The sequence below is a fragment of the Rheinheimera texasensis genome (genome assembly GCF_964031785.1).
Taxonomy (GTDB): domain Bacteria; phylum Pseudomonadota; class Gammaproteobacteria; order Enterobacterales; family Alteromonadaceae; genus Pararheinheimera; species Pararheinheimera texasensis_A.
In genome coordinates this window covers 1-57,671 of sequence record NZ_CAXIRE010000015.1, presented here as the reverse complement: position 1 = coordinate 57,671, position 57,671 = coordinate 1, and the positions used below count along the sequence as shown (strand labels likewise).

Genomic DNA, 57,671 nt, shown 5'->3' with positions numbered 1-57,671 from the left:
CAGTCATCAGCTTAATTTTCGATGACACTTTCCTCGTGTTGCTGCAGCGCCCACAGCGCGGCATAGCGGCCTTGTTGCGCCAGCAATTCAGCATGGCTGCCGCTTTCCACCAGTTGGCCTTGTTCCAGCACCAGAATGCGGTCGCAATCGACGACCGTCGATAAACGATGGGCAATCACCAGCGCGGTATGTTCACGTGCGGCGGCGCGGATCGCAGCCATCACGGCCTGTTCACTGTGACTGTCGAGGGCGGAAGTGGCTTCATCAAAAATCAACACCGGGCTGCGTTTGAGCAAAGCCCGTGCGATGGCAATGCGTTGTTTTTCGCCGCCTGACACTTTTAAGCCGCGCTCGCCAACCAAAGTGGCATCGCCCTCTGGCAACTGATTGATAAAATCGCGCAAATGCGCGGCGTCAATTACGGCATCGATGTCGGCATCTGTTGCCTCCGGCCGGCCATAAGCGATGTTGGCGCGGATGCTTTGATTAAACAGCACTGTGTCTTGCGGCACTATCGCGATATTGCGACGCAGACTATCGAGTGTGACGCGGCGGATATCCTGACCGTCCAGCAGGATTTCACCAGTCTGTAAGTCATAGAAACGATATAACAGCCGGGCTAAGGTACTTTTACCGGCGCCGGAGCTGCCAACAATCGCCACGCGCTGGCCGGGTTCAATGCTAAAACTCAGGCCGTTCAGAATGGGCCGCTGCGGCTGATAGGCAAAACCCACCTGACGAAATTCAACCCGGGCCTGCTGCAGTTGCAATGCCGTCGCGCCAGGCTCATCGGCAATGGCCGGCGCCCGTTTTAGTAAGCCGAGCATATTCTCAAGGTCTGTTAAGGCGCGGCGAATTTCCCGGTAGACAAACCCAAGGAAATTCAATGGCATAAACAGTTGCAGCATATAAGCGTTGACCATCGCCAGATCACCCAGCGTCAGCGCTTTACCCGCTACGCCTTGCGCGGCCAGCAGCATCATCAGCGTCATGGCTAAAGCGATGATCAGCGCTTGGCCGGAGTTTAAGAAAAACAACGACATACGGTTTTGCAGCCGGGCCTTTTCCCAGGCGGCCAGCGACTGGTCATAACGGCTGGCTTCATGTTGTTCGTTATTAAAGTATTTGACGGTTTCGTAGTTCAGCAGGCTGTCGACCGCCTGGGTATTGGTGCTGGAATCGGCCTGATTAGCGGCGCGGATAAATTGATTACGCCACTCGGTGACCCGTACCGTGAACAGGATATAAATTGCCACGGCGACGGCCGTGATCACCGCATACCAGACCGAAAACAGGTTCCAGAAAATCAGCGCCACCAGCACAATTTCCAGCACCGTCGGCACTATGTTAAACATCAGAAACCGCATCAGAAATGACAGGCCATTGGTGCCGCGTTCAATATCGCGGCTGATGCCGCCTGTCTGCCGGTCCAGATGAAAACTCAGTTCCAGCTGATGCAGATGCTGAAACACCCGTAACCCAAGCTGGCGCATGGCGTGTTCGGTGACGCGGCCAAACAAGGCATCACGTACTTCGCCAAATAACACCGAGCCAAAACGCAGCAGGCCGTAGCCTAAAATCAGCCAGAACGGCAGCAGTGCAGCATTGTTGAGGCTCGGGTCCAGCGCATCAATAATCAGTTTCAGACCATAAGGCAGCGCCAGCGTGGCTGCTTTGGCGGCGATCAACGCCAGAATGGCGCCTGTGACATGCCATGGAAAAGCGGCGAAATAAGGCCGCATATAACGAATCGTTTCGCTGAGGCTGGCCGCTTCGGGGCGGCGACTGGGTTCAGGTTGTTTGGCAGTAGAGCGCATGCCGCGCATAACAAGTCCTTCAGAAAGCAGGCAAACAGATAAGCTATTGTGCCTGTTTTTTTCGACCGCTGAAAAACAAAATCCCGGCTTTTGCCGGGATTTTCAGGGAATATCGCTGTTGCCGTATCAATCGGCATAAGTGCATAAATAGGCGGTGTCTTGGCTGACTTGAAGCTGGAATTTCTGCCCGGCGGCGACGGCGAAGGATTGACCGCGCTGAAAGGTTTGCCATTGGCTTTCGCCCGGTAACAACACGGTCAGCGCACCGCTGACAATGGTCAGCACTTCATGCTGACTGGTGCCAAATTCATATTCACCCGGCGCCATCACGCCAACAGTCGCTGGCAATTGTTCGCCGGCAAAAGCGATGGACGTCACTTTGCCATCAAAATACTGATTTACTTTAAACATAGAACCCTCTGCTACTGTCGTTTTACCGCAGTAAACCTGAAAAGCCGCTGCTTGAAAAGAGAAATATAGAAGTTTAGATGGCTGAAATATTTCAGTCCTTAGTACAGATTGGGATTCCGGCAGTTTTTCATGGAAAACTGCCGGAAAAACTGCCTCGTAGCGGTGAAGTCGGTGGGCTACTACGTTATGCTGACGCAAAAGGAATGGTTGTGTTTACTCCGGAGTTTTGATGACTTTTCGCAATGTGCAGTTACTTGGCAATTATCTGGATTTGCTGCTGGATATGTTGTGTGTCGTCGACGATACCGGCCGTTTTGTCTATGTCAGCGCCAGTGCGGAACAAATCCTGGGGTATATGCCGGCAGAGCTGATAGGTCAGCGCATGCAGGATTATATCTGGCCTGATGATGTCGCCGACACACTGGCCAAAGCCAAAGCGGTGATGCAGGGGCACAGTCTGGTGCATTTCGAAAACCGCTACCGGCATAAACAGGGCCATGCAGTGTATTTGTCCTGGTCGGCAAAGCGCTCTGAGCAAGAGCGGGTGAGGGTTGGCGTCGCCCGTGATGTCAGTGCGGTCCGACTGGTGCAAGCGCGACAGAAGCTGTTGTATGCCATTGCTGAGGCGACCCATCAAACCGAAGATTTACCCGCCTTATACCAACAGATCGCCGGCTTATTGAGCCCGTTGTTACCGCTGCAGCACCTGCGGATTGCCGTTGGCGGTTCTGCGCTGGAATCATGGCAAATCCTCACTGTACCGGTCGCTGGTAAAGATGCTGCAGCGCCTGAACTTGATGAGCAGACTTTATGCGGCCAGGTCGTTCAGAGCGGTACGCGGCAATGGGCGCTGCAGGAGCAAAGTGGCGGCTGGCTGGCGTTGCCATTGCCGGGGGCTGAAGTGTTGCAAGGTGTTTTGTTATTACACCCTGGCGTCGGCCTGAGTTATCAGCGTGACGATTTGGCGTTGTTGGATTATCTGGCGGTGCAGCTTGGCGCGGCGATAGAACGCAAGACGATGTTACTGCGCCTGCAGCAACAGGCGCTCTATGACAGTCTGACTGGCCTTGCCAACCGCACTTTATTGCTGGACCGTTTACAGTCTGCATTGCAAAGATCCAGCCGCGATCAACAGCCGTTGGCGCTGTTGTATCTGGATTTAGACCATTTTAAACAAGTCAATGACAATTTCGGTCATGCCGTTGGCGATTTGCTGTTGCAACAAACGGCGCAGCGTATTTTGCAGGTGGTGCGCCAGACCGATACTGTGGCCCGCTTTGGCGGTGACGAATTTGTGGTGTTGCTGGAGCAGTTGCATCAGGCGGATACTGCGCTGCTGGTCGCCGAAAAAATTCGCCAGGCCTTAGCGCGACCGTTTTTACTGGCAGATCAGCAGTTATTGATTGCCCCGAGTATTGGTCTGGCGCTGTTTCCCGAGCACGGTACTGACAGCCGGCAGTTATTACAACGCGCCGACAGCGCGATGTATCAGGCTAAACGCGACGGCGGCGACCGGATTAAACAGGCTTAAATCGGCAGTTATAAAAACGCCGGCGGTTGCCGGCGTTGTTTTATGTAGTGCGTTCGGGTCAGACTTTGACACAGTCGACGTAATACACCAGTTTGCCGTCCTGCTGCATGGTGCTGAGTCCATGGATGTAGGTCTCAAAACCCGGGAACTTGTGGTTAAATTCGCGGGCGAACTTCAGATAGCTGACGATAGTCTCGTTAAAGACTTCACCCGGTACCAGCAGCGGAATGCCTGGTGGATATGGCGTCAGCATCACAGCCGTGATGCGACCGGTCAGCTCGTCCAGCGGCACCCGTTCAATGCGTTTGTGCGCCATGCGGGCAAAAGCATCGGCCGGTTTCATCGCCGGCACCATCTCAGATAAATACATCTCAGTGGTCAGCTTGGCGATGTTATTGGCTTTGTAGATCTCATGGATCTGATCACACAAATCTTTTAAACCAATCCGCTCATATTGCGGGAATTTCTGGATAAATTCCGGCAATACCCGCCACAGCGGCGCGTTTTTGTCGTAATCGTCTTTGAATTGCTGCAGCGCGGTGACCATGGTATTCCAGCGGCCTTTGGTGATACCGATGGTGAACATGATAAAAAACGAATACAGACCGGTCTTTTCAATGACCACACCGTGTTCAGCCAGGTACTTGGCAACAATAGCCGCCGGAATACCACTGTCGGAGAAGTTGCCGTCCACGTTTAAGCCCGGCGTCAGGATTGTGGCTTTAATCGGGTCGAGCAGGTTAAAGCCCTCGGCGATATCACCAAAGCCGTGCCAGTTTTCGTCGGCATGCAGCATCCAGGAGGCGCGTTCATCCAGGCCTTCGTCGGTTAAATCATCCGGACCCCAGACGCGGAACCACCAGTCATCGCCGTATTCCTGGTCGACTTTGCGCATGGCACGACGGAACTCCAGCGCTTCGTCCAACGATTCTTCCACCAGCGCTGTGCCGCCTGGAGCTTCCATCATGGCGGCCGCCACGTCACAGGAGGCAATAATGGCGTATTGCGGACTGGTCGAGGTGTGCATCAGATAAGCTTCGTTAAACAGATGCGTATCGAGTTTGTTTTGATTGGCGTCCTGCACCAGGATTTGCGAGGCTTGGGAGATACCGGCCAGCAGCTTATGCGTGGACTGGGTGGCAAATACCATTGAAGTATCACAACGTGGCCGGCCTTCACCGATGGCGTGGTAATCGCCGTAGAAATCATGGAAAGCGGCATGCGGCAACCAGGCTTCGTCGAAGTGCAGCGTTTCAATTTCGCCGTCGAGCAGAGTTTTAATCTCTTCAACATTATACAAAATACCGTCGTAGGTACTTTGCGTGATGGTCAGCACCCGCGGTTTGACGTTTGGATCTTTAGCCAGAATTTCGCGGATAAATGGATTAGCTTCCATTTTACGGCGAATAGTCGCAGGTTCAAATTCACTGCGCGGAATCGGGCCGATGATGCCGTAGTGGTTGCGGGTTGGCATCAGGAACACCGGCACTGCGCCGGTCATCATAATGGCGTGCAGAATCGATTTGTGGCAGTTACGGTCGACCACCACGATATCACCCGGCGCGACTGTGCTGTTCCAGACGATTTTGTTCGAAGTGGAGGTGCCGTTGGTGACAAAAAACAAATGGTCACAGTTAAAAATCCGCGCCGCGTTGCGCTCAGACGCAGCGACCGGGCCTGTGTGGTCCAGCAGCTGGCCCAGTTCATCGACGGCATTACAGACGTCAGCACGCAGCATGTTTTCACCGAAGAACTGGTGGAACATCCGGCCAACCGGCGATTTTAAAAACGCCACACCACCGGAGTGGCCCGGACAGTGCCAGGAATAAGAGCCGTCCTGCGCATAATGGGTCAGGGCGCGGAAAAACGGTGGCGCCAGGCTGTCGAGGTAACTTTTTGCTTCACGGATAATATGGCGGGCGACGAATTCCGGCGTGTCTTCGTGCATGTGAATAAAACCATGCAGTTCACGCAAAATGTCGTTCGGAATATGCCGCGCAGTGCGGGTCTCGCCATAGAGGTAAATTGGAATATCGGGGTTACGGTGGCGGATTTGTTCAACAAAACTACGCAGCTGCGCCAACACAGATTGGGCTTCTTCGGCACTGCCGCTGCCGAATTCTTCATCGTCAATCGACAGAATAAAACCGGCGGCGCGGCTTTGTTGCTGGGCAAATGACGTTAAATCGCCATAGCTGGTATAACCAACCACATCCATGCCGGCCGCTTCGATGGCGCTGGCCAGCTCGCGAATGCCGGATCCGCTGGTGTTTTCAGAGCGGAAATCTTCATCGATGATCACAATAGGAAAATAAAAACGCATGGGCGGTTCCTCAACAGGGACTCCACAATGGGAGCAGCACCTGGCTGCACAGATATGCAGTTTGGTATGGCAATTCAGGTTTGAAATTTGCTTCGGCTGACCCGACGCTGGCGCGGGGCCGGGCCTGGTCGGAAAACCTGCACAAGATACCTGAAATCTGGTTTTTTTCCAGTGAAAATCTGATGAAAGCGGCAAATTGGTAAAATTGGCCGGCCTGTGGTGCGCAGCAGGCTGGCTCAGCCTTTGGCTGCAGTTCTGACAGTTGATAGATATGCGTATTTTGTGCGTCAACATGCAGTTACTGTTAGCGGGAACCTGCGTTGCTGTCAGGCGGTACAGCTGCTGATTTGACAGTTTTTTCACATCCGTGCTGCCAGAGTTGCTGACAGTGCATCACGGAGCTAAATCATGTGGAAAAAAATTTTGCGGGTCTTTGCGGTTGGGTTAGTGCTGGTATTACTGTGCGGCGCCGGGACAGGTTGGTGGCTGGCTGCTTTGTTTGACGCCGAAGTGGATGAGGTTTCTTTGCAACAGACAGTGCCGGCGCAGGTTGCTTACCTGCAGCAATTGCCGCCGGCCAGCCGCGGTAAAGTGCTGGCAGTCGTCAGCAGCACGGCAGTGTATCCGGCGGCAAAAGTTGATGGCAAACTGAAAAAAACCGGTTATGAGCTGACTGAGCTGGCCCGGTTTTATTGGGTGCTGCGCGCCAATGGTTTTGCCGTGGATATCGCAAGTCCCAATGGTGGCGCTGCGCCGCAGGTGCTCGATGGTGACGACATGGGCGAATATGACTACAGCTTTTTAAATGACCCACAAAGCAGCGCGCAGGCCGGCAACACGTTGAAACTGGCTGATGTCGATGCGGCCGATTATCAGGCGGTTTATTTTGTCGGCGGCAAAGGTGCCATGTACGACTTTCCGCAAAACCCTGACATCCGCCGGCTGTTGCAGCAGATGCTGGCGGCACAAAAACTGATTGTGGCGGTCTGTCATGGCCCGGCGGCTTTGCTTGCGCTTGATTCCGCCAATGGCCCATCTTTCCTTGCCGGCAAAAAACTGACCGCTTTTACCAATGCTGAAGAGCTGCTGCTGATGCCGGATGCAGCGCAGCGCTTTGATTTTCTGCTGCAAAGTGCGTTAGAGCAGCAAGGCGCCGCCTTTGACGGCGGCCCCCGTTATCTGCCCAATCTGGTGGTTGATGGCAACTTGCTGACCGGTCAGAACCCTTGGTCGGTCTGGCAACTGGCAGAAGCCACAGTGCGCGCGCTGGGCGTGACACCAGTGCAGCGGCCCGTGACCGGCGAAGAACAGGCGATGTTGTTGCTGCAGCTCCAGCAAGAGCAGGGCACAGCTGTCGCACAAGCAAAGGTGTCGCAATTCGTGCGTCAGGGCCCGCTGCAGCGTGATTTGTTGCTGATGATGGCGCTGGTGTCGGCGATGGCCGGCGACTGGACTGAGAGCTGGCAGCGCCTGCAGCTTGCCGTTGCCGTCAAAGCGCAATTGCAGGAGGCGATAGAATGACACAGCTCTTGCCTTGGCGTTATGCGCTGGTGCTGCTGGTTCTGGTGCAACTGGCGGGGTGTGGTGTGGCGAATAATCTGCGGCTGCGCCAGGCCAATGACAACCTGACGATGCAATGGACTGCACCTGCGCCTACTGCACAATTACGGGCGGAATTTTCCGGCTACCGGCCTTTTATTCTGGTCCGCGTCAATGCACAGACTGAACTCAGGTTGTTGGTTGATTCTGGCGCTGCATTCACCGTACTTTGGGATACCGCTGCGGTCCGGCAATTACAGCTTAAACGCGGTTACCCGCTGGCCGTCAGCGGCTTTGGTACGGCGGCTGACTCCGCCGCCTATCAATCGGTATTGTCATCACTGGACGTGGGGCCGGCCCGGTTTAGCGAAGTTCAGGTGGCGTTAGTGCCGCGCGCCGGCACCGGCTACTTTTTGCAACCAGAGGAAGCGGTGTTTGATGGGGTGATGGGGTATGATCTGATGCGGCATTTCAGCTGGGAATTTGACCGGTTGCATGGGCGTATTCAATTGTCGTCACGGCCTTATGTGCCAGAGCCCACGGAGCTGATGCAACCCTTTGAGCTCAACTGGCGAAAAGTGCTGGTGAAAAGCCAGATCCAGCTCAACAGCACGGCGCGGTTGCAGCAAGATTTATTGCTGGACACCGGCAGCCGGCATTTTCTGAAGATCAATGCTTTGTATCTGCAGGAGCAGCAGCTGCGCCTGGACGGCCCGGTGCGTGACGGCGCTGATTTTGGTTTGAGCGGGCGACATGCCAATCAACGCGGTGAGATTAACGGCGTACAGCTGGGAACATTGCATTTGGCACCAGTGCCGGTGAATCTGATGCCGGCGGATGATGCCGATGACTGGTGGGTGCTCGGCAGCGGCGTGCTGATGCAGCACCGGCTGGTGCTGGATTATCTCAGTGCACAATGGTTAATTCAGCCCCGGCACGCTGCGCCTTATCAGGCGAGGAGCAATCTGACAGGCCTGGAACTGCGCAAACTAAGCAGTGGTTTTTTTATCGTCCGGGACAACCTGAACCCGCAATTACAAGGTTGGCTGGTGCCCGGAGATCAGATTGTGCAGATCGCAGGTCTGGCGGCCACAGCAGTGAATGAATGGCGCTGGATAGTGCTGAGCAGTACCGCTGGCAGCTTGCAGCTTTGCAAGGCGGCAACCAGACCGGATTGCCGCGACATCCGCTTGTCGCCCTGACGGCGTGTCAGACCATTTCGCCCAGTAGCCAACGCAGACTGAGGCCAATGTCCAGGCTGATGCTGATACTGAGCAAAGTACCGAGCAGCACATATTCAGTGAATTTGACGTCCTGGGCGCGGGATAAGTCGCCAAAGCGGAATATCGACTTCGCCGCCAGTAAAAAACCAACAGCGCCAAACTGATCCAGCAGCACAAAAGTCAGCAACAAGGCCCGTTCCAGCATGCCGATATAATGGCCGCCGGCCAATAAACCCTGCACCGGCAGCGCCAGCAACTCTGGCCGCCAGCTGCGTAGCAGCTGACCAATCAGCACTGAAGCCGGTGTTAATACCAACAGATAGGTCAGCGCGACCAGCAGCCATTGTGCTGGCAGCTGGGGCGGCCACCAGTGCCAGTTATCGGTGTAAGCGGACCAGAGCAGCAGCAGCACCGTCAGATGCGCCAGCTGGTCGAGTAAAAATGCTGTCAGTCCGTTGTTGCTATACGACTTCGCCACATCAATCAGGTAATGACTGCCACCGATGGTGAGCGCCAGCAACACGGCCATCAGGCTGTCGTGCTGCCAGCCATAACCCCATTGCCACAGCCAGAGTGCGAGCAGGCTCAGGCCCATATGCACTGAAACATGTAACTGTAATTTCGGCGATTTAAAGTGCCATTGCAGCCGGTCTTTGACCCAGCTCAGCGGTTGCAGGTAAAAATCACCCAGCACATGGGCCAGCAGTAACAGCAATAATAAATCCGTTTCATGCATCTGATGTTCCTCCCTGGTGCCCGGCATAACGGCTGGTGAAATAATCCACCACCTGACTGATTAAACCGTACTGCGCCTGATTGAGCAAATGGGTGATGTTGACTCTTGAGGTGTTAAAAAAACTGGCCAGTTGCTGATGAGGGGGCCGTTGCTGTTGCAGATAGGCCAGCAACACACCAGCCTGACGGGCAGTGAGTTGTTGCAACTGCACCGACACCAGCTGCAACAGCAGTTGTTCGGCGGTTGTTAGTGGCTGTTGTGGGTCCAGCCAGTCCCAGCGCTGTTCCTGTAGCTGGTCAAGCAGCTGGCCGGATAAGGTAAAAGCCTGGCCGGTTGATTGATTTAAATCTGCGCGTAATTGCTCTGCCGGTGCGATCGCAATCGCCAGCCGGGCGTCCGATTGCAGGCTCAGCAGCGTGAGCCGGGTCTGCAGGGCCGCCATAAAAGCTTGCGATGGCAAGGTCGCGAGCTGAAAACCGTCACCGCGAAACAGCACTGGCGGGGCTATCCCCGGCGGACAAAATTGCTGCAGGCATTGTTGCAGGGCTTGCAGCAAGGCCGGGTAACGACTGGCTTCAACAGCCGAGGACCGCACCAGATCGCCGGTCAGGATGGCATATAAGTTCATAACAGGCTCCGGTCTTTATCCGGATCTCAGCATAACGGATTTATGCAGGTAATCAAATTCAATTACATATTTAAAAGTAATCAAATTTGATTACATACGCTGAGTCGCTGCATTCCGCGCACCGCTGCCGCAAGGTGGCGAACTCAGGCGCAGCCATCAGGCGGCACCTGGTCAGTCGTCGGTTAACGTGCCGGCAGTAACAGCACCAGTGCGCTGTTGGCTTTGACCGTCAGCGGCAAGGTTGCCACGCCGGCTTCTACCTGTAGCGTCAGCGCATGGCCGCTGAATAATTCAGTCAGCGTCAGCGGGCCGGTGCTTAAATGCCATTGCTGCACCAGCTCAGCCGGTAACTGCAGTTTAAACCGCGAGGCGGCATCGGCGAAATTAGCTACCACAATCAAGCGTTGCTCCGCATTGCTGCGGGCAAAAGCCAGCATTTGTTCGCTGTAACCTGGCGTTTGTAAATGTTGCTGATGCAACGGATAGAGTTCGCCCCGCAGCGCCGGTGCTGTGGCGCTAAACTGCAGCAATTGCTGGTAAAAATCGCGTAATTCGCGCTGCGCCGGGGTCAGATTGCCGCCGTCAAATTTGCCGCCATTGAGCCAACCCTGATGCGCCGGTACCCCGGCATAATCAAAAATACTGGTGCGGCTTGGCTGGCCAAAACCACTGGCCAGCGCACCGGTTTCGCCAACTTCCTGACCGAAATACAACATAGTGGGCGCAGTGCCAATCAGAGTAGATACCACCATCGCCGGCTTGCCTTTGACTGGATTGCCGGCAAATTCCGGGCTTGCGATGCGCTGCTCGTCATGATTCTCCAGAAATTTCAGCATATGCCCGTCAATGTCCTGCACCTGCTGCTGCGCGCTCAGCACGGCAGAAGCCTGGCCTTTACCCTGCATCAGCAATTTCAGACTGTCGTAAAACCCCACTTTGTCATACAGATAGTCCATTTTGCCAAGCTGAATGTAATCGCGGTACAGCTGCGGCTGATAGACTTCGGCGAGAAGCAGCGCGTCCGGTTTTTTCTGTTTAATCTGGCTGTTCAGATAGCTCCAGAATTCAACCGGCACCATTTCGGCCATGTCAAAACGAAAGCCATCGACGCCGACATCTAACCAGAATTGCGTGATATCGCGGAATTTCAGCCAGGAATCCGGTACCGATTTGTCTTGCCAGAAGGCCCGATGCTCTGCGGTCGGGCGGCTGGCGAAGTCAGCGGGCAGCCGGTCGAAGTCATAACTGCCGTCGGGTTTGACACCATAGTTAATTTTGACGGTTTCAAACCAGTCATTAAAATCCGGCCGCGCGGCCCGGGCGCCGTTACCGGTCCACTTAGCCGGGTTTTCGGTAAACTTACCGTCGGCTAATGGATGGGCCTCGCCGCCTAAAGGCGCAGTACCGGCCGGATACACCGGCACTTCAAAGGCTTGGCCGGGCACATAATAAAAATTATTGTTGCGGGCATATTCGACTGAAGTGTCGTCGTCAGCGCCAAAATCGCGCACGCCGGCTGGTTTGCCTAAAGATTGGTAATGCCGGGCGACGTGATTGGGCACTATATCGATGATGACGCGGATGCCATGGCGGTGCGCCCGTTGCAATAAGGCCTGAAATTCGGCCATGCGCTGTGCCGGATCTACTGCCAGATCAGGATTGACGCTGTAATAATCTTTCACCGCATAAGGTGAGCCGGCGCGGCCTTTGACCACATCCGGGTCGTCGGCACTGATGCCATAAGCGCTGTAATCGGCGATTAGCGCATGATGCGGCACGCCGGTCAGCCACAAATGCGACACGCCCATTTGTTTCAGCGCAAGCAAGGCAGCATCGTTGATGTCATTGAATTTACCAACGCCGTTTTCGCTCGCGCTGCCCCAGGCTTTGTTGGTTGGATTACTGTTGCCAAACAACCGGGTAAAGGCCTGATAAATGACCACTTTGCCGGCAGGTTGCTGCATTGGTGGTGTACTCATGGGGACGGGCTGTGCGCTGATCTGCACATCGGACGGCGCCGGCTTACAGGCGCTCAGCAGCAGAGCTGCTGTACAAATTGAAGCTAATAAACTGAATTTCATCATGATTTTTCATTTTGCTTAAGTTCCCGATAACGAGCATGCTAGCATGCAGTGCCGGTGAAGCTGCAACAGTCGCTGTTGCATACGTTTGCAGCATCGGCGTTAGGCGTTATAGCGCCGGTCCAGCTCGTCGATGAGCGCGAGCAGATACTGATTGTCCTTGGCCTGCGGGCGTTCCGGTTGCACCGCACCGGTTTCCGACAGCACCAGCACGGCATCTCCGCCGATAAAATAAACATGATGGCCAAAAAAGCTGACCGCGACCGACAAATCCTGTAAACGGTAACCACAGCCATAAGGCGTGTCAGCCACCACGCCAAAATGTTCGGTGGTAGCAAATACCCGCAAGAGTTTCTGACTTGATGGTAAAGTCGTCATACTGACTGAATTGTTCCTGCTATTCATCCTGAGCGCAAAAACTAGCTGAGCGCAAAAACTAGCATAGTTCAGTCGAACTTATCCTGTAGCCATATCAAAGAGATCCGATTGATGCATCACATTACCAAATTGATGACAGCGGCAAGCCTGTTTGCCAGCCTGACGATGATGTCCCCGGCCAGAGCGGCAAACTCTGTTTTATTGCAAGCGTTACAACCTTATTGCGGCAAAGCCTTTGCCGGCAAACTTATTACCAATTCGCCGGAAGATGCGGCGATGGCGGGCCAAACGCTCACCGTGCATCTGGCAAATTGCCGCCCAGGCGAAGTGCGGATGCCGTTTCATGTCGGCGCGGACCGCTCCCGCACCTGGGTGCTGCGCGAGCTGCCGCAGGGTTTACAACTCAAACATGATCACCGTCATCAGGACGGCAGCCACGACGAGTTGACGATGTATGGCGGCTTGTCTTCTGATGCCGCCACAGCACTGACGGTGCGTTTTCCGGCGGATGCGTACAGCAAACTGATGTTTCAGGCGCTTGGCCGTACAGCAGCGCCAGCCAATGTCTGGTCTTTTACCATTGAACCCGGTCAGCAGCTGATTTACCGCTTAAGCCGGCCAGGCCGTGAGTTTGCCGTGGCGTTTGATTTGACCCAAGCGGTGCCATTACCACCACCGGCCTGGGGCGCGCTGCAGGCGCCTGCACATTAAACAGTTGCGCTTAGCAGATGCGCTTAAGTGTGCGCTGGCTGAGATTGGCAGTGCTGGTACTTCAGCGCCTGCTTTAGTAACATCAGGCCGCTGTCACCCCGATGGCAACCTGATAACGACAACAATCACCCCAGGTGATGGAGATTTTATGAAACCACAATTATGGTTTTCAGGAACATGGTTAGCGCTCAGTGCCTGCCTGAGCCTGGCTGCCTGTCAGAAGCAGCCGGAACTGGCTGCAACGACAGCAGCAGCGCCGGCGGCAGCCACAGCCGAACAGGCAGCTCCGGCCGCTTTGCCGGACACTGAGTTTAATCCCAAGCTTGCTGAATACATCAAAACCTTATCCTCTGATGAGTTCCAGGGCCGCGCGCCGGCGACTAAAGGCGAAGAGCTGACGCTGGCATATCTGTCGGACCAGTTCAAACGCATCGGCTTAAAACCGCTCAGTGACGGCAGTTATATCCAGCCGGTACAGCTGGTGCAAATCGACCCGAAAGAAGTGTCCGCGATGACCTTCAGCGGTGACAAAGCGCCGGCGCCGTTTAAATACCGCGATCAGATGTTTACCTGGACCACCCGCGTGACTGAATTCAGTGAAATCAAAGATTCTGAGCTGGTGTTTGTCGGCTACGGTATCGTTGCACCGGAATACGACTGGAACGACTACGAGGGCCTGGACGTTAAAGGCAAAACCGTGGTGATGTTTGTCAACGATCCGGGTTTTGCTACTCAGGATCCAAAACTCTTCACCGGCAATGCCATGACCTATTACGGTCGCTGGACTTACAAGTTTGAAGAAGCAGCCCGTCAGGGCGCGGCCGGTGCGCTGATTGTGCATGAAACTGATGCCGCATCTTACGGCTGGCATGTGGTCGCCGGTGGTTCTGCCACCAAGTTTGACCTGATCAATCCAAACAAAAATGCCGATCGCGCGGCCATTGAAGGCTGGGTGACTACTGAGTCGGCCAATACGCTGTTTGGTGTCATCGGCGAGAATATCGAGTCAATGCGTAAAAAAGCGCTGAGCAAAGATTTTGCGCCTATTCCACTGGGTATCAAAGCGTCGGTGTCGGTGAAAAGCAATGTGCGTGAGCTGACGTCGGGCAACGTAGTTGGCATCATCGAAGGCAGCGAAAAGCCGGATGAAGCGATTTTGTATATGGCGCACTGGGACCACCTGGGCCTGGATTTCGCCAATCCGAAAAACAAAGTCTTTAACGGCGCCAAAGACAATGCTTCAGGCACCGGTGCTCTGATTGCGATGGCCGAATATTTTGCTGCGCAGCCAAAACCCAAACGCTCGATTGCCTTTGTTGCTGTCACTGCCGAAGAGCGTGGTTTGTTAGGCTCAGCCTGGTATGCCAATCATCCGGTGTTCCCGCTGAATAAAACTGTGGCCGGTATCAATATGGACGTCATTAACGTCGATGGTCCGGTCAAAGATATGACCGTCGTTGGTTATGGCAATTCTGAGCTCGAAGCTATCCTGCAGAAATACACTGAGCAGCAGGGCCGTTACATCGCGCCTGAGACTAAGCCGTCGGCCGGTTCTTATTACCGCTCAGACCACTTCAACCTGGCGAAAAAAGGCGTGCCGATGCTGTACGCCAAAGGTGGTGTGGATAGTGTTGACCACGGTAAAGAGTGGGGCATCAAACAGCAGGAAGAATACACCAAATGCTGTTACCACAAAGTGGAAGACGAATACAGTGACAGCTGGGATTTACGCGGCGCGCAGCAGGATATGTTCCTGTATTACCGCGTCGGCCGTGAGCTGGCCGATGACACCAGCGCCTGGCCGAACTGGTACGAAGGCAAAGAGTTTAAAGCCGCCCGTGATGCGTCTTTAGCGAAATAACCCTTAGATGTGATAAAAAATCCCTGCCTGGCAGGGATTTTTTTGGCTGACTCAGTGTGCTCGGCAATTCATAAAAAAACAGCGGTTAATCGTCGACCGGGCCCGACTGATCAGGCCTTGGCAGTGGGCGTTTATCTTTGCCAGCGGCCCGCGATTTTTTCAGCACCGTCGCCAGCGGCTGCAGCAGGTCGCTGTGACGTTGATGCAGATAATGATAAATCCCCGCGCTGGCTAACACGCCGGGTAAGGCTGAGATACCGGCCTGCTCGGTTTTTTCCGGCAACACACTCAATACCGACTGGCGATCTTCAAGTAACACATCAATCTTGCCCTGTTCCAGCATGCCGACGGCCTGTTCCAGCGTGGTGACCGGCACCGCATGTCCGGCATATTGCATTTGGCTGGCCAGGCGAAAACCACGCACATAACCAATACGCAGTTGTTTTTGCAGCGGCCATTGCCGCAGATTTTGCAGCTGCGTGGTGCGGACAAAAGCCAGTAATTCGACGCGGGCGAGTTCCACCGGCACTTGTTTGAGCTCGGTAAATTCCTGCTGGATGCCGTCGATGCGGAACAACTCGCCATCATACAGACCGCGATTGGCCATCTGTAGCGAACGCCCGGCCGGCAGCCGGACTAATTGCATCTGATAACCCAGCCGGCCATAAGCCCGGCGCAGCTGTTGTTCGATTTGGCTGGAAAACGCTGACTGACTGAGGCTGGTGGCAATTTGCAGCTGATGCGCCTGTGGTTGTTCTGCGGCAACCGGCTGTATGATACAGAGTGTCACAAACAGAAACAGATTGAAGCAGCCCAGTCGCCCGCGTAACACCATCTGTTCTCCTGTCCGCAGCCAGGATGCGCCGCGGTGAAACCTTATGTACTTATCCGACTATAACCAGTCTGGCGCTATTGCGGCAGTTGCCAGGTAAAAAAAAGCCCGCACAAGCGGGCTTCAGCACAAAGTGATTGGCGTCAGAACTGGTAGTCCTGCAGCTTCAGGCCGAGAGTTTCGAGTTTTAACAGCTCTGGCCGCAGCTGTTTGGCAGGACCCACGACGACGATGCTAAACGACGCCGGGTCCAGATGGCGCTTCGCCAGCTGATTCAGCTCGTCTAACGAAATGTCGCGGACGATTTGATTACGCTGCCGGGTGAAATCGGCGGCCAGCTGATACTGCAGAATAGCCGCCATAAAACCCAGCTTGGCGCCTGGCGTTTCATAGGCCAGCGCGTCGGACTGATTAATGGCTTTGCGCATAAATTCCAGCTCTTGTGCTGTCATGCCCTGTTGCTGATAGCGGCTGATTTCTTTGTAGAATTCCGCAATAGAGGCGGCGGTGACGTCGGCGCGCACTGCTGCCGATGCGCTGTAAAGACCAGCATAACGGTCGGCACTGAAGCCACTGCGCGCGCCGTAGGTGTAGCCTTTATCTTCGCGCAGGTTCAGGTTGATCCGGCTGTTAAAGTTGCCGCCGAGCACAAAGTTCATCAGGCCAGCACGGAAATACTCGCCGGTGAAATCTCTGCTCAGGCTGCGCTTGACGATGCGGATCTCGGACTGTGGCGCGTCAGGTTTATCGATGAGGTAAACGGTACCGGTTTTGGCAATGGCATCCGGAATTTGTACTTGCCGCGCTGGCGCTTCACCCTGCCAGCGTTGCAGCCGTGGTTGCAGCTCAGCCAGCACCTGCGCTTGTGGCTGGTCAGATACCAGAATGAGTTCCGCCCGGCCCGGTTTAAACAGGCGCTGGGCATAAGCTTTGACATCCGCCAGTGTCAGATTGCTCACCGACTGCAGCGTGCCCTGATTTGGATAAGCGCTGATATGATCGCCATACATCAGTTGCTGCACGGCGCTGGACGCCATAAAACCGGCGTCTTTTTCTGCATGCTGAATGCCTTGCAGGGTTTGTTGGCGTAGCCGCTCAAAATCCTGTGGGTTAAAACCTGGCAACAGCAACTTTTCCATCAGCAGCTCTAACGTCTGTGGCAGGTTTTTGCTGAGGCTTTGTACTGACACTTCCAGATATTCATCACCGGCAGAAAAACTAATCGAAGAGCCGAGTTTTTCCAGCGCCAGGCTCATTTGTTCGGTGCTTTTGAGCATGGTGCCTTCATCCAAAAGCGCCGCCAGCAGCTGGCTGATGCCAACCTGTTGCGGTGTTTCGTCATACAGGCCCAGCGGAATCCGCAGCAATAAGGACGTAGTCGGTGTTTCCTGACTTTGTGCGCCCAGCACGCGGATGCCGTTACTCAGGCTCTGCTGCCAGGTTGCCGGTAACTCGATGGCCGGGTTGGTGCCGGCCTCCGGAATTTTACTGCGGTCCAGGCTGTCTTTGACCGGCCGCAGCTTTAAATCTTCGGCTTTGGTGGTGGAAGGCCCACCAAAATCATGCTGGGCTGGTGTGAAGTTATCCGCTTTGGCGATCAGCTGGCGCTGGCCTTTGGGCACCACACTCATAATGACCGCGGCTTTGCCTTTTAAATATTGCTGATAAACCCGCTCGACATCGGCTTTGCTGACGTTCTGATAACGCGCCAGATCGGCGGCGGTTAAATCCGGTTCGCCGAAAAAGGTCTCGTTCAGGGCCAGCTGACTGACTTTGCCTTCGACACTTTGCAGGCCAAAAATACTGGCGGCTTCCATCTTGGCTTTGACTTTATTCAGGTCATCATCGGTGACGCCGCGTTGTTCAAATTCGGCCAGACTCTGGCGGATTTGTTGCTCAGTTTCGGCCAGCGATTTGACCGAACCCGGCGCCGGTAATGCCAGCAAGGTAAACTGACAGGCCAGCTCCTGACAGCCATGGCCGGATTGCGCCTGCACCGCTTTTTGTGTTTTCACCAGGTTTTTATACAGCAGCGAATTATTACCGCCACCGAGGATCTCCGCGAGGATATCCAGCGGCGCTTCGTCGGCATGGCGTACATAGACAGTCGGGAAGGCCATGTAGAGCAGGGGCAGATGCACATTGTCTTCCAGCGAAATATAACGGTCTGCCGTGAGTGTCACTAAAGGCTTGGCGGCAGGTGTTACTTCAGGACCAGCCGGAATAGCGGCGAAATACTGCTGCACCAGTGGCAGGATTTGTTCGGCTTTCACCGCGCCACCAATGGTTAAAGTTGCATTGTTGGGGCCGTACCAGCGCAGGAAAAAGGCTTTAACATCATTGACGTTGGCGCGGTTTAAATCAGCCATATGGCCAATCACCGGCCAGGAATACGGATGACCGTCCGGGTAAAAAGCCTGATCGACTTGTTCCGATAAACGGCCGTAGGGCCGGTTGTCCACGCTTTGGCCACGTTCGTTTTTCACCGTTTCGCGCTGCACTTCAAATTTCTTGTCGGTGACCGCATTCAGCAAAAAGCCCATGCGGTCTGATTCCAACCACAGCACTTTTTCCAGCTGATTGACCGGCACTGTCTGGTAATAGTTGGTGCGGTCTGTGTTGGTCGAACCATTCATTTCACCACCGGCTTCAGTGATGATCTGAAAATGCTGCTCATCGGCAACGTGCTCCGAGCCCTGGAACATCATATGTTCAAAGAAGTGGGCAAAACCGGATTTGCCGGGCTCTTCCCGCGCTGAACCCACGTGATAAGTGACATCAACATGCACCAGCGGATCGGACGCATCTTCGTGCACTATGACGGTCAGTCCATTCGCCAACCGATATTTTTTGTACGGGATAGCCACAGCTGCCGTGGGTTTGCTGGCATCTTTCACCAGACTGACACCCGCCGGCAGGGCCGCAGCCTCAGTGCTGGTGTTGGTTGTGGCTTGCTGGCAACCGGCGAGCAGCAGGCTGACGCTTAACAGCGATAATGCGAACGTTTTCATTAATACTCCGGGCAAAAACTGCCAGACGGCAGTGAATAAAGGTCAGGTCACGCCAGTGGCGCGCGAATAACTGCACGCACTTTAATTTCATGAAACAAAAAAGCAACATCTGCTGCGCCTGATGCGGCATTTAGCATTGCAGTTGCGGCAAAAGCCGGCATGAGAGGCGCTGCGTTTCTGGTGAAACTGTCCGTTCTGTCGGCGGTTTTTGTGTCCGCTGTCAGCGCGCTGGCGGACAGAAAAAGTGTCCGCGGACAGGTGCTTTCTCATCAAAATAAATATAAATCACTGATAAATAACAAAAATAAAGTTGGCATATCAACTGCAATACTCGCGGTAACTTAAAGCCGCACAGTGTTCGCGGCCCGCAATGGACAGAGGATAAGAGAAAAGATGATCAAAGGTACAGAGCAACAGGATGTACGGATTGAAAAAGTACCACAAACGCCGGTGCTGAAACTGGCAGCAGCTTTTGCCGGCATCAGTCTGTTGTTGTGGGGCAGTTATCAGCTGATGTTTTCGACCGGCGCCAATGCGGCTATGGTGCTGGCGCGCAGTGAGGTACAAACCGGTCAGGTCAGCCGTGGCGATTTTGTCCGCGATTTGGCGGTACAGGGCAAAGTGGTGGCCGCCAATGCGCCGACGCTGGTTAGTCAGCAGGACGGCTTAGTGCGTTTTGTCAAACAACCGGGCGAAGCCGTGACCATCGGCGATTTGCTGGCGGTGGTGGAAAGCCCGAGTTTAGAAAACGAAGTGAAACAACAACAAGCGCTGCTGTTGTCGATGCAGTCTGAGCATGAACGCGCCAAATTACTGGCCCGCGAACAGCAGCTGGATATGCAGCAAATCGAAAGCGCAGCTGCGGTTAATCTGCAGGCGGCCAAACGCGAACTGGCGCGTGCCGAGCAGTCGATGCAGTTGGGTGTGATGCGCCAGATTGATTTGGACATCGCCAAGGACAAGCTGGCGCAGACCGAACTTGAATACAAACACGCCCGCGCCAAAGTGGCGCTCGCTGCTGACAAACTGAACTTTGAGCAAAAGTCCGGCGAGCAAAGCCTGGCGCGTCAGGCCTTAGTGGTGGCCGAACTCGAGCGCAAACTGGCGGCACTGCAAATCAAAGCGCCGGTGACCGGCCAGGTCGGTAACTGGCTGGCCACCCAGCAGACCCAGGTCCTGACCGGGCAGGGCCTGCTGACCGTTATCGACTTAAGCCAGTACGAAGCCGAGCTGAGTGTGCCGGAAAATTACGCGGCGGATTTATCACCAGGTCTTCCGGTGGAAGTGACGCTGAACGGCCAGAAGCTGAACGGTCAACTGTCGCATGTGGCGGCGGAAGTGAAAGACAGCACTGTCACAGCCCGGGTGCGTTTTGCTGATCAGGACGCCAAAGCGCTGCGGCAAAACCAGCGCGTGACCGGCCGCATCGTGTTTGACGAGCGCAAAAACGTGCTGCGGGTGGCACGCGGTGAATTTGTTGCCAGTGGCGGCGGCCGCATCGGTTACCGGCTGGAGCAGGATGTGGCAGTGCGCACGCCGCTGGAACTCGGCGCTTTATCGGTGCAATGGGTGGAGATCATCAGTGGCGCAAAAGAAGGCGACGAGCTGGTGGTGTCCAGCCTGACGGAATTTAAAGATGCCGCCCGGGTGCGGCTGAACTGAGCAGAATAAAACAGAACATTAAAAAGGACGAATAACATGATTAAAATTAATAACCTGAGCAAAATTTTCCGCACTGAACTGATTGAAACTCACGCGCTGAAAAACATTCAGCTGCATGTCAGCGAAGGCGAGTTTGTCGCTTTAACCGGCCCGTCTGGTTCCGGTAAATCCACGCTGCTGAACGTGCTCGGCACGCTGGAACATTTTGACAGTGGTGATTATCTGCTGGACGGTCAATCGGTCAAAGGTTTGTCAGACAAAGCGCTGTCGGCGCTGCGTAATGAAAAAATTGGTTTTATCTTTCAGGGCTTTAACCTGATTAAAGACTACAGCCTGTTCGACAATATCGAATTGCCGCTGCGCTATCGCGGTTTTAACGCCGCCGAGCGTAAACGCCGGGTCGAGCATGCGCTGGAGCAGGTAGGTCTGGCGGCCCGGCGCGATTATCACCCCAGTCAATTGTCCGGCGGTCAGCAGCAACGCGTCGCCATCGCCCGCGCTATTGCCGGTCAGCCACGAATTTTGCTGGCGGACGAGCCGACCGGGAACCTGGACTCATTGATGGCGCGTCAGGTGATGGAGCTGCTGGAACAGATTAACCAGAACGGCTGCACCATCCTGATGGTGACACACGACCCGGAACAAGCCCGTCGCGCTGGCCGGCAGGTGCAGATCATCGACGGACAGCTCAGTGACGCGGCGATGTACGACCCGCTGGCGCACAATAATCCGCTGGCGCCCAATAACCAGGTGGCGGCCAATGGCCCTGTGGCCGTAGCTTAAGGAGCAGGTGATGGAACAGTTTCTGTATTACCTCAAAGTCAGTCTGAAAAGCATTCGCCGTGCGCCTTTGCCTTATAGCCTGACCATCCTGATTTTAAGCCTGGGCCTTGGCGTGTTTTTTGCCAATGCGACCTTTTATTACCGGTTAAATGCCGACCCTCTGCCGCATAAAAGCGACAAATTGTTTTTTCCTTTTATGCTGTTAGTGCCTTATGAATGTCAGAACTGTGAGCCGCCAAATGTGCTCAGTTACAGCAATGTGCAAAAGCTTGGCGCGAGTGATATTCCGTCGACCAAAGCGGCGATGTACAGCGCTGATGGATATTTACGTCTGACGCCACAACAACCGCCGATGCCGGTCAAAATCCGTCTGACCCAGCCTGATTTTTTCCGTATGTTTGAAGTGCCGTTTTTGCACGGTTCCGTCTGGCCGGATGCCAGCGCCCGCGCTGAAGTGATTTTAAGCCGGCAAACTGCGGAGAAACTGTTTGGCGAGACCAATGTGGTTGGCCGCAGCCTGACACTGGATGATCATCAGTACACAGTCTCAGCGGTACTGGCGGAATGGACTATGTTGCCACGGCTGTTTGATGCCAATAACAACAATCACTTATCTGAAGTTGAGGATATCTACCTGCCGCTGGAAACTGGTTATGACCGCAATTATCTGTCTAATTCACAGTCTTCCAGTTTTGATGATGCCGATTATCGTCAGTTGCCAACTGACGGCCGTACCAAAGCTATTCATCAGCTGCAATATTGGGTGCAACTCGACACGCCCGAACAGCAGCAGGCCTATCGCCAGTTTATGGCCAATCTGACTGCCGATGAGAAAAAAGCCGGCCGCCACCCGAGCCCGGAAAATAACAAACTGGTGGCAATGCGTGACATTGTGGCGCATTTCAAGCAGCAGGGCGGCGATATTGAAGCCTTTGCACTGGTGACCTTGTTGTTTTTACTGGTGTGTTTGTTTAACGCCAGCCATTTATCACTGAACCGTTATCTCTCTAACCAATATGAAATCAGCTTACGCCGCGCGCTGGGTGCCAGTCGCTGGCATATTCAGCAGCAGGCGCTGGCCGATGTGTTGCTGATGGCGGCAGTGACTTCAGCGGCGGCTTTAGTGATTGGCTACTGCGGTATCAGCCTGATGAATTATCTGTTGCCGGCCAATCGCTTGTTTTCCAGCTGGGACTGGCGTTTGTTAGGCGGCCTGTTGTTACTGACGTTCAGTTGCAGTTACCTGGTCACTTTGTATCCATCCCTGCGGGCATCTTTTGGCGCGCTGAATCAGCAATTAAAGGAATGACGATGATTTCTCCCAAATTAATTCTCAAATCAATGTTAAGGCGTAAAGTTGTCACCAGCCTGTTGCTGGTGCAACTGGCCCTGACGCTGGCGTTGTTATCCAACAGTAGCCTGCTGGCGCTGCAGACCTGGGACCAGTTACGTCAGCCGACCGGGTTGGATCTGGACAATATTTTGTATGTGTCGCTTAAACCGACCAGTAAAAATCTGCAGGAATATCCGGCTTTTGCCGATTTGCTGGAACGCCAGCTGGCGGCAGTGCGGCAAGTGCCGGCGGTGCAGGCGGTGTCTTTTACCAATCAGTCACCGCTGATGACCGGCGGCTCAAATGGCAACGTCAACGACGAAAACGAGCGCGAACGCAGCAATACGCAGAATGTGCCGCAATACACGGTGTCACCGGACTTTTTGCAGGTACTGCAACTGGATGTGCTGGAAGGGGAGATCCCACAAAACATCCAGGCCTGGGACGGTTCCGGCGTGATCCCGGTAGTGCTGACCAAAAGTCTGGCTGAGCGGGTGTTTCCGGGCAAATCAGCCATTGGCCAGCTGACCAACAGCGGGCCTGTTGCTGCGGTGATTGAAGACTTTTATGGCCAGCGTAATGCCGAACGCGTGATGTATAACCGTATTCAGATCGCGCAGATTTACGGTGTCGCCTGGGGTTATGGCCTGATTTTACGGGTGACGCCGGGGCAAGCCGAGCAAGTTCGCAAGCAGCTGCCGGAGGTGCTCAAGGCGGTCGATGCCAATATTGAAATTTTCTCAGTGCGGACACTGGACGAGCAATTACACCGGATGTTTCGCAATGAGTTTGGCCTGGCGACTTTATTGGCGGTATTAAGTGGTTTGATGCTGCTGGTGTCGATGATTTCCAGCTACAGCAACGCCCACTTTAATGCGTTAAAACGCCAGCAGGAAATTGGCATCAAACGCGCGCTGGGTGCCAGTAAACAAGGTATTTTACTGGAAATGCTGACTGAAAACTGGCTCAGCACCGGCGCCGGTGCTGTGCTGGGGCTCACTGCTGCGGTTGGGCTGAACCAGCTGCTGGCCATGGTCATCAGTATCCCGGCATTACCGCTCTGGTTACCGTTGACTGCGTTGTTGATGTTAATGTGTTGTGTCACGCTCGCCACATGGTATCCTGCCACTATCGCTACCCGGGTGTCGCCGGCAACCGCAACTAAGACTTTGTAACCAATGGCAAAAATACTGGTAATTGATGATAACGACGCGGTGCTCACCGCGTTGTTAACCTTGTTCCGGCTGGAAGGCTATCAGGTGCTGACGGCAACAGATCCGGCGCAGGCGCTGGCTTTATTGCAGGCAGAACCGGTGGACCTGATTTTGCAGGATATGAATTTTGCCAAAGGCGAAATGACCGGCAGTCAGGGCAAAAACCTGTTTTATCAGCTGCGCACTTTGTATCCTCAGTTGCCGGTGGTGCTGATGACGGCCTGGACTGCACTCGATATGGTGGTGGAGCTGGTCAAAGCCGGTGCCTGTGATTACATCGCTAAACCCTGGGACGACCAGCGCCTGCTGATGACAGTGCAAAACGCGCTGAAATTAAAGCAATTGCAGGACCAGCAACGTGATGCTGAACGCAAGCAACAGGAGCGGCAGCAGGCCTTTGCCGGCAAAGATTTATGTGGTCTGGTGTTCGCCAGCACGGCGATGGAGCGGCTGCTGCAAATGACGCTGCAGCTGGCGCCATCGCAGGCAGCCGTGCTGATCACCGGTGAAAACGGCAGTGGCAAAGAGGGCATAGCGCAGATTTTACATGCCAATTCAGCACGCGCCGCGAAGCCGCTGGTCAAGGTCAATATGGGCGCTCTGCCGGCCGATTTGATGGAAGCTGAACTGTTTGGTGCTGAAGCCGGCGCTTATACCGGTTTAACCAAAGCCCGCATCGGTCGTTTTGAAGCGGCTGATGGTGGTACTTTGTTTCTGGACGAAATCGGCAATTTGTCGTTATCCGGCCAGATGAAACTGCTGCGGGTGCTGCAAACCGGCGAATTTGAGCGCTTAGGCTCCAGTGTGACACGCCGGGTTGATGTTCGGCTGTTATCGGCGACCAACGCAGATTTAACCAAAGCTATTGCGCTCGGCCAGTTTCGTCAGGATTTGTATTACCGCATTAATGTGGTGCAGTTACAGGTGCCGGCGCTGCGCGAGCGGGTGGATGACATTCTGCCACTGGCCCGGCATTTTCTTGGCGGGCACAAACAACTGAGCCGCGAAGCGGAACAGCAGCTCTGCCAATATCATTGGCCCGGCAACGTGCGTGAGTTACAAAACGTCTGTCAGCGTGCGTTGTTGTTGTGTCAGAGTGAGACGATTTCCCCCTCAGATCTGGCGCTGGAAACAGACCTTAGCCCAAAAAACCGTGCACTCGACGACATTGCCCGCAGTGACATTGAGCAGGCGTTAGCCGCGCATCAGGGGATTGTCTCGCGTGCGGCCAAAGCACTGGGCATCACGCGTCAGGCGCTGTACCGGCGCATGGAGTTTTATGGCATTGCTACCCCTTAAACCGGGCCGGAGCGGGCTTTATCTTGGCGCGGCGCTGTTGCTCGGTGGTTTTGCCTTGTTGTTATGGTACGCGCTGCCGCAGCATTATGTTGTCTTTGCCGGTTACGCTGCTTTAGTGCTGTTGCTGTTGCTGTGGCTGTTGCTGCGCAGTTACCTGCGTCAGCTTGACACTGAAGTGATGGCGCTCAACCTGCAGGCGGATAGTCTGCGCGATCAGAGTTTTAATTTGACTGCCAACCGCGCCGTGCTGCGTGAATTAACGCCGCTGGCTGAAGCGCTGAACCAGATGTCAGCGGAACTGGCGCAGCAACGCGCTACTTTGTATCAGCGTGAATTGCTGCTTGATACCGTACTGCAAACCAATCCCAGTGCTTTGATCCTGACCGATGAGCAGGGCCGGGTGCTGTTCAGTAACCCGGCAGCGCGACATTTGTTGTCCGGCGGCCGGCGCTTTGATGGCAGCTATTTCTCCGCAGTACTGGCGGATTGGCCGGAATTACTCAAGGCCTGTCAGGCGGGCGCACAGGGCCTTATCCACGCCGGTGATGCGCAAAATGTCTGGCATTTGTCGGTCAGTCCATTCCGGCTCAATCAGCGCGAACATCTGTTGTATCAACTCAAGCCGATGACACGGGAATTTAAACAGGAAGAAATCAAAGCCTGGAAGAAACTCATCCGGGTCATTGGCCACGAACTGAATAACAGTCTGGCGCCGATGTCGTCGCTGGCGTTTTCCGGCGCCCGGCTGGTGAAAAAGCCAGATTTCAGTGCGGCTGACCAGGCGCAGCTGGCGCAAATGTTTGCTGTGATTGGTGAGCGTGCCACGCAGCTGAATCAGTTTTTACAGGCTTACCTGAATTTTGCCAAGTTACCGCCGCCACAGCCGTCATTGGTTCATTTCGCTTCTTTGATCAACAACCTGCAAAACCAATATGAATTTGAACTACTGGGTGATTTACCTCGGTCGGAGTGGTTTTTAGACAGCGCGCAGCTGACGCAGTTATTGCTGAATCTGCTGAAAAATGCAGGGGAAGCCGGTGCCAGTATTGCCGGTACCACCCTGAGTTTTCGTGAGTTGCCCCATCAGCTGGTGCTGGAACTACAGGACGACGGCGGAGGCTTGAGCGCTGAAGTGCTGCAACATGCACTGGTGCCGTTTTATACCACCAAGCCACAAGGTTCCGGTATTGGCCTGACTTTATGCCGGGACATTATGGAGTCGCACGGCGGCAGCCTTGAGTTATTTAATCAGTCAGCTGGTTTATTAGTGCGGCTGACCTTTCCGCGCATCGCTGCGACGTCGCTACCCGGTATCTGAACACGTCAGTTTGAACATCAGTTTGAACACAGCAGTCTGGGCAAAACTCTGTGCGGCAGGTAGACTGCAGCCTTAAGTTTTAGCCATCAAGCCTTCCAGAGAATGTTATGCAGATCCATACCACCACTGTCGAATTACCCACGCCAACAGGCCCGATGCGGGTTGCGGTTTATCAGCCGAAAACGGCAAAGCCTTGTCCGGCGGTGCTGCTTTACTCCGAAATTTTCCAGATCACTGCGCCAATAGCGCGGATGGCAGCCATGCTGGCGGGCCAGGGTTTATTGGTGCTGGTACCCGAAGTATTTCATGAACTGAATCCGGCCGGTACAGTGCTCGCCTACGACGATGCCGGCAAGGATAAAGGCAATCAGGATAAATGGACCAAACCGCTAGGCCAATACGACAGCGATAACCGCAGCATGATTGAGTACCTGGCAACGCAGCCATTATGGAATGGCAAATTAGGTGCGATGGGTGTCTGTATTGGTGGTCACCTGGCGCTGCGGGCAGCGCTGCAAAGCGAAGTACAGGCAGCCCTGTGTCTGTACCCGACGGATTTACATAGCGACACACTACCGGCGGGTGCTGCCGGTCAGACTTTAGCCCGGGTTGGTGAAACCAAAGCGCATCTGGTTTTTGTGTTTGGCCGGCAGGACCCGCACGTGCCGGAAGCCGGACGGCGGCAAATCCAGCAACAGCTGCAGCAGGCCGCTGTCAGTTTTGACTGGCATGAAGTCAACGCCGAACACGCTTTTATGCGTGATGAAGGCGAGCGTTATGACCCGGCGCTGGCGCTGTGGGTGTACCAACGCGCCCGCGAACTATTTCTGCAGATGTAACAAATAGTGTTTGGATGTTTTCGGGAATTTTGTTATTTATTTGTGTTGATAGATTTAAAAGATTCATAAATAACAAACTGATCAAAAGGATTTGTCGATGCGCTTATCGTTAAAGCCGCTGTTATTGGCGGTGTTTTGCAGCCTGTGCAGCCCAGTTTCTGTTGCTGCAGCCCCAGATTTACCCGTCTTGCTTGGCAAAGATCCGGCGATTTTCGATTTCAAAATTTCGCCGGATGGCCAACATCTCGCAGCCAAGATTATCCACGAAGATCGCATTGCGCTGGTGTTTTTTGACCGGCCAACCATGAAAATGCTCAACTCGATCAAAATGGGTGGCGATGGTCAGGTCGGCGAATATCATTGGGTCAATAATGAACGGGTGATTTTTAAGCTGACGCAAACCGACCCTTGGCAGCAGGAACCGCAATACTTCGGTGAGCTGTATGGCGTCAATATCGATGGCAGTAAACGCGGTTTGTTGTTTGGTTATCGTGCCGGCGAACAGCAGGTTGGCAGTAATTTTAAAGCCCGCGAGGCCCGCCGCGCCTGGGCTGAGTTTGTCGATGTGGTGCCAGATGAAAACAACCGCATTTTGATTAAAAGTACGCCAATGACTTTTGATGGTGCTGCTGTGCCTGAAGTGCTGGCGATGGATATTTTTAGTGGCAAGTTTGTTTCCCGCGGCCGATTGCCGGTGTCGCAAGGCGAAGTCAAAACAGGCCCAGATGGCCGGCCACGGGTTGTTGCTGGCCTCAACAGCAACGACGAAACGGAGGTTTATATTCGTGAAGCTGGAAGCACCAGCAACGACTGGACTCAGTTTCCGACGCAGCAATATGGTGGCACTTTTACCCCAGTCGCCGTGACCAAAGATAACAAAGCGCTGTATGTGCTCGACAACAGAGATAAAAGCCAGACCGGTTTACACAAACTCGATTTAACCAGCGGCAAATTCAGTGATGTCTATGTCGACCCAATAGTGGATGTCTCTGACTTCATTACAACTACAGATCAGCGCGCTGTATATGGTCTTAAAGTTGATGATGGTCGGCCGTCGTATTTATTACTGACAAGCGAATACGATGAAGCCAAAGTATTTAAAGACCTTCTGGCGACCTTTCCGGGCGAAAACGTCAATATTACCAGCCGGACTGCGGATGGAAAAAAGTGGGTTGTATTCGTCAGTTCTGATGTGAATCCGGGCACTTATTATCTGTATGACCATGAAAAGGTCAGCCTGGCGAAGCTTTCGGATACAAAACCGCACTTGGCAGGAGTGAATTTAGCGCCGATGGAACCGGTGAGTTTTGCTGCCGCTGACGGTTACAAAATCCATGGTTATCTGACCAAAGCGCCACAGCAATCTTCGGAAAAACCACTGGTCGTGCTGGTACATGGCGGACCGCATTATGTGCGGGATCGTTGGGGTTTTGATCCGGAAGTGCAGTTTTTAGCCCTGAGCGGTTATAACGTGCTGCAGGTCAATTACCGTGGTTCAGGCGGTTATGGGCAGCTACATCAGCAAGCCGGTTTTAAACAATGGGGTGGTCTAATTCAGCAGGATATCATTGATGGCACGCGTTGGGCTGTGGCACAGGGCCACGCCAAGGCCGGCAATATTTGCCTGATGGGCGCTTCTTTTGGCGGGTACTCTGCCGTGCAGGCTGCCACCATGGCGCCGGACCTTTTCAAATGCGGTGTTGCTGTCGCCGGCGTTTATGATTTGCCGCTGATGAAAGTCAGTGGTGATACACCGGAAGCCTATTATGGCAAAGCATTTTTGCAAAAAGTATTGGGGGATGACCAGGCGCAGCTGGCACAGTTTTCGCCGGTTCAGCAAGTTGGAAAACTCAAAGCAGAGCTGCTGATCATGCATGGTGCGCGCGACGAACGGGCGCCGATTGAGCATGCCAAACGTTTAAAAGCTGCTTTGGATAAAGCTGGGAAACCATACCAATGGCTGGTTTTTGAAGATGAAACTCATGGCTTCTACTCTGAAACCAACCAGACTATTTATCTGAAAAATGTGCAGGATTTTTTAGCGAAACAGCTAAAACGCTGACCTCCGGCCTTGGTGTCAGCACGGAAAAAGCAGCCCGCCTTGTCGCGGGCTGCTTGTTTGATGCGGGCGTTACAACAACAGCGTTAAAGTATCCTCAGCGATAACCAGCTGAAATAAAACAATTAACCGCCTATACTGCTGACTCAGGTGCATAATGCGCCTGTATGACAATTAAATGGCTGTTGTCATTCGGTTGTCAGAGAAGGTTGCTACGTTAGAACCAGTCCAAGTAAAAGGCAGATCCATGTCGTTAGCTGAACATATCTTTATCATTTTGCTGCTGATTACGATCAGCGCATTTTTTTCCATGTCTGAAATTGCGTTGGCAGCGGCGCGCAAACTCCGCTTGCGCCAGCTGGCTGCTGATGGTGAAACCCGCGCCAGTCAGGTGCTGGAACTGCAACAACATCCCGGTAATTTTTTCACCATAGTGCAGATTGGCCTCAATGCCGTGGCTATTCTCGGCGGTATTCTCGGTGAAGCCGCTTTTACGCCGTATATCGCCGATTTGCTGCGTGGTGCTTATGACGGTGTCTGGCTGGAAAATATAAGTTTTGCGTTGTCGGTGCTGCTGGTCACTACTTTGTTTATTTTGTTTGCTGATTTGATGCCGAAACGGCTGGCGATGCTGGCGCCGGAACAAGTGGCGCTGGTGGTGGTGCGACCTATTCTGACCTTGCTGGTGTTGCTCAAACCGCTGGTATTTTTATTTAACAGCGTGGCGAATCTGGTGTTCCGTTTGTTTAATGTGCCTATTCACCGTAAAGACCAAATCACGCCGGAAGATATTATTTCGATGGTGGACGAGGGCGCTGAAGCCGGGGTGCTGCAGCATCAGGAACACAAGCTGCTGGAAAACGTCTTTGATATGGAGCAGCGTACTGTCACTTCCGCCATGACGACGCGGGAAAGTCTGGTGTATTTTATCCTCGGTGAAGCCGAAGACAGTATCCGGCAAAAGCTGCTGGATTCACCGCATGCGCGTTTTCTGGTCTGCGATGCCAGCCTGGACCGGGTGGTCGGGTACATCGAATCGCGTGAACTGTTAGTGCAGGTATTAAACGGCTTGCCAATCTCCATCACGCATCCGGGCATGTTGCACACGCCGTTGATTATTCCGGATACTCTGTCGCTCTATGAAGTGCTGGAGCATTTTAAAAGCAGCGGCGTCGATTTTGCCGTGATCCTGAACGAATACGCCATGGTGGTCGGCATGATCACGCTCAAAGACGTGATGAGCATTGTGATGGGCGAACTGGTGCATTCGGAAGAAGAACAAATCGTTAAACGTGACGACGACTCCTGGCTGGTTGAAGGTTTGACGCCACTGGATGACGTGATGCGCTCGCTCGGTATTGACGCTTTTCCTGATCAGGAGAACTACGAAACCATCGCCGGTTTTATGATGTATATGTTGCGCAAAATCCCCAAACGTACCGATTCAGTCAATTACTGTGGATACAAGTTTGAAGTGGTGGATATCGACAGCTACAAAATCGACCAGTTGCTGGTGACCAAAATCAGAGCGGAAGAAAAAGCCTGATTGATTTCAGGCTTTTAGCTCTCAAAGAAACGAAGGACTAAAACAGATACCGGTACAAACTGGCGCCGGTCAGGATCAGATAACTGACCGCAACCGTTGGTTTTAAGCCTGCTTTGATATAACCGCCAATCAGACCGGCGATGCCTGGTCTTTGCGCCTGCCAGCTGCTTTGCCACTGACAGGCGATCTCCAGCCCTTCGCGCATCGCCGCCTCTAACGCCAGTAATCGTGCGCCGGCACGGTCTTGCTGCGCTTTCCACAGCGCTTCGTTCAGCCAGCAAAAACCAATCAGGCCGGCTTGCAACACCACAGTACTCTCCGTTTGCACCAGCCAGAGCCACAAGGTGAGGCACAACAGCCGCAGCCACAGTGCATGTTTTTCCATCTGATCATAACTTTGCTGCAGCTGCAGCCATTCTTGCTGGTTGGTGAGCATCGGGACATTCCTTCGCGGTATTTTTTTGCGGATTCAATAAAACCAGCCTGCGGCAAAATCACAGGCTGGTCAAGCGGTTACTGCTGCTGTTGCTCGATCCACTGATCGGTTTGCTGTTCGAGGATCTGCATCGGCATAGCACCGCCCAGCAACACCATGTCATGGAAAGCGCGGATATCAAATTTGTCGCCAAGCGCGGTGCGGGCTTTTTCACGCAGTTCGACAAATTTCAGCATGCCGAGTTTGTAACCGAGCGCCTGTCCAGGCCAGGCCATATAACGTTCGATTTCACTGATCACATCCGAAGATGCAGTGCCGGTGGTTGATGCCATGTACTGAATGGCTTGCTCGCGGGTCCATTTTTTCGCATGCAGACCAGTATCTACCACTAAACGCACTGAGCGGAACAGCTCGGCTTTGAGCCGGCCCAAATCACCAAACGGGTCGTTTTTATACATACCCATCTCGGCAGCAACCAGCTCAGAATACAGACCCCAGCCTTCGGCATAAGCATTATACGGTGCGATGCGTTGCAGCAACGGTAATTGTTCCTGCGCCAGGTTCAGCGCGATTTGCCAATGATGGCCCGGGTTGGCTTCATGATAAGTCAGGGTTTTTAAATCGAATTTGGCATTGGCTTTCATGTCGGCCAGATTAATCCAATAAATCCCCGGTTTGCTGCCATCAATGGCCGGTGACGTGTATTGGCCACCGGCGGCGCTGTCCTGAATTTCTACCGGAATACGCCGCACTTCAACTTGATAAGGCGGCCGGGTTTTAAACTGCTCGCTGATGCGGCCATCCATCTCTTTGATATAACCGTTTAAGTCGGCCAGCAGCTGAGCACGGCCAGCGTCTGAATCTTCGTATAAAAAGCGTGGTTCTTCATTCAGTGCCGCCATGCGGTCGCCAACGCTGCCTTCGCGGTAGCCATTGGCTTTGAGGATCTTATCCATGGCTTTGGTGATACGCGCCACTTCGTCCAGACCAATCTGGTGGATTTGTTCCGGCGTTAAGTTGGTGTCACCAAGCTGGCGTACCGAATAGGCGTAAAATTCACTGCCATTGGGCTGTGCCCAGATACCGGCTTCAATACGGGCATTGGGCAGCGCCGCTTTGACTTTGTCATGCAGCTGCTGATAAGCCGGTGCAACGACAGTCCCGATTAATTCTGCGGCTTTATTGAGCAGCTCTGTTTTACGGGTTGCGTCTATTTCATTGACCGCGTTGAGTTTTTTCTCGAAATCTAAATACAGACTATGCGCCTTGGCATCCGCCTGCGCATAAGTGCTGAGAATTTTCAGCGACTTATCCAGCAACACCCGCGGTGGCAGCCAGCCGCTGGTTAAATCGGTACTGAATTTATCGCCAACAGAACTCAGCGCCGGGCCAAACTGGCTGAGCCGCTGCAGATAATTTTGCGCATCCTGAGCGTTATTAATAGGGTGCGAATTTAATAAGGCACCTGGCATATCGATGGTCGGGCCGTTGATTTGGTTAACAATAAATGGTGAATGACCCATCCACATATCAATGTAACCCTGCGGGAATTTGCTGTCACCGGCGTAAAACGCCAGGATATTCGTCATCACTTGCTGGCTGATGGCATCCTGTGGCAGCTCCGGCAGCGGCAGTGCGCTCAGTGCTTTGGCGTTGTCGCTCATGCTCTGGCGCAGCGCGTTTTCGCGGCTGCTGTTGTAAAACTCCATTTCGGCAGCAAATGGCTTGCCGACTTGCGCCTCGCTCAGGCTGTATGCCGACGCGCTGAGTGGCCGGGCCTGAAACAAAGCCTGAGTTCCGGCCTGATAATAGTCTTTGGCATAAGGACTGTTGGTAGTGGCCGGAGTGACGACTGGCGCCGCTGCGGCAACGGTGGCTGGTTCTGGTGCCGGTTTGCAGCCGGCCAGCAGTGCGGTGGTGATGGCCAGCGCACACAGGGATAAACGCATGGAAAAGTCCTCAGAGATCAAACGGAGAAAAGTCGTTATCATACACTTTTTGGCTGTCACCGCATGACTTCTGGCCCTAATCACCGGCCAGTCTGGCCAGTTTTTGTGCGGTTGGTGTTGGGGAGAATTAACTGATGTATGGCAAAGGCAGCCGGCAATACCGGCAAATGACCGCAGTACTGAGTTTTGCCGCTGTGGTGGTATTTGCCAATCTGCATGCGTTGCAACCCTTATTGCCAGAGCTAAGCCGGTTATTTCTGCTGACGCCGCTGCAAGCAAGCTGGAGTTATGCCGTTGGCACTTTGACGCTGGGTTTGTCGCTGCTGTTTTACAGCGCCGTGTCCGACGCCATTGGCAGGCGGACTTTGCTGGGGATAAGCCTGCTCGGCATGACTTTTAGTACTGTGCTGCTGACTCAGGTCGAATCATACAGCGCCTTGTTGTGGGGCCGCGCGTTACAGGGATTTTTCTTAGGCGGGTTGCCGGCGATTGCCGTCGCTTACCTCGGTGAAGAACTGGAAAAACCAGCGCTGCTCAGTGCGGTCGGGATTTATATCAGCGCGAGCTCTCTAGGCGGCATCTCCGGCCGGGTGCTGGCGGGGTTTAGTGCCGAGCTCGGGCACTGGCAATGGGTGTTCTGGTTGTGGAGCCTGCTCGCCATCCTGCTGTTGCTGGCATTCTGGCGTTATTTGCCGGCGTCGCAGCATTTTGTCGCTAAGACATTTTCTGCGCGCCAGGCGCTCAAAGACAACTGGTTTCATCTGCGCCAACCGGTGTTACTGCTGACCTTTTTACTCGGTGGCCTGAACTTCTTTATCTATTTAAATCAATATACTTATATCGCTTTTGTCCTAGCGGAACCGCCATATGCGCTCAGTTCCGGCTGGATAGGCCTGCTGTTTTTAACTTATCTGACCGGCACCCTGGGGTCGGCCATTTCCGGCAAAGCGGCACGGCGCATGGCGATGCCACAAGGCATGGCTTTGGGGGTGGTGATTATGATGGTGGGTACTTTGTGTACTTTACTGCCAGGGTTGGTGTTTATCGTGCTGGGATTTTTTATCAGTGCTTTTGGCTTTTTCTTAACCCACAGCCTGGCGACCGGCTGGGTCAATCAACATGCGACAAGAGCCAAAGCCAGTGCCAGCGCGCTTTATCTGGTGTTTTATTATCTGGGCGCCAGCACAGGTGGTTTATATCTGCATCTGTTCTGGCAATGGCAAGGCTGGGCTGGGGTAGTGCTGGGGTCATTAATCGGTTACGGACTGGCGCTGTGGTTGTGTGCACGCCTAAGAGGTTTTCCGCTGCCGGTTATGGCTGCTGCGCCGCCAATATCACCTGCTGCGGCTGCAACTCGAGTAACTGACCGGCGCTAAGCGCTGGTAAATACAGCTGACCAATGTGGGTGCGCTGCAGCAGGGTTACTTTTAATCCGAGCTGTTTGCACATGTAGCGGATCTGGCGGTTTTTGCCTTCGGTCAGGGTCAATTCAAGCTGATTCGGTGCGCTGAGGGTTGCCAGACAGGGCCGGGCTTCAATCCAGCTTGCACCCGCCTGATAACGCATACCCAAGCGGAGCTGCTGCAGCATGGTCTCGGTCACTGTTTTATCAACATCCACCCGATAGGTTTTTTGGTGTTGTTGCGTCGGATGCAGCAGGCGCTGGGCAAAAGGGCCGTCATTGCTCAGCAATAACAAACCACAACTGTCTTTATCCAGCCGACCGACCGCGAAAACGCCGGGTGGCAGCTGTTGAAGCAGGGCGGCGATACTCTGCGGGTCATCCGGGCGCACATTACAATCAATACCCACAGGTTTGTGGTAAGCCCAGTAACGTCTGGGCGGCACCGACGGTAGCAACTGACCGTCCAGCCAAAGTGCTGTTTCCGCCTGTACCCAGTGTGACAGTTTCAGTGTATTTGGTTGCAGGCGGCCGGTGTCCAACAACGCCTGATGGCAGCCCGGTGCTATACCGGCCTCCGTCAGACGTTGCCACAGACGCTGGCGCTGGCTCATTTGGCGTTAAGCCGAAGTGCCTTGTGGCTTGCGGGCCGGGCGGTTTTGCTGTGGCCGGGCCGGGTTCTGGCCCTGACCGCTTGCCTGTGGCCGGCGCTGACCCTGTGGCTGGCCTGGACGACCTGAAGGGGCGCCTTGACCATCGGCTTTGGCTGCCGCAGGTTTACGCGGCGGACGTGGCGCGCCCTGACGCGGTGTGGCACGCTCGCCGGCCGGGCCTTTTGGCTGTGGCCGTGGCGGACGCGGCGGCCGCTGCGTCAGCTCTTTGTCGTTCAGCTGTAAAGTTGGGTCGACTTTAATGCTGCCTTGCGGGATCTTCATGCCAATCAGCTTTTCGACTTGTTTCAGCTGGCTGACTTCATCCGGATACACCAGTGACACGGCGAGGCCGGTCATGCCGGCGCGACCGGTACGGCCGATGCGGTGCACATAGTCAGCGGCGCTGCGTGGCAATGTGAAGTTGACTACATATGGCAACTGCGCGATGTCGATGCCACGGGCCGCAACGTCAGAGGCGACCAGCACGCGAATTTCGTTGGATTTAAATCCGGCCAGCGCCGCGGTACGCGCATTCTGGCTCTTGTTGCCGTGAATAGCGGCCGCGCTGATACCGGCTTCATTTAATTTGTCGGTCAGGCGGTTGGCTTCGTGTTTGGTCGCCATAAATACCAGCACCTGTTTCCAGTCGTTTTGCGCGATGAGCTGGATCAGCGTCGCCGATTTCTGGCCTTTCGCGACCTGATAGACTTGCTGCTCAACTTTTTCTGCCGTGCTGTTTTGTGGCGCCACGCTGATTGATTGCGGGTTATGCAACAATTTACTGGTCAGCTGTTTGATATCGTCAGAGAACGTGGCGGAGAACAGCAGGTTTTGCCGCTGTTTTGGCAGCAATGCCAGAATTTTTTTGATGTCGTGAATAAAACCCATGTCGAGCATGCGGTCGGCTTCATCCAGCACCAGTGTTTGTACCTGATTGATTTTCAGCGCATTTTGGCCGATTAAATCCAATAAACGGCCTGGGGTTGCGGTCAGAATGTCGACACCGCCGCGCAGCGCCATCATTTGCGGGTTGATGGATACACCACCAAATACCACCAGATGTTTTAATTTTGGCTGCAGATATTGACTATATTTTGCCACTTGTTCACTGACCTGAGCAGCCAGTTCACGGGTTGGGGTCAGAATTAATGCGCGGACCGGACGAGGCTGACTGACCGGCTGGCTCATCAGCTGCTGCAGGATTGGCAGCACGAAACTGGCGGTTTTGCCGGTACCGGTCTGAGCCGCAGCCATCAGGTCACGGCCGCTCAGTACTGCAGGAATTGCCTGCTGCTGGATTGGCGTTGGCGTGGTGTAGCCAGCTTCAGTGACGGCCTGTAACAGCTTCGGATCTAAATTTAACGCAGAAAACGACATATCAACCCCAGGTAGCACAGCGCGCCGGGGTGGGGCTGTACGAAAAAGTCGCGCATTCTACCTTGGATGCAGGGCGCTGGCTATCTTTGAGTCCGGATTTCTCAGATCCTGCAGCAGAAAGAACTAGCCAAAATGCAACGCTGCCAGCGTGCACAAGCCTTTACCGACGGAACCGAAGCGATCGCCGGCGATCAGCGGCACATCGGGTAATAAATGTTGTAACTGCCGCTTGACGCCGGGCGCTGCCGAAGCGCCACCGGTTAAAAAGATTTGGTCTGGCTTGACGCCGGCTGCAGCTACACACTCGTTGATGAGTCCGCGTAGCCCATTCATTTCGACATAAAGTGCGTGGTCCAGCATGGCCTGATCCAGCACGGTTGCCAGCCCTGACTGTAGCCGGTCCAGTTGTACTTGTGTTGCTGCGGCTTCGGCCAGCTCGATTTTGGCCTGCTCAGCCTGTTGTACCAGGTAATAACTCAAATGTTGCTGATGCAGGTGTTGCAGCCGTGTCACCAGCGCGGGCTCTGCGGCAATCTCCAGCAACTGCGTGATCTGTTTAGCGCTCGCCGGCTGATAAAACTGTTCCTGCGCATAAATATCGATAATGTTGACTGCGTCGCTGAATAACGCCGATGGCAGCGGTTTGCCGTTTAACGCCAGACTACCGCGGCCCAGTAAAGGCATCAGACCATAAATCGCCAGTTTGATGTCCATATCAACACCGCCTAAACGCCGACCGGCATGGCTTAACAGGTCTTTGCTGCGATCGGCCACCCGGGCATGGCCTGGTCCGAGCCGGATCAAACTGATATCTGAAGTACCGCCGCCAATGTCGACCACCAGTACCAACTGTTCAGCCGTTAAAGTGCGTTCGTATTCAACTGCTGCGGCCACAGGCTCATAAGCAAACTGCACTTCACGAAAACCGGCCTGGGCAGCAGCATGACGGAGCAGCGCCTCGGCGCGGGCGTCGCCATCGCTACCATCGATGCCCTGAAAATGAATAGGCCGGCCTATCACGGCAAATTCAGCCGAATGCTGATTATTATGACCGGCACTCTGATCAGCGCGTCGGTGAATGTGCGTCAGCATCAGGCTACAAACCTGCTGATACAGCTGAGTTTGCAGCGGGGTCAACCGTGAACCCAACATTGATTTGGGCGAGCGGATAAATACACCGCCTAACGGCGCGGCACTGTAACGGTCGTGGGCGGCCTGACCGAGCAAAGCACGATCAGGCTGGCGTAGTAATTGCGCTAACGAGGGTTTCTTCTGCTCTTCATCTTCGGCGTCAAAATCATCCGGCCAGGGCAGATATAAGGCGGAACTCAAATACGGCGAGTTTGCACCGAGCGCTAACAGCTCTGGTTGCCCGCCAGTGTCTAACCGCCCGGCGGTACAGTTTGAAGTGCCAAAATCAATTCCAAGATAATTTGTATGCATTACAGCGTGGCCCAAAGCAGAAAAGCGCCGCAGTATAACAGCAGATGTGCGGCATTTTTAGCGCTGCGAACACAGATATACACACTCTGGCAGGTTTTTTGCTCATGCCAGAGTAGCAAATCATTTTAGGCGAATTGTCCGGAGGTCCTATGCGACATTCCAGCTTGATCCTGTTGGCTTGCAGCCTGTTGTTGGCTGCCTGTCAGCAACAACCCGAGCGGCAGCAAACTGCCGCTGCGGTGCAGGAAGTGGCCGTAGGCCCAATCCTGATGTATACCGAACGCTTGGCCGGCCGGCTGTTTGCCGGTGTACAGCCTCTGCCCAAAGGTGCGGTGGCTGTGGTGAGTTTTACCGAATTACGTTCCCTGACGCCGGACCCGTACAATTTGTCGCAGAATTTGCTCGGTCTGCAATTACAGGAAAGCATGATAGCGGTGGCCAGTCAGCGCGGTTATCAGGTGAAGGAGCTGCGCACCGGTCAGGCAGTTGAAGTATACGCGGATCACGAACGCCTGCTGACCCGCGATTTAACTGAGTTGGCTGCACAGCAGGCGGTGCGTTATGTCATCGTCGGCACGCTGAATCAGGCTGAACAATACACTACAGTCAATGCGCGGATGGTCGATATACAAACCAATACTGTCGTTGCTGCAGCGTCTGATTTGATCCCGGCAGAAGTATTAGGCGCAACCGAGCAGGTGCAGTTGCGTCAGCAAAAATTGTATCGTCAGAGTGATTATTAATCGCGCCAGAATAAGTTGGAACCAGCTATGAAAAAAATTCACGGTCTTTTGCTGCTATGTCTGAGCTTGTCCGGTTGTGCAACCTGGGAGCGTTACTCATTGTTGACAGGCTCAGAGCCGGAACCGGCTGAAGTGGAACTGGCCGCGCCTGAGCAACAAAAAGCCCGGCCGCAGTATTTTGTCAGCCCGGCGTTGTACGACGGCGCCGCCTATCAGGCCACTCAGCAGTCAGCGCAGAAGCTTCAGTCGCAATATCAGCCACAGGCTGCGGTTAATGTGAATCATTATGTGCAAAGCATGATGCACGATTTGGTCGCCAATCTGGATTTGGTGAACCCGCAGATGGTCATTGGCATGACCAGTTTTGTCTATTTGGATGGTCCCTTTGACCAGACGGATTTATTGGGTAACCAGCTCTCAGAGAGTTTTATGCACGAAGTGCATCAGTTTGGCTTAGGCGTCATCGATTTTAAAACAACGGACTACATCCGGGTCACGCCACAGGGCGACTTCGTCTTCAGCCGCGATTTTATGGAATTAAAAGAAGAACAGCCGATTGAGTTTGTATTAGGCGGCACTTTGGTACGTCATCAGGGCGGCACGCTGATCAACGCCCGTTTAGTCTCAGTGGCCAGTAAAAAAGTGGCGGCGACTGCACAGGGGTTTATTCCGCAGAATGTCGTGGATGCCTTGTATCAGTCTGGCGGCTCAGAAAAGCTGTTGCTGAAGCAAGGTGAATAATATGAACAAAACCTGGTTGGGTCTATTAGTGTTCGGATTAAGTGGTTGCGCGCAGTTATGTGACTGCCAGAAAACCTCTGCAGCGCAGAACAAACCCGATTCGTCTGCGCCGGCGGCCGTCGAGTCGGTTCCTGCTGAACCAGCTGTTGGCAGCGATGGTTATGTACTGGAAGACAGACCTATGGCCGAGGCGGAGCCAGTTGGCACTGTTCAGCGCCAGTCACAGCTTGATTTGGTGGCACAGGATCCAAATGCCCGGCCATTTCTGGCAACAACGCCAGCGCCAGCCCGTCTGAGCCGGAAAATGCTGCCGTCCGAGTTTCCAGTAGCCGTTGAGGGGCAGCCGCTACCCGCTTCGATGTATCCCAACCTATCGCACAGTAAAAAGCAGCTGTCGGATTATGCCAGTCAGCTCGGCTTTAAACTGGCGGCATTTGACGTGTTAAAAGGTGCAAAAGTGGGGGTGACCAGCTTTGTCGAATTTGATGACAGTCTGCAGCGTAGTAATGCTTTGGGCAATCAATTCGCTGAGGCGATGGCCACAACTTTACCGCAGCACGGGGTTGAAGTGATTGATTTTAAACTGACACGTAAAATAACCGTCAGTCGGGAAGGCGATTTTGCATTGTCGCGCGATGTGCGGCAATTATCAGAAAAATCTGGCATGGATTACATTCTGGTCGGCACGCTGGTGACAACAAGACGTGGTGTACAAATCAATAGCCGGATTGTCTCAGTGAAAGGGCAACAGGTCGTCGCAGCTGCAAGTACTTTATTACCGCATTTGGTGCTGCAACAAATTCAGCCATAAAATAATGGCCGGATCTAAGCCGGCCATTATTTAATCTGTTGATTTTCTGATGATTCACAGGCCGTTAGCCATCTGATAGACTCATGCCGTTTTGCCCTGTAGTTAAACTGGATATAACGGGTGCCTCCTAAGCGCCAGTCGTGAGTTCGAGTCTCGCCGGGGCAGCCAGTTCTCTGTTAGTCGTCTGTGGCATCCACAGCATCACCAAATTCATCGACCGGTTGTCGTGTCGGCATCGCTAAATCACCTGCCTGAATGTTCGCTAACAACTGGGAACCGACACTTTCGGCCCAGGCCGCTTCGCTGCTGAGCTGAGTAATTCGGACCGTCAGTTCAGTGACCGCCAATAACGGCTGGATCCGGCCGAAACTGTCCGGAACTTCACGGCGATGCACCAGTTTAAAGGTATCACCAATTTGGGCGCCATGAGCTTTGCCGATGCTGAGCAACACCTGGTTTTCTTTCACTTGCGTGACTTCTGCCTGCAACGGTTCACAGCGGATGGCTTCTTCGACATCCATTGCAGCGGCATTTAAGATCCGCTCAGCAGCTTGGCCATAAGTGGTTTCCCAGAAGCGGTGATAACTCGGGTCCATTTCAGTTGATTTGCGGAAAGTCCAGACGGAAGTAGTCTGATATTTCTGGCTAAATACAGTTCTTTCTTCTGCTAAATCAAATACCTGTACTTGCAGATGATAATAGCGATCCCGGTCTGCGTCGGTCCAGAAGGTCCAGTTAGTCCCGGTACTGCCGCCTAACGACACGTCGTCGATACTGGCTGTTAAAATGTAGCGGGCGCCGAGCTGCTGCTGCAACGCCTTACGCTCCAGATAGCTCAGGGCAGTAACGTCAACAGGATTGTTGTAAGGCGCCGGCCAGCTGCTATGGCCCACTTCTTCCAGTTTGCTGCTGAAAACTTTGCCGCTGACTTTACCGATATTAAACAGGTCGCCGACGATGGCCTGCTCCGGATTGGCCAGCCGGAACGGCGTGATAAGCAGTTTTTTCCGATAGGCTAAGGTAGGGCAAACTGCTTCGGCAGGTTCAATGTCGGCGCGAATGGTCACTTCAAAATAACCATCCCGGGTCGCTTCAGTCACCAGCTGGACGTTTTGCACTTCGCCGCTGCTTTCAACTTGCAAACTTTCTTGTGTCAATAATCCGTCGGTGACTTGCTGCACACTTCGGACGCTGACCCCGGCAAACAGCAGGGCGCGTTTTACGGCATCTTCAGTTGCCTGCGCTCTGGCCGTCGCTTCGTCACCCTGGCGGATGGGCGCCCGGCCTGTGGTTTCATACCATTGCGCTTGTGCGGGCAGCTGATACAAGCCGAGCAAAGCGGGTAGCAATAGTTTGACAGGGGTTGACATCATCGGGCTCCGGAATGCGTTGTTCCTCATGACTAAGCAAAGACTGTGCCTTGCTGGCAAAAATCTGTTGCGACTCGTGGTGTTGGCGCGAAATCTGCAAAGTAACAACCAGACAGCCGGTTCGATTTGCCGGTGCAACAGATACTGGAGAATTCCGATGCGCGCAGCCCTTGTTATTTTGTCGGTCGCTTTAATCTCAGGTTGTAGCATGTTTTATGACCGTGAAGTGCAGTGGGAAACTGTGCCGCCAAAAACATTCCCGGTGCTGAAAGCTGTGGGTTACGCGCCACTGGCTGAGCAAAAAGCCGACAGTGCTGAGCAGCGTATGTTAATGGCGATGAAAGCATCAAAACTTGAAGCTTACAAAGAGCTGGCGGAACAGGTCTACGGCCAAAAAGTAGACTACAAAGTCACGATGCAGCAGGCTGTCGTTGGCAACGATAAATTAAAAGGGTCGATTCAAGGTGTCATTAAGGGCGCCAGAGTCGTTAAGACCTATCCGGTTGGCGAATTCTATGCGACTGAAATGGAGCTGGATTTTAAGCAGGTTTATGAAATTTATCAGAATTCAGCGCCAGTACGCCGTATCAAATCTGTGAAATACTATTGACGCAGTGATTTTAAATGATTGAAACATCTGAGCAGGGGCGGAAAAGGGACAGCTTGTTGATAGTGTTCAACATGTCAGGGATCAGGCTTTGATCCCTTTACCAACGGAATCCAGTGCTGGTTTGCCTTTAGCATTATAGGTCAAGCCGGATTTACCCCGCTGTTGCAGCAGTTCATGCTTAAATCGCTCGATGACCAACTGGCTTTGTTCCAGCGTGACTTTGTTAATTTCATTTTGTTGTTTACAGTGCTGCAGAACTTCATCGATGTCGGCAACGAGCTTGCGAAAGCCAGGCTCGGCTTTGTGTTGTGGTAATTGCGGATGACTGGCGATTTGCTGATCCAACAGCTGAATCTTTTCCAGTTGTTTGAGTTTGTCTGCAGAGTTGGTTTCAAGATCGGTAATATTACGCTTGCTTATAGCGCTAAGCTCTTGTTTTAAAAGCAACAAAAGCACGCTGAGGTGCTCTTGTTGTTGTGTCAGCAGGGAGAGGACTGGGGGCAGGCTGGTCATTTTTTACCGAATAACTCGCCTTCAAACTGCACAATACGCCGTGCCAGTTGCTCTACGTTCACTTTGTATTTGCCCTCAGAAATAGCCTGTTTGATTTCATCGACTTTTCTCTGATCAATGCCTGAGCTGCTGGATGCTTTTTCCTGAGCTTTTGTAAACTGCTGTGCCTGACTAGTCAGTGACACAGAGTCCTGCCGCATTGCTGGCTGGGTAATTGCAGCTTGTTGCTGTGCAACTTGCTGTTGTTTCTGAATATTTTGATCAACCTTGTCGGTTTTAACCGTAGTGGTTGCTGGAACTGTTTGATTTACATTTATTGCCATTTTGACACCCCACAGACCTGTTGGCCTCTTCCTTGACCATTTTAACGGCAGCTCGCACTGGAACTTTAGAAAAATTTACAGATTTATCGCGACTTTTTTTACCGCAGTGACATTCGCCTGAACTTTGCGTCCTGAGTTCAGGTTTTGTACTTCGATGTTATCGCCTAAACTGCCGTCAGCTAGCGCTTTACCGCTGGTCGCAACCATCAGAGTACCAGAGATCCCTTCAATTGTAACCATATCGCCTTTACATACAAGACAAAGATCTCGTAACGTCAGAATTTGCCCTGGACTCAGAGCCCGTTTTGTTCTTGCCCCTTCCACTAAATCCGGATTAGATACTGTGGCGCCCCGACTGAACAACTGATCGCGGCTTTCGAGCTGGACCATTTCCACACTTAATACCGAGCCAGGGGCAAGCTGGCGTGTCGCGACCACAACGTCGACCAACTGGCTTGCTCTGGCACTTAAATAGAGCTGCCAGCCCCGGGTTCCAGCGCAAAGCACCTTAATACTGTTCTGACTCTGGATTTTAGGATTTACCAAACTAAATTGCAGAGCGACGTCGCATTCCCGGGCTTTAGTTCTGTCGTCAAGCGGATGAACCCGGATTTGGGTCTGACCTGGCGTTGTTTGCTGTTGCAGCCATTGTTGTGCTGCATTGGTTAAATCAGCTGCGCTATAGGTCTCAGCACTGGCTTCAGCGGAAAGCGCCGGCAGCAAGAGCAGCAGGTATCTCAGCGCTTTAAAATTAAAATTGTCGTACATTTTCATAAGGTTTCGGCTATGCTTTATCGACAAAGGGGAATAACATACAGCTCTTTGTATTTTCAGTAATTTGCTGCAGATATTCTGACTGAACTATGTGTCTGCAAGAATCGAACCGAACTGTTTTGCTTGGAGTGTTAAATGGCGAGTATTCTTGATTCTGTCAATCAGCGCACGCAATTGGTCGGGCAAAACCGTTTAGAGTTATTGTTGTTTCGTCTTGCTGGCCGTCAAAGATTTGGCATTAACGTATTTAAAGTCCGTGAGGTGCTGCAATGCCCGCCACTGACAGCTATTCCGAAAAGAAATAAATTTGTGCGTGGTATTGCACACATCCGCGGACAGACTATTTCGGTCATTGATTTGAGCCTTGCTACTGGTGGGCGGCCAATCGAAAACGTCAAAGACAGTTTTATCATTATTGCGGAGTACAATCGCTCGGTTCAGGGATTTTTGGTTAATTCAGTTGAACGTATTATCAACATCAACTGGGAATCTATTATGCCACCACCAAAAGGTACGGGCGGACGCCAGAGCTACCTGACGGCAGTGACCGAAATAGACAAAGAGCTGGTCGAGATTATTGATGTTGAGAAAATCCTCGAGGAGATCTCACCATCTCCTACCGCGGTTAGTACCTCATTTGAAACAGCAACTATCCAGCGGGATCTTGGCGACAGGATCATTTTAATTGCTGATGATTCTGCCGTGGCAAGAAATCAGGTGAAACGAGCCCTGGAAGGTCTGGGTATCGCGATGCACCTGGTCAAAAACGGCAGAGAAGCGCTGACATACCTGCAGGAAGTTGCCGCTCAGTGTGAACAATCGGTGACCGAGAAAATCGGCTTATTGATTTCTGACATCGAAATGCCCGATATGGACGGTTATACCCTCACTGCCGAAGTTCGGTTGGATCCCAAATTAAAGCCACTTCACGTCATTTTGCATACATCACTCAGCGGCGTGTTTAACCAGCAAATGGTGCAGAAAGTAGGGGCTGACGACTTCATTGCCAAGTTTAATCCCGACGAATTGGCTGAATCGGTTCGCAAATGGCTGCACACTGAATAACTGACGGAATCATACGAGTGAATAAAGAGCTGCATGACAGCGAGTACAAAACATTCCGTGATTTTCTGGAACAGCAGTGCGGCATTGTACTTGGTGAGAACAAACAGTATCTGGTCAAGAGTCGCCTCGCGCCGCTGATGCAAAGGTTTAATCTCGGCAGTTTGTCGGAACTGGTGAATAAAACCCTCAGCCCTTTTGAGCGCCAGCTCAGATCTGCTGTTATAGACGCAATGACGACCAACGAAACTTTGTGGTTTCGCGACACATATCCTTATGAACTGCTGAAAAAACAGATATTTCCTGAACTTGAAAAAGATCATCGCAATGTGAAAATCTGGTCTGCTGCGAGTTCCAGTGGACAGGAACCTTATTCCATTGCGATGACCGCTCTGGAATATCAACAGATGCGGCCGGCATCATTTGGATTGGGTGTTCATATTTTAGGTACGGACATTTCCAATACAATGCTGGAGCATTGTCAACGGGCTGAATATGATGGCCTTGCTTTGTCGCGCGGCTTGTCGCCAGAACGTCGTACTAAGTTTTTTGAAGATAGTGGCAATGGCATGATGCGGGTGAAAGATATTGCCCGACGTAATGTCAGTTTTCGCCACCTGAACTTATTGGATAGCTACACACTGCTTGGAAAATTTGACATTATTTTCTGCCGTAACGTGTTGATCTATTTTTCACCCGAGGTCAAAGCAAAAATTATCCGTCAGTTTGCTCAGGCGCTGAATCCAAAAGGTTTTTTAGTGCTTGGTGCCTCAGAGTCTTTGTCCAGTACCAACAATGACTTTGAAATGATACGATGCAATCCTGGGATTATTTACCGACGCAAAGACTGATTTTGCAGTCTGGAATCCTCCACTGAACCAATCATCTGCTGTAATTCTGACAACTTATTGGCCCGACTCTTGCTAACAAACTTATAAGGTTTGGTGGAGAGTCATATCATGGCCATAAGTTTTAACAATGCGTTCGGGTTGCATGAGCAAGGAACTTTGTTGCGGGAACGTCGCACTGAGTTGCTGGCCAATAACATAGCGAATGCCGATACGCCGGGTTACAAAGCCCGAGACTTGGATTTCCATACCGCACTGGCGAATGCGCAGGCACGTCAAACGGGTGCCTTACAGCAAACGGATTCCAAGCATTTTGATATCTCCCCATCAACAAGACACGAAGTGTTGTTTCGCAATGCTGAGCAAACCGACACGGGCGACGGAAATAGCGTCGACATCCACCGTGAGCGGAATGCTTTTAGTCAAAACGCGATGGAATATCAGACTTCGTTGCAGTTTTTAAACAGCAAAATCAGCGGGTTGAAAAAAGCTTTAGGAGGGCAGTGATGAGCCTTTATCGAGTTTTTGATATCGCCGGTACAGGCCTGACAGCGCAGGCTCTGCGGCTCAATACAACGGCCAGTAACATTGCCAACGCAGAAAGTGTCAGTAGCAATCTGGAAACTACCTATCGTGGCCGTCATCCGGTCTTTGCGGCGGAGTTTGATAACGCAATGACTGAACAAGGCGCAGGTGTCAAAGTGCTGGGAGTGGTCGAAAGCGATGCGCCTCTGAATAAGGAATATAACCCGTCCCATCCTTTGGCAGACGAAAATGGTTTTATCTATAAGCCGAATGTCAATGTGATGGAAGAAATGGCCAACATGATTTCCGCATCACGCTCTTATGATGCCAATGTACAGGTGGCAGATGCTGCAAAGCAGATGCTGAGCCGGACTTTAACCCTTGGCCAGCGTTAATAAGGAGTAGCTGATGACCACGATTTCCAATACCAGCGGCAATAGCTATCTGGATAGTCTTAAAGGGACGGATGCCACAAAAAAAGAAGATAGCGGTGCGCTGACGCAATCGGATTTTTTTGCCTTGTTAACTCAGCAGCTGGCGTTTCAGGACCCGACTAAACCGGTTGAGAACGATCAGATGATCGCGCAGATGACCAGTTTCACCATGGCCGATGGCATTAGCTCGCTGAACACCAACTTTAAAGATTTTGCTGCCAGCATGAATTCCAATCAGGCCTTACAGGCGTCTAGTTTGGTTGGGCGTACAGTGCGGGTGAATTCAGATACGCTGATTTTTGACGGTAAGAATTCAACTTACGGTGCTATTGAAGTACCGGCAAAAACTACATCGATGAAAGTCAGTATTTACGACGCCAGTGGGGCCTTAGTGAAAAGCGATACCGTTGCCAACCCAAGCGAAGGCAAGTTTGAATTAGCCTGGGATGGGACAAATGAAGCCGGCACTACGCAGACCACCGGACTCTACACGATGAAAATTGATGCCACTGTTGACGGTAAGGCGCAGAGCCTGGTTACGTCCAGTTATGTCCCGGTTGCCAGTGTGACCTTAGGTACATCAACCGCAGATATGAAACTGAATTTACTTGGCCTTGGCGCCAAAAAAATGTCAGACATTTTAGAAATTGCCGCAGGCTGATGCCTGACTATCGAGGTGAACTATGAGTTTTAATATTGCATTGAGTGGTCTGGCTGCAGCCCAGAAAGATTTGGACACCACAGCCAACAACATTGCTAACGTCAATACGACGGGCTTTAAAGAGTCACGTGCAGAATTTGCCGACGTCTACGCCGGTTCTATTTTCTCACCAGGCCGGACCAAAGTCGGTGACGGTGTGACGACATCGCAAGTGGCGCAACAGTTCAGTCAGGGCGCGTTGAAATTTACGCAAAATTCCTTGGATATGGCGATCACAGGCGACGGTTTTTTTGCTTTGACCTCTGATTTAGCCTCGCGCGACATGACCTTTACCCGTTCTGGTGCTTTTAAGCTCAGCAAAGACAATTTTATCGTCGATAATAACGGCAATTTCCTGCAAGGCTATCCGGTCGACCCTGCAACAGGTTCTGCCAGTTCAGTCAGTCTCAGTACGACCAAGCCGATTCAAATTCCAAGTACGGCTGGTGCGCCACGTTCTACCAGTAACGTCTATATGACAATGAATTTAAACTCCACGCTGGTCGCTCCGGCCGGCGGCTGGGCGACATTTAATCCATTGGATAAATCGACGTACAATACCGGGTCAACGACTTCGACAACTGTTTATGACAGCTTAGGTGAACCGCATGTGCTGTCGTTTTACTTCAGACGCACAACAACTGCAACGGATAACAACTGGGAAGTCTATGCTGTATTTGATGACAACACAGCAACAGCTGCAACCGCAACCGCAACAAATGGTCAGTACTTTGGCCCGACGACATTAGACTTCGATGCGAATGGTCTCCCGGTGGCACCTACATCAACTTCAATGCCGGATTTGGTCATCTCATCTGCATTACTGAATACCACGGCGTTTTTAACTAACGGTGCACAGTTTACCAGCAATCTGACAGTGAACTTCAGTAATCAGGCCGGGACCAATTTCCCAACGCAATATGCCAGTAAGTTCGAAGTGGGTTCGTTGAACCAAGACGGTACTACTGTAGGTCGTCTGACCAGTATTGATATCGATGCCGCAGGCAAAGTTATGGCAAGTTACAGCAACGGCGATCAGACTTATTTATCTCAAGTCAGTATGGTTAAGTTCGCAAATCCGCAAGGCCTGACTCAAGCCGGAAACACTGCCTGGAAACAAAGTCTGCGCTCCGGTGAAGCTTTGGCCGGCGAAGCAAACACCGGTACTCTGGGTGCCATTAACTCTTCGGCATTGGAAAACTCTAACGTCAACCTGACTAACGAGCTGGTCGATTTGATTGCTGCACAGCGAAACTTCCAGGCGAACTCGCGGGCGCTGGAAGTCAACAGCTCGCTGCAGCAGACCGTCCTGCAAATCCGCTAAGATTCCGCTTGATGAAAAACCACCTTCGGGTGGTTTTTTTATTCGCCTCCTCTCTATTGCGATCACCTTTCAGGCTAGAGCTTTGCGCTATTGAGTACCTCTTCCGGCGTTTTTTATGCCAGCCTGGCGGCAAATGGCTGCCGCGGTGCTGTCATTATTAGTAAGCATGATTTATGGCACCATCCTTGCTTTACCTGCTTAGATAGAGAAGGGGGATCACTATGGATCGCATGGTTTATATCGCAATGACAGGCGCAAAAGAGAACATGAATGCGTTGTCGGTGCGGGCCAATAACCTGGCCAATGCCAATACCGTTGGTTTTAAAGCCGATTTAGCACAAGCCCGCGCTATGCAGGCCTTTGGTGACGGCCAGCCGACCCGGGTGTTTGCCCTGACCGAAATGCCAAGTCAGAATTTTGACGCTGGTGAAATCAAGATCACACAGAATGAGCTGGATGTTGCCATTCAGGGCGACGGCTGGTTTGCCGTCGAGGATGGCGAGGGCAATGAAGCCTACACCCGCGCCGGTAATCTGCAAATTAGTCCGGAAGGCTTTCTGCAGACATCTTCTGGCCTCAATGTACTGGGTGAAGGTGGTCCGATTGAAGTGCCGCAGCCACTTAGCAAAATTGAAATTACCAAAGACGGTGGCGTTAACGTGTTACCACGTGGTGCTCCGGCTACGGCGATGGTGGAAGCGGCCAGAATTAAGCTGGTGAAACCCGATAACCAGGACATGTTTAAAGGCAATGACGGTTTGTTTCGCCGCAAAGACGGTGAGCAGGCGGAAGTGGACCCGACAGTGAATTTACTCAGCGGCGCAGTTGAAGGCAGTAACGTCAATGCTGTGGCTGAAATGACTTATATGATCAACCTGCAACGCCAATATGAGTTGCAGGTGAAAATGATGAAGACGGCCGAAGATATGGACCGTCAACATAATCAGGTACTTCGTATCATCTAGAGCTTAAAGCTCAGGAGGACTCTATGCATCCGGCACTTTGGATCAGTAAAACCGGCTTAGACGCCAAACAGCGCGACATTTCGGTGATCTCTAACAATCTGGCCAATGCCAGCACGGTTGGCTACAAAAAGAGCCGCGCGGTGTTTGAGGATTTGTTGTACCAGAACATCAACCAACCTGGTGGTCGTTCATCACAAAACTCAGAGCTGCCCAACGGCCTGATGATTGGTGCCGGGACTAAAGTGGTCGCGACACAGAAAAACTTCAGCCAAGGCAATCACATGACCACCGACAATGCGTTGGATGTGATGATCCAGGGCCCCGGTTTTTTTGAAGTGCTGATGCCGGACGGCACTATTTCTTATTCGCGAAACGGTCAGTTTACCACCGACAGCGAAGGCAATCTGGTGACCTCAGGTGCCGGTTATCAAATTCAGCCGACTATTACTATTCCACCTGAAGCGACTGAAATTACCATTTCTCAGGACGGCGAAGTCTCGGTAAAAATCCCGGGACAAGTAGAAAACGCCGTGCTCGGCCAGCTGACAGTGACCAACTTTATCAACCCGGCTGGTCTTGAACCTATAGGTCAGAACCTGTTTAAGCAAACCGGCGCCAGCGGCGACCCGGTGCAGGGCGTACCTGGGCTTGAAGGCATTGGTTTCATCGTGCAAGGCGCATTAGAAGCTTCAAACGTCAATGTGACGGAAGAACTGGTTGGCCTGATTGAAAGTCAGCGTGTCTACGAAATGAACTCCAAAGTGATTTCGGCAGTGGACCAGATGCTGAGTTTTGCTATCCAGCAGCTTTAAGTGGTGGAGGTTGTTATGCGGCAGTTATGGCTGGTTTTATTTTGTTGTGGTTTGGCTTCCTGCGCCACTTATGTGCCGGAGGCTTTTCCGGACGACCCGGCATTTGCGCCTTTACCGCCGGAGCCAGCCGCCAAACCTGTGCTGAATACCGGTTCTTTGTATGCCAACGGCCTATCTAATGGCTTGTACTCAGACAACAAAGCCCGACGTGAAGGCGACATTATTACTGTGGTATTAAAAGAAAATACCCAGGCGTCGAAAAAGGCCAAAACTGAATTTGGCAAAGACTCCAGTAATTCGATTGACCCTATGGTGGGGCTGGGTGGTCGTAATGTGTCGGTGGCCGGTAACTCACTGCAGCTTGGTGTCAATTCCAGCAGTGAATTTAAAGGCGATTCCAAAGCGGATCAGAGCAACAGCCTGGTCGGCGATATTTCGGTTAATGTGCTGCGGGTGATGGCGAATGGCAATCTGGTGATCCGTGGCGAAAAATGGCTGACGCTCAACACCGGCAAAGAATATATCCGCCTGACTGGTGTGATCCGGCCGGAAGATGTGGATTCACGCAATACAGTGGAGTCAACCAAAATCGCCAATGCCCGCATTGAATACTCCGGTACCGGTGCCACGCATGGCGGTCAGGGCCCTGGCTGGCTCACCCGGTTTTTCTCCAGTGCGTTATGGCCATTCTGAGCGGGGAGTCAGCCATGAACAAATTTTTATTGAGCGTGCTGTTACTGGGTTTTATTACCAGTGTGCAGGCGGCCCGGGTGAAAGATGTGGCAACAGTGGAAGGCGTGCGCCATAACCAACTGGTTGGTTATGGCCTGGTGGTAGGTTTGCCGGGTACCGGCGAGCAAAGCCCATTCACTGAGCAAAGTTTTAAAACTATGCTGGCGAATTTTGGCATTAATTTACCAGCCGGCATGAAAGCGCAAATTAAAAACGTTGCGGCAGTGGCGGTTACTGCAGAACTGCCGCCATTTGCCAAACCCGGTCAGAATCTGGATATCACAGTGGCCTCTGTCGGTAGTTCAAAAGGCTTACGCGGTGGTCAGTTGTTGCAGACATTCCTAAAAGGTCTTGATGGTCAGGTCTATGCGGTGGCGCAAGGCAGTCTGGTCGTCTCAGGCCTTGGCGCAGAAGGTGCGGACGGCTCACAGGTGGTGGTGAATACACCGACCGTGGGTCGTATTCCGAATGGCGCGACGGTCGAGCGTGAGGTGCCAACGCCATTTTCGCAGGGCGATTACATCACTTTTAACCTCAACCGTGGCGATTTCACTACAGCGAAAAACCTGACTGCAGCCATTAACCAGTTTATTGGGCCAGAAACAGCCCGCACGCTGGATGCGCGCTCTGTGCAGGTGCGGGCGCCGCGAGATATTGACCAGCGCGTGTCCTACTTGTCTACCTTAGAAAACCTGAGTTTTGAACCGGCATCTGATGCCGCCAAAATCATTATTAACTCCAGAACCGGCACTATTGTCATCGGTAAAGACGTGCGTTTGTTCCCGGCGGCTATAACTCACGGCGGCATGACTGTGACAATTGCGGAAAACCCGCAAGTGGTGCAGCCGAATGCGTTAGCCGGCGGCCAGACTGCGGTGCAACAGAACACTATTATTGATGTCCGGCCTGACAAATCCCGGATGTTTAAATTTGACCCGGGCACCACACTCGACGAGCTGGTGCAGACTGTCAATGCGGTTGGCGCTGCACCTGGTGACCTGATGGCCATCCTCGAAGCGCTGAAAGAAGCCGGTGCAATCCACGGCGAGCTGGTGGTGATCTAAATGGCAGCGCCGCAAGTGGATGTGTCTTATCACGACCTGTCCAGTCTGAATGAACTGCGTGCTTTGGCGAGCAAAGATAAAGTGGCGGCCGTGCGTCAGGCCGCGCAGCAGTTCGAATCGGTGTTTATGGGCATGCTGATGTCGAGTATGCGCAAAGCCAATCAGACGTTCGAAGAAGATAATCCGCTGAACAGCCAGGCGACCGGCTTTTATCGCGACATGTACGACAGTCAGTTGACCGCGGAATTGTCAAAAAAAGGCACCTTGGGTTTGGCGGATCTGATGGTCCAGCAGCTGGCGCCAGAAGCGGCAAAAAGTAAAGCGGCCAATCAGGTGTCTGCACCCAACCGCTTTACAGTTCAGGCAGAAAAGACGCTGTCGTTAGCTAAAGAAAGTCATGCTCTGAGCCTACCGGTAAAGCATGCGCTCAAGCTTGACGCGGAGCGCATTGTATATCCGACAGCGCAGACACAAGCCAAACACACAGAGCAGTCTGCAGTGATGTTAAGTTCTGAAACGACAGTGTCTTCGCGTCCAATCGCGCAAACAGCTGGCTTGTTGCAACAACTGGGCGCGGAAATGCTGGTCGGTGCTGCGCCGGCCGCAGCCAAAGCCAATGTGATCCCAACAGCCGCCTCTGTTGTTGCGACAACGAACGAAGTGAAGACTACTGCGTTGCCGAATGATGACAGCCTTGCAGCTTTATCGGCGTTAACCGGGCCTGAAGCTGAGTTTGTCAAAGGCATCTTACCGGCTGCACGCCAAGCCGCCCGTCAGCTTGGCCTTGAACCTCTGGCATTAGTGGCGCAGGCAGCGCTGGAAACCGGTTGGGGCCAACGCATGTTTAAAGCGGTTGACGGCCGTGAAAGCTATAACTTGTTTGGCATTAAAGCCCAGCCGGAATGGCAGGGCGATGTGGCTGTGGTAGATACACTTGAATACCGGCAGGGCATTGCGCGGCAGGAAAAAGCCAAATTCCGTGTCTACGACAGTTTGCAGGCTGGTTTACAGGATTATGTTGATTTTATCCGTCAGCAACCACGTTATCAGGACGCAGTAGCGGTCAGTCACGATACCGCCAATTATTTTCAGCAACTACAGGCCGCCGGTTATGCCACTGATCCGAACTATGCACAGAAAATTTTACAGGTAATGAATGGGTCTGTGCTGAAAGAGGTACGGAATTTGCTGAAAAATTCAGGTCAAACAGAATTGTGAGCAGGCTTGTAGCCTTTGCAGGAGTAAATCATGGCTGATAATTTATTAACGATAGGCACATCCGGTGTACTGGCGAGTACCGGTTTGCTCAATACTACCGGTAATAACATCAGTAACCTCAACAGCAAAGGTTATGTTCGTCAAAGCACAGAATATGAATCCAGTATCCTTGGGTTAGGGGTCGGTCGTGGCACGACAAACCGGCTGGCAAATGAGTTTTCGATGCTGCAACTGCGCCGGGATACGTCTGCACTGAGTTACAACCAGCAATTTCTGACCGAAGCCAGTCGCGTGGATACCTTATTTGCCAATACGTCGAACAGTATCTCGACCGGTATTTCTGATTTGTTTAAGCAGCTGCAATCGGCAAACAATGACCCTGCGAATACATCTTCTCGTCAGCTGGTGATGGGCAGTGCGCAAACCCTGATTAGCAAATTCAACACTTTATCCAGCATAGTGTTGGAACAGCGGACGTCGATAAACCAACAGCTCGATAATCTGGTGTCGGCAGCCAACTCGCAAATCACCACTATTGCTGAAATGAACCGCCAGATCTCCGCCTATGGAACCGGCACAAACACGCCGCCACCGATGGATTTACTGGACAAACGCGACGAAGCTTTGCGTCAACTCTCTGAGATGGTTGAGATCAGTACACTGGACGCAGAAAACGGTGAAAAACTGGTGTTCCTCAATACCGGCCAGTCGATTGTGCTGCAACATGGCAAATTCAGCCTGATGAGTGCAGTAGGTAATCCGGATCCGGAACGTAAAACCTTACAGTTACAGCTGGATTACAACAGCAATGTGATTGGCGAAGTTGAGAGCCAGACGCTCGGCGGTAAAATCGGTGGTTTGCTGGAATTCCGGGCGCAACTCCTTGAGCCAACTCAGAATAAACTCGGGCAACTGGCGCTTGGCTTAGCCGACGCATTTAATACCCAGAACAAATTGGGTATGGATGGGAATGGTCAGCTGGGGAAAAATATTTTCAGTACCGGGACTTACGGCGGCTATCCGAAAACCAGCAATACCGGTGCCGGTATAGTGACTGCGACAGTCGAGGCCGGCAAAGGTAAAGATATTCCACCAAACGATTTTCTGGTGACTTATACCGCGCCAAACCAATTTAAACTGGAAGTGCTGGACGAGCGCGGCAATGTGATTACCGGTTCTGGTGTGACGCAAACCATCACCGCTTACCCGGCAACCTTTAACAGCACCAACGTACCGGGCAACTTTTTATATGGCTACGAAATTAAACTCGACAACACAGCCGGTGCTTTTGGCAATGGAGATCAGTTTGTCCTGAAGCCGTTAAGCACTTCCGCGCAGAATGTGACACTGCTCAACAGCAGACCGGAAGATTTGGCACTGGCGTCGCCGCTGCGTGGTGAGTTCAACGTCAATAATCAGGGCAATGCCAAAGTCGGTACTATTAATGTGACGAACACCAATCCGGCATCGTCACAGTTCACTGCGCCAGGTGATGTCAACGGTGAGCCTTTTACCATCACCTATATTGGCGGCGACCAATTTGAGATCCGCAATAATGCCAATGCGTTGTTGGGTACCACTGCCGCAATGACTGGCGGTAACTATAATAATCTGTTTAATTCTGCCGGTCTGACCGCCTATGGCTTTGACATGTCAATCACTGGCGTACCAAAAGCCGGCGACACTTTTACCCTGAGCTACAACACCGGTGGCCAAAAAGACAACCGCAACGGGCTGGCGCTGGGACAGTTACAGGAAAAAGAAATTATCAGAAAAAATGCAGTTTCTGTTGCAGGTGCCGATAATCAGATGAGTCTGAATGAAGGTTACGGTGTGATGGTCGGCTTTATTGGCGAAAAAACCAGTCAGGTGAAAATCGCCACTGAATCTTCTAAAGCGCTGTTGGCGCAATCTCAGGCATGGTATGAATCGGTCTCCGGGGTGAATCTGGACGAGGAAGCGGCGAATCTGATCAGATTCCAGCAGTCTTATGCCGCAGCAGCGAAGATTATTTCCACATCCCAGACCATTTTTGACACTTTATTGTCCGCGGCGAGGTAGTAACTGATGCGACTGTCATTTAATCAGAAATATCAAATCAACCTGAACGCGATCCTCAATGCGCAAGAAAAGCTGCAAAACGCCAGTGCCAAGCTGGAAAAACAAACCAAGATCCTGAGTCCATCTGACGATCCGGCCGGTTCAGCCCGGGTAGTGGCATTAGACCAGCAGATCTCTCAGGTCAGCCAGTATCAGAACAACAGTATTTTGCTGAAAAACAGCCTGAGTATTGAAGAAACAGTCCTTGGCAGTTTACGGACTTCCAGTGACCAGGCGCGCAGCCTGATAGTTTCATTGGGCAACGGCACTTATTCTCAGCAGGACCGCAGTGCCATAGCCAAGCAACTGGATAACATCAAAAATCAGATGTTTGACCTGATGAACCAAAAAGATGCCAACGGTGGTTATCTGTTTTCCGGTTTTCAGCAGGAAACTCAGCCATATAGTCTGAATCAGGCCACAGGCCTTTATGAATACAAAGGCGATGAGGGACAAAAAGCGCTGCAGGTTTCACCGACTGTAACCATCCCCAGCAATGACAGCGGCAAAGTGCTGTTTGAAGATGTGAATGCCCGTTATCAAACAACGACGCCAACAGTGGCGGGGGGGCTGACGTCCGGCAGCATCAATGTGCAGAACCAATCGGTGTTTGACGACTTCTACCGGCAGAATTATGACGCTCAGACAGCTGCTAACAATAATTACCGTTTGGTCGTAGATGCGGCGAATAACTACGAAATCAGACGAAACGGCGCAAGTTTAACACCACCTGTTACAGGCGCATATACCTCAGGTCAGGCGGTCAACTTTCAGGGACTGAGCCTGCAAACCCAGGGGGCAGGGCCTGGTCAGCTTGATTTCACCTTACAAGCTCCTGAGAAAAAGAACATTCTGAATACGTTGCAAGATCTGATCAATTCAATCGAGACTTATCAGGTGTTTGGTCGGCCGCTGAATGATGCGATTGCAGATGCTTTAGTGCAGCTGGACAATGCGGCATTAAAAATTGATGCCGGTGTCTCCGGGGTTGGTGGCAGACAGAACGTGTTGGATTCAGTGTTTGAAGGAAACGAAGATCTGCAGATAACCAACAAAGCGTTTCGTGCACAGATTTATGAAGTGGATTATGCCGAAGCCCTGACTGAATTAACCAAGCAGGAAACTGCGCTGCAAGCGGTGCAAAATACCTTTCAGCGTGTCACCAATACCAGCCTTTTCGACTATATCCGCTAAACCACCACTTTGATTTCAATTTATATCCGGTAGATCTGCCAGCACGTAAAAATACGGCTGGCAGAAAGCTGCCGCTGCTATTTCTTGAAAACTCGGCTTTTTAACTCCTCTAGCGCCAAATAAGAAGCTAGTTTTGCATAAATGCAGGCTTTAACTGGCAATTTATTGCCTCGTTAATTGAAAGTGTATTGCCGTGCAGGCCTTTAAAAATAAGGGGGTAGTGCAAAAAATGCTCAAGTTTTTCTGAGCGAGGCCGTTACATAAATATCAGCGCTCAAAATCATAAAATCAGCTGGTGATGTAGCAAAAAAACATCAGGAGAAAAGTATCATGGCCTTATTTGTAAACACTAACGTCTCATCACTGAACGCCCAGCGTCAGCTGATTAACTCAGGTAAATCATTAGACACCGC

Annotated in this window: 51 protein-coding genes, 1 tRNA gene and 1 pseudogene; 35 read left to right on the top strand and 18 right to left on the bottom strand. The window is 52.7% G+C overall.

The genetic code is table 11. From position 1 onward, the window contains the following. Nucleotides 1-11 precede the first annotated feature (11 nt). On the bottom strand, nt 12-1,826 hold the full coding sequence (locus ABNT34_RS04790) for an ABC transporter ATP-binding protein/permease (RefSeq protein WP_348729308.1): 1,815 nt from the start codon (nt 1,824-1,826) through the stop codon (nt 12-14). A 117-nt stretch (nt 1,827-1,943) separates the two neighbouring features. Next, a complete protein-coding gene (locus ABNT34_RS04785; RefSeq protein WP_348729306.1) occupies nt 1,944-2,228 on the bottom strand; it encodes a pyrimidine/purine nucleoside phosphorylase in 285 nt (94 codons plus the stop codon). 77 nt (nt 2,229-2,305) lie between these two features. Here ABNT34_RS04785 and ABNT34_RS04780 point away from each other — a divergent pair, with 77 nt between their 5' ends. Together ABNT34_RS04780 and ABNT34_RS04775 are read left to right on the top strand one after the other, a co-directional pair. After that, the gene (locus ABNT34_RS04780) at nt 2,306-2,458 is read left to right on the top strand and encodes a hypothetical protein (protein WP_348729304.1); all 153 of its coding nucleotides are present in this window, start codon (nt 2,306-2,308) and stop codon (nt 2,456-2,458) included. Then, the gene (locus ABNT34_RS04775; protein ID WP_348729302.1) at nt 2,458-3,759 is read left to right on the top strand and encodes a diguanylate cyclase; all 1,302 of its coding nucleotides are present in this window, start codon (nt 2,458-2,460) and stop codon (nt 3,757-3,759) included. The genes ABNT34_RS04780 and ABNT34_RS04775 overlap by 1 nt, the downstream gene beginning before the upstream one ends. 58 nt (nt 3,760-3,817) lie before the next feature. On the opposite strand, the gene ABNT34_RS04770 is transcribed toward ABNT34_RS04775, so the two are convergent. Beyond that, nucleotides 3,818-6,082: an arginine/lysine/ornithine decarboxylase gene (locus tag ABNT34_RS04770; protein WP_348729300.1), complete on the bottom strand. Its 2,265-nt coding sequence runs from the start codon at nt 6,080-6,082 to the stop codon at nt 3,818-3,820. A 408-nt stretch (nt 6,083-6,490) separates the two neighbouring features. Here ABNT34_RS04770 and ABNT34_RS04765 point away from each other — a divergent pair, with 408 nt between their 5' ends. Then, the gene (locus tag ABNT34_RS04765; RefSeq protein WP_348729298.1) at nt 6,491-7,603 is read left to right on the top strand and encodes a type 1 glutamine amidotransferase domain-containing protein; all 1,113 of its coding nucleotides are present in this window, start codon (nt 6,491-6,493) and stop codon (nt 7,601-7,603) included. Next, entirely contained in the window at nt 7,600-8,823 is a 1,224-nt protein-coding gene (locus tag ABNT34_RS04760; RefSeq protein ID WP_348729296.1) for an aspartyl protease family protein, read from the top strand. The genes ABNT34_RS04765 and ABNT34_RS04760 overlap by 4 nt, the downstream gene beginning before the upstream one ends. A 7-nt stretch (nt 8,824-8,830) precedes the next feature. Here ABNT34_RS04760 and ABNT34_RS04755 read toward each other — a convergent pair whose 3' ends face one another. The 4 genes from ABNT34_RS04755 to ABNT34_RS04740 form a co-directional block, all read right to left on the bottom strand. Beyond that, nucleotides 8,831-9,580, bottom strand: coding sequence for a DUF3307 domain-containing protein (locus ABNT34_RS04755; protein WP_348729294.1), 750 nt, complete (start codon nt 9,578-9,580; stop codon nt 8,831-8,833). Further along, nucleotides 9,573-10,208 (bottom strand): hypothetical protein, encoded by a 636-nt coding sequence (locus tag ABNT34_RS04750; RefSeq protein ID WP_348729292.1) that lies wholly within the window; start codon nt 10,206-10,208, stop codon nt 9,573-9,575. The genes ABNT34_RS04755 and ABNT34_RS04750 overlap by 8 nt, the downstream gene beginning before the upstream one ends. Before the next feature lie 182 nt (nt 10,209-10,390). Next, on the bottom strand, nt 10,391-12,292 hold the full coding sequence (locus ABNT34_RS04745; protein ID WP_348729290.1) for an alpha-amylase family glycosyl hydrolase: 1,902 nt from the start codon (nt 12,290-12,292) through the stop codon (nt 10,391-10,393). 99 nt (nt 12,293-12,391) lie between these two features. Continuing rightward, a complete protein-coding gene (locus tag ABNT34_RS04740) occupies nt 12,392-12,667 on the bottom strand; it encodes a hypothetical protein (RefSeq protein ID WP_348729288.1) in 276 nt (91 codons plus the stop codon). Between the two features lie 111 nt (nt 12,668-12,778). Between ABNT34_RS04740 and ABNT34_RS04735 the strand changes: the two genes are divergently transcribed. Continuing rightward, nucleotides 12,779-13,378, top strand: coding sequence for a hypothetical protein (locus tag ABNT34_RS04735; protein WP_348729286.1), 600 nt, complete (start codon nt 12,779-12,781; stop codon nt 13,376-13,378). A 148-nt stretch (nt 13,379-13,526) separates the two neighbouring features. Then, on the top strand, nt 13,527-15,239 hold the full coding sequence (locus tag ABNT34_RS04730; protein WP_348729284.1) for a M28 family metallopeptidase: 1,713 nt from the start codon (nt 13,527-13,529) through the stop codon (nt 15,237-15,239). An 85-nt stretch (nt 15,240-15,324) separates the two neighbouring features. On the opposite strand, the gene ABNT34_RS04725 is transcribed toward ABNT34_RS04730, so the two are convergent. Next, a complete protein-coding gene (locus ABNT34_RS04725) occupies nt 15,325-16,074 on the bottom strand; it encodes a hypothetical protein (RefSeq protein WP_348729282.1) in 750 nt (249 codons plus the stop codon). Nucleotides 16,075-16,214: 140 nt separating this feature from the next. Continuing rightward, nucleotides 16,215-19,082 (bottom strand): pitrilysin family protein, encoded by a 2,868-nt coding sequence (locus tag ABNT34_RS04720; RefSeq protein ID WP_348729281.1) that lies wholly within the window; start codon nt 19,080-19,082, stop codon nt 16,215-16,217. 393 nt (nt 19,083-19,475) lie between these two features. Here ABNT34_RS04720 and ABNT34_RS04715 point away from each other — a divergent pair, with 393 nt between their 5' ends. The 9 genes from ABNT34_RS04715 to ABNT34_RS04675 all read left to right on the top strand — a co-directional run bounded on the left by ABNT34_RS04715 (nt 19,476) and on the right by ABNT34_RS04675 (nt 31,135). Then, nucleotides 19,476-20,744, top strand: a complete 1,269-nt coding sequence (locus ABNT34_RS04715) for an HlyD family efflux transporter periplasmic adaptor subunit (protein ID WP_348729279.1) — start codon at nt 19,476-19,478, stop codon at nt 20,742-20,744. A gap of 36 nt (nt 20,745-20,780) precedes the next feature. Then, on the top strand, nt 20,781-21,527 hold the full coding sequence (locus ABNT34_RS04710; RefSeq protein WP_348729277.1) for an ABC transporter ATP-binding protein: 747 nt from the start codon (nt 20,781-20,783) through the stop codon (nt 21,525-21,527). Nucleotides 21,528-21,537: 10 nt separating this feature from the next. Then, on the top strand, nt 21,538-22,836 hold the full coding sequence (locus ABNT34_RS04705) for an ABC transporter permease (RefSeq protein WP_348729275.1): 1,299 nt from the start codon (nt 21,538-21,540) through the stop codon (nt 22,834-22,836). Nucleotides 22,837-22,838: 2 nt separating this feature from the next. Continuing rightward, a complete protein-coding gene (locus tag ABNT34_RS04700; RefSeq protein WP_348729273.1) occupies nt 22,839-24,035 on the top strand; it encodes an FtsX-like permease family protein in 1,197 nt (398 codons plus the stop codon). Between the two features lie 3 nt (nt 24,036-24,038). Further along, complete coding sequence (locus tag ABNT34_RS04695; protein ID WP_348729271.1) at nt 24,039-25,373, top strand: sigma-54 dependent transcriptional regulator; 1,335 nt, start codon at nt 24,039-24,041, stop codon at nt 25,371-25,373. Next, the gene (locus tag ABNT34_RS04690) at nt 25,354-26,691 is read left to right on the top strand and encodes an ATP-binding protein (protein ID WP_348729269.1); all 1,338 of its coding nucleotides are present in this window, start codon (nt 25,354-25,356) and stop codon (nt 26,689-26,691) included. The genes ABNT34_RS04695 and ABNT34_RS04690 overlap by 20 nt, the downstream gene beginning before the upstream one ends. Nucleotides 26,692-26,798: 107 nt before the next feature. Beyond that, a complete protein-coding gene (locus tag ABNT34_RS04685; protein ID WP_348729267.1) occupies nt 26,799-27,530 on the top strand; it encodes a dienelactone hydrolase family protein in 732 nt (243 codons plus the stop codon). 97 nt (nt 27,531-27,627) lie between these two features. Beyond that, nucleotides 27,628-29,592, top strand: a complete 1,965-nt coding sequence (locus tag ABNT34_RS04680) for a S9 family peptidase (RefSeq protein WP_348729266.1) — start codon at nt 27,628-27,630, stop codon at nt 29,590-29,592. Nucleotides 29,593-29,836: 244 nt separating this feature from the next. Continuing rightward, nucleotides 29,837-31,135, top strand: a complete 1,299-nt coding sequence (locus ABNT34_RS04675) for a hemolysin family protein (protein ID WP_348729264.1) — start codon at nt 29,837-29,839, stop codon at nt 31,133-31,135. 37 nt (nt 31,136-31,172) lie between these two features. On the opposite strand, the gene ABNT34_RS04670 is transcribed toward ABNT34_RS04675, so the two are convergent. Both ABNT34_RS04670 and ABNT34_RS04665 read right to left on the bottom strand, forming a co-directional pair. After that, entirely contained in the window at nt 31,173-31,571 is a 399-nt protein-coding gene (locus ABNT34_RS04670) for a hypothetical protein (protein ID WP_348729262.1), read from the bottom strand. A gap of 77 nt (nt 31,572-31,648) precedes the next feature. Further along, nucleotides 31,649-33,520, bottom strand: a complete 1,872-nt coding sequence (locus tag ABNT34_RS04665) for a DUF885 domain-containing protein (protein WP_348729260.1) — start codon at nt 33,518-33,520, stop codon at nt 31,649-31,651. Nucleotides 33,521-33,654: 134 nt separating this feature from the next. Between ABNT34_RS04665 and ABNT34_RS04660 the strand changes: the two genes are divergently transcribed. Continuing rightward, nucleotides 33,655-34,896, top strand: coding sequence for an MFS transporter (locus ABNT34_RS04660; RefSeq protein ID WP_348729258.1), 1,242 nt, complete (start codon nt 33,655-33,657; stop codon nt 34,894-34,896). Here ABNT34_RS04660 and ABNT34_RS04655 read toward each other — a convergent pair. From ABNT34_RS04655 to yegD, 3 genes are all read right to left on the bottom strand, one after another. Further along, complete coding sequence (locus ABNT34_RS04655; RefSeq protein WP_348729256.1) at nt 34,832-35,536, bottom strand: pseudouridine synthase; 705 nt, start codon at nt 35,534-35,536, stop codon at nt 34,832-34,834. The two genes, ABNT34_RS04660 and ABNT34_RS04655, sit on opposite strands and share 65 nt — an antisense overlap. A 6-nt stretch (nt 35,537-35,542) precedes the next feature. After that, on the bottom strand, nt 35,543-36,952 hold the full coding sequence (locus tag ABNT34_RS04650; RefSeq protein WP_348729254.1) for a DEAD/DEAH box helicase: 1,410 nt from the start codon (nt 36,950-36,952) through the stop codon (nt 35,543-35,545). A 123-nt stretch (nt 36,953-37,075) separates the two neighbouring features. Then, complete coding sequence (yegD, locus tag ABNT34_RS04645) at nt 37,076-38,395, bottom strand: molecular chaperone (protein ID WP_348729252.1); 1,320 nt, start codon at nt 38,393-38,395, stop codon at nt 37,076-37,078. Between the two features lie 149 nt (nt 38,396-38,544). On the opposite strand from yegD, the gene ABNT34_RS04640 reads away from it, so the two are divergent. From ABNT34_RS04640 to ABNT34_RS04625, 4 genes are all read left to right on the top strand, one after another. After that, nucleotides 38,545-39,138 (top strand): FlgO family outer membrane protein, encoded by a 594-nt coding sequence (locus ABNT34_RS04640; protein WP_348729250.1) that lies wholly within the window; start codon nt 38,545-38,547, stop codon nt 39,136-39,138. Nucleotides 39,139-39,165: 27 nt separating this feature from the next. After that, nucleotides 39,166-39,879, top strand: coding sequence for a FlgO family outer membrane protein (locus tag ABNT34_RS04635; RefSeq protein ID WP_348729248.1), 714 nt, complete (start codon nt 39,166-39,168; stop codon nt 39,877-39,879). Between the two features lies 1 nt (nt 39,880). Next, nucleotides 39,881-40,690 carry a FlgO family outer membrane protein gene (locus tag ABNT34_RS04630; protein ID WP_348729246.1) on the top strand — a complete coding sequence of 270 codons (810 nt, stop codon included), beginning with the start codon at nt 39,881-39,883 and terminating at the stop codon, nt 40,688-40,690. 92 nt (nt 40,691-40,782) lie between these two features. Then, nucleotides 40,783-40,858: transfer RNA gene (locus ABNT34_RS04625), tRNA-Arg, on the top strand. Nucleotides 40,859-40,866: 8 nt separating this feature from the next. On the opposite strand, the gene ABNT34_RS04620 is transcribed toward ABNT34_RS04625, so the two are convergent. Further along, nucleotides 40,867-42,063, bottom strand: a complete 1,197-nt coding sequence (locus tag ABNT34_RS04620; protein WP_348729244.1) for a flagellar assembly protein T N-terminal domain-containing protein — start codon at nt 42,061-42,063, stop codon at nt 40,867-40,869. 154 nt (nt 42,064-42,217) lie between these two features. Here ABNT34_RS04620 and ABNT34_RS04615 point away from each other — a divergent pair, with 154 nt between their 5' ends. Continuing rightward, entirely contained in the window at nt 42,218-42,670 is a 453-nt protein-coding gene (locus ABNT34_RS04615) for a flagellar biosynthesis protein FlgP (protein WP_348729243.1), read from the top strand. Between the two features lie 81 nt (nt 42,671-42,751). Here the strand turns inward: ABNT34_RS04615 and ABNT34_RS04610 are convergent, their stop codons facing one another. The 3 genes from ABNT34_RS04610 to flgA form a co-directional block, all read right to left on the bottom strand. Continuing rightward, nucleotides 42,752-43,183, bottom strand: a complete 432-nt coding sequence (locus ABNT34_RS04610; protein ID WP_348729241.1) for a flagellar protein FlgN — start codon at nt 43,181-43,183, stop codon at nt 42,752-42,754. Beyond that, nucleotides 43,180-43,506, bottom strand: a complete 327-nt coding sequence (gene flgM, locus ABNT34_RS04605) for a flagellar biosynthesis anti-sigma factor FlgM (protein WP_348729239.1) — start codon at nt 43,504-43,506, stop codon at nt 43,180-43,182. The genes ABNT34_RS04610 and flgM overlap by 4 nt, the downstream gene beginning before the upstream one ends. A gap of 75 nt (nt 43,507-43,581) precedes the next feature. Further along, the gene (gene flgA, locus ABNT34_RS04600) at nt 43,582-44,280 is read right to left on the bottom strand and encodes a flagellar basal body P-ring formation chaperone FlgA (RefSeq protein WP_348729238.1); all 699 of its coding nucleotides are present in this window, start codon (nt 44,278-44,280) and stop codon (nt 43,582-43,584) included. Between the two features lie 135 nt (nt 44,281-44,415). Here flgA and ABNT34_RS04595 point away from each other — a divergent pair, with 135 nt between their 5' ends. The 14 genes and pseudogenes from ABNT34_RS04595 to ABNT34_RS04530 all read left to right on the top strand — a co-directional run. Continuing rightward, nucleotides 44,416-45,345, top strand: a complete 930-nt coding sequence (locus tag ABNT34_RS04595; RefSeq protein ID WP_348729237.1) for a chemotaxis protein CheV — start codon at nt 44,416-44,418, stop codon at nt 45,343-45,345. 8 nt (nt 45,346-45,353) lie between these two features. After that, nucleotides 45,354-46,193, top strand: coding sequence for a protein-glutamate O-methyltransferase CheR (locus ABNT34_RS04590; protein ID WP_348729714.1), 840 nt, complete (start codon nt 45,354-45,356; stop codon nt 46,191-46,193). Between the two features lie 108 nt (nt 46,194-46,301). Next, nucleotides 46,302-46,697 carry a flagellar basal body rod protein FlgB gene (gene flgB, locus ABNT34_RS04585; protein WP_348729236.1) on the top strand — a complete coding sequence of 132 codons (396 nt, stop codon included), beginning with the start codon at nt 46,302-46,304 and terminating at the stop codon, nt 46,695-46,697. Further along, entirely contained in the window at nt 46,697-47,110 is a 414-nt protein-coding gene (gene flgC / locus ABNT34_RS04580; protein WP_031572033.1) for a flagellar basal body rod protein FlgC, read from the top strand. The genes flgB and flgC overlap by 1 nt, the downstream gene beginning before the upstream one ends. A 13-nt stretch (nt 47,111-47,123) precedes the next feature. Then, complete coding sequence (locus tag ABNT34_RS04575) at nt 47,124-47,810, top strand: flagellar hook assembly protein FlgD (protein WP_348729234.1); 687 nt, start codon at nt 47,124-47,126, stop codon at nt 47,808-47,810. Nucleotides 47,811-47,832: 22 nt separating this feature from the next. Continuing rightward, a complete protein-coding gene (gene flgE / locus ABNT34_RS04570) occupies nt 47,833-49,173 on the top strand; it encodes a flagellar hook protein FlgE (protein ID WP_348729232.1) in 1,341 nt (446 codons plus the stop codon). 221 nt (nt 49,174-49,394) lie between these two features. Further along, nucleotides 49,395-50,138 carry a flagellar basal-body rod protein FlgF gene (gene flgF / locus ABNT34_RS04565; RefSeq protein WP_348729230.1) on the top strand — a complete coding sequence of 248 codons (744 nt, stop codon included), beginning with the start codon at nt 49,395-49,397 and terminating at the stop codon, nt 50,136-50,138. A 23-nt stretch (nt 50,139-50,161) separates the two neighbouring features. Then, complete coding sequence (flgG, locus tag ABNT34_RS04560) at nt 50,162-50,950, top strand: flagellar basal-body rod protein FlgG (protein ID WP_348729228.1); 789 nt, start codon at nt 50,162-50,164, stop codon at nt 50,948-50,950. Between the two features lie 15 nt (nt 50,951-50,965). Then, nucleotides 50,966-51,643 carry a flagellar basal body L-ring protein FlgH gene (gene flgH, locus ABNT34_RS04555; RefSeq protein WP_348729227.1) on the top strand — a complete coding sequence of 226 codons (678 nt, stop codon included), beginning with the start codon at nt 50,966-50,968 and terminating at the stop codon, nt 51,641-51,643. Nucleotides 51,644-51,657: 14 nt separating this feature from the next. Further along, nucleotides 51,658-52,746, top strand: a complete 1,089-nt coding sequence (locus ABNT34_RS04550; protein WP_348729225.1) for a flagellar basal body P-ring protein FlgI — start codon at nt 51,658-51,660, stop codon at nt 52,744-52,746. Continuing rightward, nucleotides 52,747-53,964, top strand: a complete 1,218-nt coding sequence (locus tag ABNT34_RS04545) for a glucosaminidase domain-containing protein (RefSeq protein WP_348729223.1) — start codon at nt 52,747-52,749, stop codon at nt 53,962-53,964. Nucleotides 53,965-53,994: 30 nt separating this feature from the next. After that, nucleotides 53,995-56,025, top strand: a complete 2,031-nt coding sequence (flgK, locus tag ABNT34_RS04540) for a flagellar hook-associated protein FlgK (RefSeq protein WP_348729222.1) — start codon at nt 53,995-53,997, stop codon at nt 56,023-56,025. Nucleotides 56,026-56,031: 6 nt separating this feature from the next. Then, the gene (flgL, locus tag ABNT34_RS04535) at nt 56,032-57,258 is read left to right on the top strand and encodes a flagellar hook-associated protein FlgL (RefSeq protein WP_348729220.1); all 1,227 of its coding nucleotides are present in this window, start codon (nt 56,032-56,034) and stop codon (nt 57,256-57,258) included. Nucleotides 57,259-57,588: 330 nt separating this feature from the next. Further along, nucleotides 57,589-57,671: pseudogene (locus tag ABNT34_RS04530) on the top strand (flagellin FliC); the annotation flags it as partial.

Bases quoted from the DNA above. Each gene is read 5' to 3' on its own strand.
- ABNT34_RS04790 (WP_348729308.1), bottom strand. From the start codon at position 1,826: ATGCGCGGCATGCGCTCTACTGCCAAACAACCTGAACCCAGTCGCCGC.
- ABNT34_RS04785 (WP_348729306.1), bottom strand. From the start codon at position 2,228: ATGTTTAAAGTAAATCAGTATTTTGATGGCAAAGTGACGTCCATCGCT.
- ABNT34_RS04780 (WP_348729304.1), top strand. From the start codon at position 2,306: ATGGCTGAAATATTTCAGTCCTTAGTACAGATTGGGATTCCGGCAGTT.
- ABNT34_RS04775 (WP_348729302.1), top strand. From the start codon at position 2,458: ATGACTTTTCGCAATGTGCAGTTACTTGGCAATTATCTGGATTTGCTG.
- ABNT34_RS04770 (WP_348729300.1), bottom strand. From the start codon at position 6,082: ATGCGTTTTTATTTTCCTATTGTGATCATCGATGAAGATTTCCGCTCT.
- ABNT34_RS04765 (WP_348729298.1), top strand. From the start codon at position 6,491: ATGTGGAAAAAAATTTTGCGGGTCTTTGCGGTTGGGTTAGTGCTGGTA.
- ABNT34_RS04760 (WP_348729296.1), top strand. From the start codon at position 7,600: ATGACACAGCTCTTGCCTTGGCGTTATGCGCTGGTGCTGCTGGTTCTG.
- ABNT34_RS04755 (WP_348729294.1), bottom strand. From the start codon at position 9,580: ATGCATGAAACGGATTTATTATTGCTGTTACTGCTGGCCCATGTGCTG.
- ABNT34_RS04750 (WP_348729292.1), bottom strand. From the start codon at position 10,208: ATGAACTTATATGCCATCCTGACCGGCGATCTGGTGCGGTCCTCGGCT.
- ABNT34_RS04745 (WP_348729290.1), bottom strand. From the start codon at position 12,292: ATGATGAAATTCAGTTTATTAGCTTCAATTTGTACAGCAGCTCTGCTG.
- ABNT34_RS04740 (WP_348729288.1), bottom strand. From the start codon at position 12,667: ATGACGACTTTACCATCAAGTCAGAAACTCTTGCGGGTATTTGCTACC.
- ABNT34_RS04735 (WP_348729286.1), top strand. From the start codon at position 12,779: ATGCATCACATTACCAAATTGATGACAGCGGCAAGCCTGTTTGCCAGC.
- ABNT34_RS04730 (WP_348729284.1), top strand. From the start codon at position 13,527: ATGAAACCACAATTATGGTTTTCAGGAACATGGTTAGCGCTCAGTGCC.
- ABNT34_RS04725 (WP_348729282.1), bottom strand. From the start codon at position 16,074: ATGGTGTTACGCGGGCGACTGGGCTGCTTCAATCTGTTTCTGTTTGTG.
- ABNT34_RS04720 (WP_348729281.1), bottom strand. From the start codon at position 19,082: ATGAAAACGTTCGCATTATCGCTGTTAAGCGTCAGCCTGCTGCTCGCC.
- ABNT34_RS04715 (WP_348729279.1), top strand. From the start codon at position 19,476: ATGATCAAAGGTACAGAGCAACAGGATGTACGGATTGAAAAAGTACCA.
- ABNT34_RS04710 (WP_348729277.1), top strand. From the start codon at position 20,781: ATGATTAAAATTAATAACCTGAGCAAAATTTTCCGCACTGAACTGATT.
- ABNT34_RS04705 (WP_348729275.1), top strand. From the start codon at position 21,538: ATGGAACAGTTTCTGTATTACCTCAAAGTCAGTCTGAAAAGCATTCGC.
- ABNT34_RS04700 (WP_348729273.1), top strand. From the start codon at position 22,839: ATGATTTCTCCCAAATTAATTCTCAAATCAATGTTAAGGCGTAAAGTT.
- ABNT34_RS04695 (WP_348729271.1), top strand. From the start codon at position 24,039: ATGGCAAAAATACTGGTAATTGATGATAACGACGCGGTGCTCACCGCG.
- ABNT34_RS04690 (WP_348729269.1), top strand. From the start codon at position 25,354: ATGGCATTGCTACCCCTTAAACCGGGCCGGAGCGGGCTTTATCTTGGC.
- ABNT34_RS04685 (WP_348729267.1), top strand. From the start codon at position 26,799: ATGCAGATCCATACCACCACTGTCGAATTACCCACGCCAACAGGCCCG.
- ABNT34_RS04680 (WP_348729266.1), top strand. From the start codon at position 27,628: ATGCGCTTATCGTTAAAGCCGCTGTTATTGGCGGTGTTTTGCAGCCTG.
- ABNT34_RS04675 (WP_348729264.1), top strand. From the start codon at position 29,837: ATGTCGTTAGCTGAACATATCTTTATCATTTTGCTGCTGATTACGATC.
- ABNT34_RS04670 (WP_348729262.1), bottom strand. From the start codon at position 31,571: ATGCTCACCAACCAGCAAGAATGGCTGCAGCTGCAGCAAAGTTATGAT.
- ABNT34_RS04665 (WP_348729260.1), bottom strand. From the start codon at position 33,520: ATGCGTTTATCCCTGTGTGCGCTGGCCATCACCACCGCACTGCTGGCC.
- ABNT34_RS04660 (WP_348729258.1), top strand. From the start codon at position 33,655: ATGTATGGCAAAGGCAGCCGGCAATACCGGCAAATGACCGCAGTACTG.
- ABNT34_RS04655 (WP_348729256.1), bottom strand. From the start codon at position 35,536: ATGAGCCAGCGCCAGCGTCTGTGGCAACGTCTGACGGAGGCCGGTATA.
- ABNT34_RS04650 (WP_348729254.1), bottom strand. From the start codon at position 36,952: ATGTCGTTTTCTGCGTTAAATTTAGATCCGAAGCTGTTACAGGCCGTC.
- yegD (WP_348729252.1), bottom strand. From the start codon at position 38,395: ATGCATACAAATTATCTTGGAATTGATTTTGGCACTTCAAACTGTACC.
- ABNT34_RS04640 (WP_348729250.1), top strand. From the start codon at position 38,545: ATGCGACATTCCAGCTTGATCCTGTTGGCTTGCAGCCTGTTGTTGGCT.
- ABNT34_RS04635 (WP_348729248.1), top strand. From the start codon at position 39,166: ATGAAAAAAATTCACGGTCTTTTGCTGCTATGTCTGAGCTTGTCCGGT.
- ABNT34_RS04630 (WP_348729246.1), top strand. From the start codon at position 39,881: ATGAACAAAACCTGGTTGGGTCTATTAGTGTTCGGATTAAGTGGTTGC.
- ABNT34_RS04620 (WP_348729244.1), bottom strand. From the start codon at position 42,063: ATGATGTCAACCCCTGTCAAACTATTGCTACCCGCTTTGCTCGGCTTG.
- ABNT34_RS04615 (WP_348729243.1), top strand. From the start codon at position 42,218: ATGCGCGCAGCCCTTGTTATTTTGTCGGTCGCTTTAATCTCAGGTTGT.
- ABNT34_RS04610 (WP_348729241.1), bottom strand. From the start codon at position 43,183: ATGACCAGCCTGCCCCCAGTCCTCTCCCTGCTGACACAACAACAAGAG.
- flgM (WP_348729239.1), bottom strand. From the start codon at position 43,506: ATGGCAATAAATGTAAATCAAACAGTTCCAGCAACCACTACGGTTAAA.
- flgA (WP_348729238.1), bottom strand. From the start codon at position 44,280: ATGAAAATGTACGACAATTTTAATTTTAAAGCGCTGAGATACCTGCTG.
- ABNT34_RS04595 (WP_348729237.1), top strand. From the start codon at position 44,416: ATGGCGAGTATTCTTGATTCTGTCAATCAGCGCACGCAATTGGTCGGG.
- flgB (WP_348729236.1), top strand. From the start codon at position 46,302: ATGGCCATAAGTTTTAACAATGCGTTCGGGTTGCATGAGCAAGGAACT.
- flgC (WP_031572033.1), top strand. From the start codon at position 46,697: ATGAGCCTTTATCGAGTTTTTGATATCGCCGGTACAGGCCTGACAGCG.
- ABNT34_RS04575 (WP_348729234.1), top strand. From the start codon at position 47,124: ATGACCACGATTTCCAATACCAGCGGCAATAGCTATCTGGATAGTCTT.
- flgE (WP_348729232.1), top strand. From the start codon at position 47,833: ATGAGTTTTAATATTGCATTGAGTGGTCTGGCTGCAGCCCAGAAAGAT.
- flgF (WP_348729230.1), top strand. From the start codon at position 49,395: ATGGATCGCATGGTTTATATCGCAATGACAGGCGCAAAAGAGAACATG.
- flgG (WP_348729228.1), top strand. From the start codon at position 50,162: ATGCATCCGGCACTTTGGATCAGTAAAACCGGCTTAGACGCCAAACAG.
- flgH (WP_348729227.1), top strand. From the start codon at position 50,966: ATGCGGCAGTTATGGCTGGTTTTATTTTGTTGTGGTTTGGCTTCCTGC.
- ABNT34_RS04550 (WP_348729225.1), top strand. From the start codon at position 51,658: ATGAACAAATTTTTATTGAGCGTGCTGTTACTGGGTTTTATTACCAGT.
- ABNT34_RS04545 (WP_348729223.1), top strand. From the start codon at position 52,747: ATGGCAGCGCCGCAAGTGGATGTGTCTTATCACGACCTGTCCAGTCTG.
- flgK (WP_348729222.1), top strand. From the start codon at position 53,995: ATGGCTGATAATTTATTAACGATAGGCACATCCGGTGTACTGGCGAGT.
- flgL (WP_348729220.1), top strand. From the start codon at position 56,032: ATGCGACTGTCATTTAATCAGAAATATCAAATCAACCTGAACGCGATC.